Origin of the sequence: Methylobacterium sp. J-077 (assembly GCF_022829365.1) — a bacterium.
Taxonomy (GTDB): domain Bacteria; phylum Pseudomonadota; class Alphaproteobacteria; order Rhizobiales; family Beijerinckiaceae; genus Methylobacterium.
Window position 1 is genome coordinate 1 of sequence record NZ_JAKSYJ010000152.1, and the last position, 54988, is coordinate 54988.

Here is a 54988-nt window from a genome sequence, read left to right on the forward strand (position 1 = left end):
ACGCTGACCTCCGCGACGGCGCGCGCGAGGGTGTGGCTCAGATCGACCTGTTCATCCACCAGGCAGAGCGCTGCAGGTCGAAGGCTGAGCAAAGTCGACCGGCTATCTGATCCCGCTTCCGCGTCCTGAAGCTGCTGTTCCGGAGACAGATCTTCGATGCTGTACCGAGGTGGCAGAATAATCGCTAAGGTATAGGCAGGTTGTAAACCGTTCCGGTGCTACTTTCCGTTACGTCCAGACGAGCAGACAACTTTCATGCTAGATAGATTTAGAATTACAACTAAGGGTAGATATTGCCTGTCTGGCTGTGAGGACGTGCAGTGCCTCGCCGACGTGTCCGCCTCTGACTTCATCGAGCTACGCCGCCTGACACAAGGCCCCCTCCCTCAGGCTGGAGCGCGCGTAATCTGCTACCTCGATGACCTCGGGATGCTCGACGGCGTCGTGGTCCACGGGCGGCCCGATGGCTTCGTCTTTCAACTCGTGGCCAACGCCGAGCGCCGGTCCCGGATCGAGGCGCGCCTGGAATGGATGCGCAATGCCGACGACCGCGAGGATCAGCGCAAAGCCGCTCGCATCGTTCCAGTACACCGCGATGTCAGGATCGCGTCGCAAGGCGCCCGCACGGGCGAAGCTTTCGTCACCGACTTGTCCATGACGGGGGCCGCTCTGGTCCTCGATAGGAGGCCTCAGGTCGGTGCGACGGTGACGGTGGGTAAGCGCTACGCGACGGTCGTGCGGCATACCCCCGACGGCGTCGGCGTGGCGTTCCGTATGCCGTTCGGCCCACTGACCTTCAACGAGCGCGTGATCCTCTGACGGCAGACGAGGGATAGGCGATGGGCCAGCTTCTGCTGATCACCGACGACATCCAGCGCGGCAGGCGCCTGTTGCGGGATCTCGGCACGCGCCGACCGTGCCACGTCCACGATTTGTACGATGATGCAATGCCAGCCCTAGATCCCGCCCTGATCGTCAGCGATGTCGAGGCGCTCACCTCCGAGGCCATCGTTCGCTTGCGCCGCACCCTGGCTCAGCTCAGGGACGAGGGTGTCCCATACCTGTTCCTCGTGCACGGTAACGCCGCCCGTTCAGAAGCTCAGGCGCAGGTTCTTGGCGCGACTGCTACGGCCGGGGTGTCCCAGATGCTCGGCGCTCTGGAACGTCTGCAGGGAGCATCGATCCCAGCGATCGTCCGAATGCGGGCTGCTGAGGCTCGACAGTTCTTCCAGCACGCCTTGTTCTCCGGCCAACCGATCACGCCCGTCCTAGCCGATGCCGGTACCGATCTGGTCGTGCGTGCTGTCTGTGACACCGGCATCTATGACTGGGTCCGCGCGGTTCAGAAGTTCGACGATGCCACGCATCAGCACTGCCTGCTGGTCGCAGCTCTCGCCGCGGCGTTCTCAGGGGCGCTTGGGCTTCGTCCGACCGACCGTCACCACCTGACCCGAGCGGCCCTGCTCCACGATGTCGGTAAGGTTCATGTCCCCATCGAGATCCTGAACAAGCCGGGCCGTCTCACCCATTCGGAGACGGTGGTCATGCGCACGCATGCGGAATGTGGTCATGCCATGCTCGTAGGTGCAGGGTTCGATGACAGCCTGCTGGCGGCCGTTCGCTCCCATCACGAGATGATCGATGGGACCGGCTACCCCGACGGTCTCCGGGGACGGGAGATCCCGGACTTTGTGCGCTTGGTAACGGTCTGCGACGTCTACGGGGCGCTGATCGAGCGTCGTCCCTATCGGACATCCATGTCTGGCCCGGACGCCTACGACATTCTGCAGAGTATGACCGGGCAGTTGGACGACGATCTAATCCGAGCGTTCAAGCCGGTTGCTGTAGCGTTCAAGCCGGCGTCCTAAGGGTTGCACTTGAGCTGCCATCGTTATGAGGCGTGCAGCTAGTGTACGTGAATGGTGAGCTTCATCTTTGGGTGGATGCCGCACTGGATGATGAAGTCGCCAGGCTCCTTTAGGGTCAGCGTCGCCTGTTTGCCCGGCTCTTGGTCGCCGGCGTCGAACGCGAACCGATCGGCCTCAATGAAGGCGTGGTGGATCGCGCTGTCGTCACCGTTGACGAGGGTGATGGTGTCGCCCCTGTGCAGGAACAGGTCGGTTGGATCGTAGTGCCTTCCCTTCTGCAACACGATACGGACGATGCTAGAGAGACTGGCTTGGGCAGGTCCGAGTGCGAGCAACACTGCCAAGAGTGTAATAGGCAGGCCGAGGCGAACGGCGCGGTGTAGATTGTAAATAACCACAGACACACCCTGTATAAATCAATTTTTGTAGTCTAGATCTAGCATAATTCGTCTGCACATTTCCTAACTAATTTTCGTATTTAAGCTCAAGTATCTTAATGCTTCGCGCTCAATTTGCAGGATGAATGGCATTTTTGCGTAAGTCGTAACATAACTTTAAGCATGCCTAAACTCGGGTCGATGCGCTAAGCGTAGGAGACATGGAATGAAGCTACTGGCATGCACCTCAAATTAAAACATTCGTGCCTATAAGCGTGCTGTTCGCTACCTCATGTGCTGCTTGACAGCCTTACTCTAGGGCCTTCCTGCGATGAGCGCTGATCTGCATCACATCGGCGCGGGATCGCGGAAGGTGGTGCCACCCACGGTCCGATCAGATCCGAGTGCTGCTCCGCGTTTGACCTGGAACCGGTATCTCGACGTTATCCGGCACGGCTTATTGATGATGGACGCCTCCGGGCGGGTCGCTATCGCTACCGGCCCAGCCGAGCGTCTGCTCGACAACATGAATGCCGAACGGACGGGGAAACTTTCCTCCAGGCGATTGCTGCATGCCCTGTGCATGAGCGTTTCGCAATCGCGGCGAGAAATCTTCCAGACCCTACGAGGCGCACGCGACTTCCAAACCACCGCTTCGTTCGAGGTAACCCGCCAGGATCACACGCTACACGTCGAGATCCGTTCCGTCGCGGGTGAAGGCTGGGTCGCAACCCTGGAGGATGTCAGCGCACGCAAGGCGAGCGAGGCGCGCGCAGGCGAGTTGGCGCGTCTCGATCCTCTCACGGGTCTGCCAAATCGCCTGCTGTTGCGAGAGCGTCTGGCAGAAGCTCTGGCCCGATTGCAACGCACTGGCGAGGCTTGCGCTCTCCTCCTGATCGATCTGGATCGGTTCAAGCCCGTCAACGACACGCTTGGCCACCCGATCGGGGATGCACTTCTCGAGAAGGTCGCCGACCGTCTGCGCTCAATCGTGAAGCCCGCCGACACCGTAGCTCGGATCGGCGGTGATGAGTTCATCATCCTGCAAACGAGCATCCGAGAAGCTGCCGATACACAGGCGCTGGCCCGACGCATCGTCGATCTGATCAGCCGGACTTACATGGTCGAGGGTCACCTCCTGACGATCGGGGCGAGCGTCGGCGTAGCGCTCGCGCCCGTTGACGGAGTCATGGCGGATAAACTGCTGAAGAACGCCGACCTCGCCTTGTACCGAGCCAAGCTCGATGGGCGCGGGACGTACCGCTTCTTTGAGCCGGAGATGGACGCGCGCATGCAGGCGCGCCGCCGGCTTGAACTTGACATGCGTCAGGCGCTCGCGAGACGCGAGTTTCAGCTTCACTATCAGCCACAATTGCAGCTCGACGACGATAGGCTGATCGGTTGCGAAGCTCTGATCCGCTGGAAGCATCCAGAGCACGGGATGATCTCGCCGCTCGATTTCATCCCGCTGGCGGAGGAGATCGGTCTGATCGTGCCGATCGGCGAGTGGGTCATTCGTCAGGCCTGTCGCGATGCGATGACGTGGCCCACAGGGATGTCGGTCGCTGTGAACGTCTCCCCTGCTCAATTCAAGAGTGATCGGCTGGTCGAGACGATCATCTCGGCACTCGCCAGCTCAGGTCTCTCAGCCAAGCGGCTGGAGGTCGAGATTACCGAGGGCGTCCTCCTGCAGGAGAGCGAGAAAACCTTGCAGACGCTCCATCGGCTGCGTGAGCTCGGGGTCCGCGTCTCGATGGACGATTTCGGCACCGGCTACTCGTCATTGAGCTACCTACGCAGCTTTCCATTCGACAAGATCAAGATCGATAGGTCCTTCGTGAAGGATCTATCGGGCAAGCCCGATGGGGATGCGATCATTCGGGCGATCGCAGGCCTCCGCAAGAGCTTGGGCATGACGACAGTTGCCGAAGGCGTGGAGACGCCGGAGCAGATGCAGCGCATTCGCGATGAAGGCTGCACCGACGTGCAGGGATATCTTATCAGTAGGCCGATACCGGCGGATGATCTTTTGCAATTCATCGCGAACTATAAACCATAATCCTGAGTCACCCAACTTATTGGATGCCCCATGAGCGAACTCTATCGCCTCGTTTATGCCAGTAAAAACCTGTTTCAGGGATCGGAGGCTGAACTGACGGCCGCCGTCGGGCAGATCCTTGCCTCATCGCAGCGCAACAACGCGCGGTCGGATGTGACCGGCGCCCTGATGTTCAACAGCGGCGCCTTCGCCCAGGTTCTGGAAGGACCGCGACAGGGAGTCGAAGAGACCTTCGAGCGGATCCAGTGCGATGATCGCCACGGCGACGTGACGGTTCTTCAGTGCGGGCCGACGGAGAGCCGGAGCTTCGCGTCCTGGTCCATGGCCTTCGTAGGCGCGTCCACCGGGGGGCAAGCACGCTTCAGCCGTCTCGCGGCCGAGAGCGGGTTCGACCTGTCCAGGCTGGACGGCGATGCCGTGTTCACCATGCTGCATGAGCTGGTGCTAGAGGAAGAAGGCGTGCCTCTCGCGCTCGCTGCCGCTTCGCCCATCAAACCAGCCCAGGTTCATCCTCCAGCAGGGCTAGATGTCGAGCAACTGAAAGCAGAAATCGCCGAGCTACAGCCGGCGGCGCTAGCCACACGAGCGTCATCATCGGTGAGCCATCAGCGGACTGCCGAGGTCGAAGGTGGTGGGCCACAGTCCCGCCCCATCCGCGATGTGACCCTATCGCCGAAGAGAGCGACCGACGCTGCCCTCTGTGTGCTCAAAGCGGCGCTTGTCAGTGAGCGGCAACGCACGAGCGATCTACGGACTGAGATAGACACGTTGCAAGTTGCGTTGGCATCGAGCGAGGATCAGCTTGCTGCCATGCGGGCAGAACGGGATCGTTGGGCAGGGCGTGCGCAGCTTCTCGCGACGGCAATGGCCCAGGAAGCTGGTACCACCCAGATATCGGCTCATCGCGTCGGCTCGTTTGAAACCTCGTCCAACGGACAGGCTAGTTTGAAGGACGATGCTAACGTTTTAGCCGCTTAAACACGTGATCCTGATGGGCAGCGGCAAGGGCGATCCTGGTTCGGCTGGCGCGGCCGAGAATATCGGTGCCGGACCTGACCCGGATCCGGCGCCCCCATCCATCGCGCCAGCTGCCGGCCTCAGCATCCCACCAGCGCCCGTCACCGAGGTGGTAGACCATTTGCCCGTGCGGCCGTCCGCAGCTCTCACACCGGCCCTGCGCCCGGCCGAAGCGGATCGCCATCGACAGCTCGCGCCAGTCGATCGGATAGAAGAAGCGGTGCTCGGGCCAGATCGGCATGACGGCGGCACTGTGCCACCAGGTGTGAAAGAAGCGTAGCGGTAGGATGCCCCTACCTACCGCTCATGGACCTGTCCGACCTCGAATTCTGGGCGCTCCTAGCCATCGCCATCCTCGGCCTGTTCGTGCCGGTGATCATCGTGTGGTGGAAGGGCCGCCCGATCATGCCGATCGCAGTGCTGAGCCTCGCGTTCTGGCCTGGGGCGCTGATCCTGGCGCTGCGGTTGCGACGACGAGGGGATCTATAATCATCGCAAAACGCCGGGCGGAGCCAATTCTGCTGTCTGCTGAAGAAGGCCTATAACTTGGGCTTCGCTTGCTGCTCATTTCAGCTCGGCTCGCCTACGTAATTAATACGCAGTTAACCAACATAAATGACGCTCTTGGACGTCCAGCAGCTTCCGCAGATCAGGAGCTGCCTCTCAGCCTCTCTCATCGGCAACGAACCCATGGCTCTCGGGTACGTCATCGCGCTCGCCCTGATTGGGGCGGGCTCAACCCTGTTCGTCATGGGCATCCTTCGGATGCGCCAAGAGGCCATGGTCCGAGCTGAGGAGCTCAAGAACTTCCTCAAGACCGGCGTATCTCCGGTCAATCCATCCCCCCTCACGATCACGCCGCACCCCGCGGCACGGAGGCGAGAGGAAACTCTGACCCTGAGCGCACCCCGTTCGCCTCAAGCTGAAGCTACTCGCGCACTTCGGCGAGCCTACGATGACACCTGCGCTGCCTCAGCCGCGGCCTGATCGGCTATCTTGAGGATTGGCTGACGACCTAGGATGCGCGGTTGATCATCTGGATGCCTCAACCCGCCTGGCCCAGCTATGGCATGGCATTCTCGACGCCCACGGCCAACAGTCTGAGCTGACTGGTCGAGAACATCCCAGTCGTATCATCGGCGTTTCGGGCCTCATCGGCCCACTCGGTATACAGCTCGATGCCGATCATCAGTGTGCCGCATAAGCTCGCTACGACAACTGCGATCCAAAACAATGTATCCAGCATGGTTGTCCGATCCGAGGTTCTTAAGAACCAATTAACGGACGTGGTTAAAGGATCGTTAACCTGCGTAGGGGAAGCTGCCGTCAGCGACCGGCCCTGAGCCAAGCGTCGGAAGAGCAGCACCGCCCCCTGGGTGACACGGTGCGGCCTTGCCGGCGCAGTCGCGCTGATCGGACACGATTGCGGCCAAGCTTGAGCCCAGCTAGACGCGCTGCCTCGGGGTGTGCGGGAGCGGGAATGAGCGATGTCGTAGCCGCTTTGCTCCTCGCCCTGGCAGCCGAGAATGCCGGGCTGCGCGAGCAACTGGCCTCGGCTCAGGACATGCTCGTCGAGACCGCCATCGACGCAGGGAATCTGCACGCCCTCGTCGATGCCCTGCGGACCGAACGTGACGCATGGCGTGAGGAAGCGGAGCGGCGCGCACGCTGGAGTCCTCGGACGGCGCAGCCACTCAATCACCAGCTGCGTGGTCTCCCACATGAATACAACTTTAGCGCGATTGTCTGTTAAGATTTATCAGACTACGGTTGTGCAGCGGGATGGCGATGGCGTCGCGGTCTCGTAGCCCTTTCAGGGCGCTTCCTCCCTAGACTTCGGGCCGCTCCCTCGGGGGTGGCCCTTTTTCTGTCTCGGGTCCGATGCCTCGACACACGGAGTGGAAAAGGCTCTGTAGTGGCCAAGCGCCTGTTCCTGACCTCATATTCCGCTTCAAGCAGCTCTATTAACCAACTCGTAACATTCGTTAATAGCTCGTTGACGAGAAGCTCTGCCTTGTGAGGAAATACGTAGGCGGGTCGGTGCCCGCCACGTCCTTCGAGGTCATCATGGTTCGGGTCTCGGCGCTCAGGCTCACGCGTCGCCTGGGTACGCGCGCGCTGGCAAGCCTCGCAGCCCCACCCCTGGCCCTCATCGCCGGGACGAGCTCCGCCAGCGCTCACGTGAAGTGGTTCTGCGCCTACGACGTCGCCGGTCAGCCGCGCGGCCTTGAGCAGGTGCTGTGCGCTGACTTCGAGTGGCTCGCCGGTCTGGCCATCCTGTGCCTGATGTTCGGGTGCCTGGCCGAGGGGACACCGCTCGGGGGCGCCCTGCTCAATGCCCTCGACCGGGTGACCAGCCGGATCCGGGCCGACACCGAGCTGCTGGTCCGCGCCACGCTGGGCTTCTTCTTCATCTCACTCTGGGAACTTGGCGGGATCATCCTGACCCCGGAGCTCAAGACCGACGTCGCCTGGATCCCGTGGTTCCAGCTCGCGCTCGCCGCCTGCCTGATCTGGCGACGGACCATGCCGATCACCGGGCTCGGCATCGTCTTCCTGTTCAGCTTCGCCACCGCGCAGTACGGCGTGTTCCACCTCGCCGACTATCCGGTGTTCCTCGGTGTGGCCGTCTATCTCATCTGCCAAGGCCTCAACCTGAAGCCCTTCGGCTTGCGCCCGCTGGACATCGTGCGCTGGACCGCTGCCATCACGCTGATGTGGGCCTCGGTCGAGAAGTGGGCCTACCCGCAGTGGACCGATCCGCTGCTCGCCGCCAAGCCGCAGATGACCATGGGCGCGACCCCTGAGCTGTTCATGCAGGCCGCCGGCGTCATCGAGTTCACCCTGGCCTTCGCGCTGCTCTGGACCCCGCTGGTCCGGCGCGCCGCGGCGATCATCCTGGCAGCGATTTTCGTCTCGGCGGTGTTCGAGTTCGGCAAGGTCGACGCGATCGGCCACTCCGGCATCATCGTCGTGCTGCTCGGTATCGCCGCCGACGATGCGCGGGCCGCGGTGCGGATGCGCGATGCAGCATGGGCACCGGCCTACTACGGCGGCGCGCTCGCGATCTTCCTGGCGCTGTACTATGTCGGTCACGAGGCCCTGTATGAGGGCTTGGTCAGCCTGCCGGTGATCTAGGGCGAGGAGGCCGGTAGCTGGGTTTCAGCGGTGATCCGTCTACCGCACGTGGACGGCGAGCTTCATCTTAGGATGGACGCCGCACAGGACGATGAAATCGCCCTCCTTCGGGAAGGTGATGACCGCCCTGGCACCAGGCTCGATGTCACCGGAGTCGAAGGCGAACTCATCGTCCTCAATGTAGGCGTGGTGGACGAAGTTACCGTCGTCGTTGACGATGGTGACATGCTCCCCGGTGTGCAGGGCGACATCGCGTGGCCCGAACTGCTTGCCCTTCTGCGATATGAGATGGTCCGCGTCTGGCAAGCCGGCGATGGCGCTACTGGCTACGGTCAGGGAAACTGCGGCACACAGCATGAGTGTCGGAAATAATTTCCGGATGTTGTTCAGCATCTGCGCCACCACAGATTTTCCGATCGTCTGGGCGGATATTAAATTTAGCGCGTTAATGGCGGCCGAAAATATTGCGTATCCTCAGTGAGATAACGAGGATGTGATCCGACTGGGTGTAGAGCCAAGAGGAAGCTGCGGCGCGCAATTCGGGAGTTCTGTTGTGGACGATGCCCGCACCCATTGGGACCGACCCAGTATCCTTGTCGACGCGGTAACCAAGCCAACTCTACGCCTCGCTTCCTGGATGCGAGAGGTAGGTGCCGAATGGGCGATGACGTAGCAGCGCTCCTGCTCACCCTTGCGGCCGAGAACGCCGACCTGCGGCAGCAGCTCGCGACCGCCCAGGACATGTTGATGGAGACCGCGATCGACGCCGGGAACCTGCATGCCATGATCGAGGCGGTGCAGGTCGAGCGCGACGCTTGGCGGGACGAAGCCGGGCGATTGAGCGGACGAGGAAAGCAATACGCCTAGTCCAATGGCCCAGACGCAAACGGCCGGGGTGATGCCCCGGCCGCTGTGTCGACGATGATGCTGACGCTTACCGCAGCAGCTGCAGGATGCCCTGCTGGGCGGTGTTGGCCAGCGACAGAGCCGAGATGCCCAGCGACTGGCGGGTCGACAGAGCCTGCGAGTTTGCAGCCTCCTGGTTCAGATCCGCCGCCGTGAGGTTCGACGAGCCGGTATCCAGCACGTTGATCAGGTTCTTGCTGAAGTCCTGACGGTTCTGCACGACCGACAGGTTCGAACCGAAGGTCGACGCGTCGGAACGCAGTTGGTTGCCCGCGCTTGTGAGACTGTTCAAGGTCGTATTGATGTCAGCGTTGAGCAAGAAGTTGCCCTGACTGACGCCGCCGGCCCCAGAGACGGCGGTAATCGCTTTGAGCTTTAGACCGCTTGAAGTCTCATCGGTCGCGGTGACCGTCAGGTTCGAGTTACCCTTCGGATTGAAGTTGATCGTCAGGTTGTTATTGGCACTAGCACCGTTGATCAAGTTCGTGCCGTTGTAGCTCGAGTCACCGGCCAGCTGATCGATCTGGGTCAGCAGGCTGTTGTACTGCGTCGCCAGGGAGGTGCGGGTTGATACACCCGAGACGCTCAAGTCGGAGCTCTGGGCGACCGCGGTCGCGGGCGAGCCCGACGTACCGTAGGTCGTGCTCGAGCCGGTGCCGTTAGCAAAACCAAGCGCGGTCTGACCAGCTGCTGTTGCGAATTCAACGTCCGAAGACGCGTTCATCACAATCTTGGTGCCGTCAGTGCTCTTCGAGAAGCTGCCGGCGCCCACGGCGGTGTTGAGCTTGGTGATGGCCTGATCGATCGTATCACCCGAAGAGAGAGCAGCGCTCGTCGCTGCGCCGTTGACGAACAGGCCGACAGTGGTGCCGCCGCTGCCGGGAGCCGCGTAGGCCGTCGAAGCGGTGCCGGTGGTGGTGATCTGGGTGGACAGCGCCTGGTTGGCGACCGACTTGGCCTGATCGACGAGCTTCTGGATCGAGGTGATGCCCTGGTTGGCGGCCTGGATCGACTGGATGCCGTTCGAGATGCCATCGAGCAGGTTGCCGAGATCGCCCGAGCGCTGGCTGAGTGACTGGGCGGTGAAGAAGCTCACCGGGTTGTCGAGCGCCGAGGAGACTTTCAGGCCGGTGGAGAGCCGGTTCTGGGTGGTCGCGGTCAGCGAAGCCGTATCCTGCAGCGACAGCAGGTTCTGGCGGGTGGCGGCAGTGAGGGTGACGCTGGACATAGGAGCGGTCCTTTTGGGCGCTATAAACCGCCGTATTGGCGGCAACCACGGTCTACGGCCCAGCTCATTGCCGACAACTTAAATCGATCCGCGAAATGGCGTAGTCGTTAGAAGATCATTAACAATTGGTGTCTCACGCTGCGCAAATTGAGAAGAAGGATCAAATCATGGGCTTACGCCTGAGCCTGAAACCTTATGAGCGCCTAATTATCAATGGTGCCGCGATCCGTAATGGCGATAGACCCGTGTCGTTTCTCATCGAAAATCAGTGCAAGTTTTTGCGCGAGAGCGAGATTATGCACGAGAGTGATGCGGATACGGATTGCAAAAAACTTTGCGTTACGCTTCAGGTCATGTATCTCGTAGATGAGCCTGCGACTACAATCGAACTGTTCTTAGCACAAGCGCGCGAATTGATCGCTGTGGAGCGTAGCTTTGCTCCATATCTCCTAAAAATTCAGCTGGAAATTGAAGCCGCACAATATTACAAAGCGATCAAGCAGGGTCGAGAGTTGATTGCATACGAACGCAGCCTCCTGGATCGTCCTACCGCGAAAACTAACGCTGCCTGACATTGAAGTGAGGTCTGACGCCTCAACGCCTAACCTCGCTGCCGCCATCCCCCGCCCATGCCCGCGCAGCACGGCCATACCTACGATCCGCGCGCTTGGCCGCCCACGCCGGCATTCCGCAGCATCCCATAGAACTTGCCCGGGTCGAACATGGCCCGCGCCTGCTGCAGCGAGATCGGCCGGCCGCCCGGCGCCTCACCCCCGGGCATTCCGCCCGCCTTCTGCTGCCCCCGCTTCTGCTGACCGCCGGTGATGCTCTTCAGGGCGTTGCCGATCTGCGCGTAGGAGCCGGGCTACTGCTGAGGCTGAGCGGCAGGGTCGGTCGAGAACCCTGTCGGCGGGGGAGCAACCGCGAGCGGCTGGGCCGACAGCGCCGCGATGCCCGGGGCCGGAGAAGCCTGTCCCGGCACGGCAGCCCCCTGACCGACGACACCACCGAGCCCGAAACCGCCCTGCTGAGCCGTCGACCCCATCGAGCCGCCGCGAGGCGCCGAGACCCCCGGCAGCGCCTGCCCGCCCGCGAAGCTGTTCGCGTAGGCCTGCGTCGTCGCCAGCCGGGCCGCGTTCTCGCCACCGGGGCGGTTGTAGCCCGCGAACTTCCAGGCGTCCGCCATCAAGGCGTTGGCCTCCTGCGGGCTCTTAGCGTTCTGCAGGGCGCTCGTGAGCTGCGGGTTCTCAGCCAGCGTGAACTTCGCCTGCGCCACCACCGGGTCGGATGCGCCCTGCGTGAACGCCTTCATGTTGGCGAGGCGGTCGGCGCGCCACGACAGGATGCCGCCGGACTGGCCGGCCTGACCGCTCTCACTCGGGTCGAACCACGATCCGGTGATGTTCGAGGGTGAATACCGGCTCTCATGCTGGGCGTAGGCGGCGACCGCGCCAAGGCCGTTCGGGTTCGTCAGACCGACCTGCTGCAGGGTCGAGATGAACCGGCCGCGGATGTCATTCGGATCCGGCGTCGCCGCCTCGGCGCTGTTCGGCCCGAGCATGGACAGGAGCCCGGTGGCGGCTGCCTGTGCCCCAGGCTGGACCACGGGCGTCGGCGCGCCGGTCGGTGGGGTCGCCGGGGCGGGCCCTGAGTACCCTGGCGGCGTCGCCTGCGGCACGTCCTGGGCGGCCGGAGCCTGGGCGGCCTGCTGTGCCTGCTGCTGCTGCAAGAACTGCTGCAGGGCCGGGCTCAGCGGGTTCTGGTCGTCGCCACCCGCGAAGGAGGGCAGGGAGCCGAAGCCGATGCTCATGCGGAATGCCCCATGGTTGCGAAATCCGGCCCGCTGGTGGGCGCGGCGGGAATACGGGTGCCGTCGTGCAGTTTCAGGCCGGCGCCAGCCCTGGGCCAATTCAGCCGAGATTTGCGGCTATCGACAGAATGACGGGTCGAGGCCACATTCACCGGCATGCGCCGCGCGGCTGAGATCCTGACCACTCTTGTGCTGTTCGCCATCGTCATGACGGCGATCGGGTGGGCATTGGGCGCAACCGTGCCTGCCGGGATTGACTGGCTATGGGACCGCATCGGCGGCACGGCTGTATGGACTGTACTTCTCACGATCTGGCTCGCCGCTGGCGTCTACGCATGGCGCGGTCACCGTCCGAAGGCCGGCAAGGCCATCGGTAGGTAAGGCCGGGCCCGGTCCGACTGGGACAGCAGCGCTGCCTGTCCGCCGCGGGCCGCTATGTTGCTCAGAGCCGCCGCACGCTGCTGCGTCACCCCGCGCGCCTCCAGCGCTGCCAGCAAGGCGTTCAGCCGGTCGCCCTGGGTCATCGTCACAGCATCCGCCAGTTCGCGGTTGCGGGCGATGTCGGCCGACTTCCCGACCGCGTTGATCCCGGCCTTCGCCACGCGCCCAGCCTGAGCCAGAGCCCAGCCCTGCGGGCCGCCGATCGCACCGGCGACCGTCCCGCCGAAGTCGTCGCCCAGCGTCGTCCGGGGAGCGACCCGCTCGGCGGCCTGGCTGCGCTGCGCGGTCTGTGAGCCCTCCACGATCCGGCGGTTGGCCTGGTCGAACGCGGCCTCGCGGTTCACCGCCCCAACGACACGGTCGACGGGAGCCTGCCCGTGAAGCTGGGCGAGGTTGGCGGCATTCCACCCGCCCTCGCCCTGCAACAGGTTCTGCATCGCCACGAGGTCGTTGCGCCGGGTGCCGACGGCCTGGTCGATGGCGCCCCGGGTGCCGATCGCCATGGCATCCTGTTCGCCCTGGGTCAGGTACGAGCACAGGCCGCTTTCAACGAAGTAGGCGTATTCAATCGGCTGATGCGGGTCGAGCACCGTCTTATGTAGCCGCAACGGCACCCGCTCCAGTGCGCGAGAGAGACCAACGAAGTCGTCCGCGGGCAGCGTGGCGAGGAGACGGTTACGGACCGTCGACTGCTGAAGCTGGAACAAAAGCTCTGCTTCCGATCTAGGCCAGGGCAGGCTTCATCTCACAGCCGCTCGCGCCCCGAGGCGATGGCGAACGGTACGCCACCTTCGCACAGGATAGGGGCAAACTATGATCTATGTTGGAAATTGTTCGCCCCTCGCCGCCTGATCCGATCACGGGCTGATGGCGTGCGGAATATGCCACTCACCGACCAAAGCGAGCGAGGCGGAGTAGACCGCCGTCCCGTTCTCATCGCGCACTCGAACCGAATAGGTGCGACGATCCCGATCCTGGAACTTGTTACGCGCCATTTCTGGGAGGGCATCCAACGCCTCGATGCGCGCGGCGTCGATGCTGGGCAACTCGAAGCCCTCATCGTCCTCATGGCGGAAGTCACCGTCGTCGGTGTCGAAGAAAAAATGGGGCATGAGATATCCGGCCTCATTCAGGCGGGAGCATTCGCATCTCTCAGCCGCTGACGCCCAAATTCTCGATCAGCGATGTGTTTAGTTCTACCTCGTCATGAAGCTGAAATTTGTAGCTTGTGTTGGTGATGATTGAGATTTTTTGTTCGCGGGGTGTGATGCAGGTAGGTTGGGTCGAAGTCGCAGAAGGCTTTCAGCCGAGCGATGTCCAGGATCTCAAGGCGACGTTTCTTGAGGACGATCAGGTCTTCAGACCGCAGGTGCTGCAATGTGCGGTTCACGTGAACCGGCGTCATACCGAGCATGTCGGCGAGGTCGATCTGGGTGAGGGGTAGGGCATACCCGTCCTTCTCCGCCAAGCCGACCACGCTTAGGCGCAGCAGCAGTTCACAAAACAGGTGTGCCATCCGCTCGGCGGCTTCACGCCCTGCCAAGCCGACGAGCCACTCGCGCAGCACCGCCTCATCGACGAGGGTCGCCCACCAGAGAGCATGAGCGATACGGGGATGGTTCTCGGTCAGGTCGCGGATGGTGGAACGCGGGATCTCCACCACGGTGCACGGAGTCAACGTGGCGATCGAATGGTCCATCTCGTCCAGGATGGCCACATGCAGGTCGCAGAAGTCCCCCGGCACCATGAGGGCTGTGATGTGGCGGTGACCCTTCGGCAGGATCTTGTACCGGCAGACGAAGCCAGAGAGGACGAGATGTACGTTCTCGGGCCGATCTCCCTCGGTGGTGAGATCCTGGCGGGCTGGGACCTGTCGGCCACGCACGCTCACGCGCCGCAACGTCTCGTGATCGCCCTCAGTTAGTTCGTCTGCGATGCTGAGCTTGCGGATCAGGGTATCGATCATGGCTCACGACGCGCTCTTCGGCGGTCGTTTCGCCCCGATCCGGACGGCGTATCGCAATCACACAGGATGGACTTCAAGGCCCCGCGCATCGAGAGACTGCGATATGGCCCCGATACTCCATCATATGTTGTATTTCTGGCGGCGCATGAGGTTGGGTACAGTTCCAGACCTTCGGACCACCCTGGGTCCTATCGTGGACGGGCCTGCGGCTCCCCACATACGGGAGATGATCATCTTCAAGCCGAACCCCCACAAGCTGTGGATCACCCCATCCTCAAAGGAGCCGGGCCGGTTCGATTGGTCGGTCACGCGGGACGATATAGTCGTGCGCCAGTCGGCTCGCTCATTCGGCTCGGAGGGAGCGTCAGAGGCGAGCGGCGATGCGGCGTTTCGCGAAATCACGTCGCGTTGGCTGAGCGGACGCTAGCTGCTGTCCGCTCGCGACTGACCGGGCGCGGCGGCTACACCCGCTCCGGCTGCGCGAGCATGATGGCGGCGCGGATGGCAGCCCGCCGAAGCTCTGGGCTTGCCCAGGACTGACCCATCAGCGTTTGGGCGAAGGGGTGGGCTGCAACGGCCGCGGCAGGGTCGATCCGATAAATCTCGCCGAACGAGACCGGACCAGAGGCCGGATCGTCGATGTAGGCGTCCACCACGGCGGTAACATCGTCCTCGACGATGTCGAGGGTGGCGAACAGGTCGAGCGTCATGAGCCGGGTTGCCATGCCGACGCCATAGCGGCTTCACCGAGGCCGTGCTCTGATCGAGGTTAATCGGGTGCGTGCACCCGTGACATAACTGCGAGGTCCGACACCTCAACAGACGGGGGCGACCATGCCGGGCACCGGGATCGCCTAAAATCTTAACTCAGGTTTGATCGCCGCGCTAATTTACCTCCTAGGCTCATGGGATCGTCAGCCGCTCCGGTACAGGTGCTGCCGCCTGGGAGAGCCGTGTGCTTCCGCCTGCGACGCAAGGCGACGGCCACGATGGCTGCAAAGCTCCCCCATGCCCTCTACCCGCTCATCCGCAAGCTGGAGAGCGTCACCCGCCTCTCGGATGCGGAACGACAGGCGATTGAACGTCTGCCCGTCCGGGTGCGGACCCTCACGGCAAGACAGGACATCGTGCGGGACGGCGACCGGGCGACCCAGTGCTGTGTCATCCTGGAAGGCTGGGCCTATCGGTACAAGTTCCTGAGCGAGGGGCGCCGCCAGATCTTCTCGTTCCACATCGCGGGCGACATCCCGGATCTGCAGAGCCTGCACATCCCGCTGATGGATCATACCCTCGGGACGATGACCCAGGCTACGGTGGCGTTCGTCCCACACGAGAGCATGCTCGACCTCACGGCCCGCTTCCCGACCATCGCCGCCGCGCTCTGGCGTGACACGCTGATCGACGCGGCGATCTTCCGGGAGTGGTTGATCGCCATGGGCCGCCGCCCGGCGTTCGAGCACTTGGCGCACCTGTTCTGCGAACTGTACCTGAAACAGGAGGCAGTCGGTCTAGCGAGTGAACACCGCTGTCCCCTGCCGATCACCCAGACCGATCTCGCCGACGCCACCGGCATGACGGCCGTGCACATCAACCGCGTATTGAAGGAGATGCGCGGTCGCGGGCTGATCACGCTGCACCGGCAGACACTGGTGGTGAAGGCGTGGGACGAGCTTATCCGCGCCTCCGAGTTCGACGCGACCTACCTGCACTTGCAGAGGCGAGCGGCGGGATGACCCTGCACCTCCAGCCGGTGCGTGTCGCCACCTGCAGTGAAGACAGCGACGGCCAACTCGTGTTCGTGGACGGGTTCCTCGTGGCGGTGCTGGTGCAACTGTCCGGGCAGCACGGGGCCAACGCGGGCATGTGGTTCCTGGAGGCTGGGTTCGGCCTGACCGCGGTGATGAGCGCGCCCCTGTTCCTCGATGTGGACGCGGCTCAAGACTGGATCGGGCTACACCTCGGCATCAAGAGAATTGGCGCGTAGCATGGTTCGAAACCTGACCTGTTCTCGCAGATCTCACTTGATCGGCGATGGAACCCCCCATCTACGCTGGCAATCAGTGCTTATCGTCGAAGCATGACCCTATTTCACCTCCAATATGTGGTTCATCGTGCAACTGCGAGCGGTATCGCGTTCGGTCGGGAGCAGTTCAGCGCCTGCACAGAGACGGAAGCGGTCATCGAGGCCGCTGGCCGGTTCACTCGGTTGCTTGGGAAACGTTCGGGATCGGCCATCCTCAGAGATGAAGCTGGTCGAGTCGTCTGGACCGAACGGCGCCCTGTCGACTCAGATATCTCCACCGGAGGCTGATCACGATTGGAGAAGGGGGCAATTCTTCCACCTGCCAGCTCCACTATTCCTCTAGGTCGAACTGGATCGACACGACCGGGGACAATCATGCTGAGATGGCTACGTCGGTTTCTTACCGGCTCGGAAGCGGTCGAACAAAGGATCACTGGCGAGCTGCATGCGATGGAGGAGCGCCTATCGCGACGGATATTGGTCGCCGAACAGCGTCTCGCCGAGAACGAGCGGGTGCTCCGGCGCCTTGGCCATCAGGTCTCAAGGATCGAGGGGCGCACATCGGTCTTGAGGCCGGGCGCGCTCGGAGATGTTCTCGATTGCGCCGTGCCACATCGCGACGGGGTTCGGGAGCAGGGTGGGGGCGAGACCGGATGACATCCGGCCGAGCTACGCCACGCGCTGCCGGCAGGCTATGCGGCCAGAAGCGGGGTTGCTTGATCTGGGTTGATAACCTGCTCGGCCCCACCGCGGCGATCGAGGCAACCGCCTCTTTACCTTGGCCACAGCGCGTCGAAACATGTGTGGGGCAGCGTGCGTATCGCGCCCATGAGCAGCGAACGCATCATACCGACCGAGCCGGTTCCCCAGCTCGAGGACACGCTTACCCAGATGCCGCAACCCGAATTCATTGCGGGTTGGAAGGCGCTGGTGGGAGAGCCTCCGGCTACGATGCTCGAAGACCGCTCCGAGATGATCCGGGTCTTGGTGGAGAGCGCCCCGATCGCCCCGCTGGAGGGAGTGGACGTGGCGGTCGAGGGCGATCAAGTGATGCCGGCTCAGTCGCTGCTATTCTCGGCGAAGGCGTCGTCGTAGGCGTCCAGCAGCCAGGCGGGGAGGTTGGTGCCCACATCATCGCCGAGATCGCCGATGGACTTGCCCAACGGCTTCTGGGGGTACTGCGACCGCACTTCGGCTAGCAGCCTGCAAGCCAGCTGATCCAGCGCGTCGCTGGGCAGCACCTGCTCTCGATCAACCAGCATGGTTGCAACCCTCGATGGCGTACCAGCCGGCTCGGCCCCGCCGCCCGATCTGATCACGGGCTGGCGGGGGAGGTCATCTATCTCACCGGCAGGAGCCGATACGCAACGCGGCTCGGGATGCAGGATGCCAGAGTCCGGTTAGCCGATGGACGCAAGATCTGGATGCTCAACGTCGTCGACGAGTTCACGCATGAATGCTTGGCGATCCGGGTCGCCCGCAAGCTCAAGGCGGTCGATGTGATCGACGTGCTCTCGGATCTGTTCATCCTGCGTGGCGTGCCGGGCCATATCCGTTCGGATAACGGCCCGGAGTTCGTCGCGAAGGCTGTTCAAGCTTGGATCACCGGCGTCGGAGCCAAGACGGCTTACATCACTCCGGGCTCACCGTGGGAGAATGACTACGTCGAAAGCTTCAACGCGCGCCTTCGCGACGAACTGCTCAACGGTGAGATCTTCTACACACTCAAGGAGGCGCAGATCGTGATCGAACGCTGGAGACGTCACTACAACACCGTACGCCCGCACGCCTCACCGGGATACCGGCCGCCGGCACCAGAAGTGTTCATGCCAGCCTTCACCGCTTGGCCGGCTGCGCTCGCCCGACCAGCTCCGCCGGCCAAGCTACCCGTGGTGGAGCGGCCTACCGCGCACTAACTTTAACCTTGGACCACCCTGTGGGGGCCGATCATAACTCGGTCCCCCGCAGAAACCCGGCCGGTCCATATCAACTCATCCGGAAACCAACGTCCAGGTACGTAAGACACGCAAGTAGGCTCCGATACCATAACCCTCGAACGCCTCGACGCTGGCCCGGTCGTAGAAGGCCGCATGACAGTCGCGCTTGTCCGGCGCGGGCTCAATGCCTCGGGCGCCGAGAAACCCGCTCACGCATGCGGGGTCGGAACGCGGTGATCGGGCTGGCCTGGACGCACGCCGATAAACTTCGCGCGGCCAAGCCGACACACCACCCGCTCCTGCCGACTAACGTCCCGCTCGCGGACTCAGTCCCGCACCACCACCTTGGTACCGACCCGGACCCGATCGTAGAGGTCGACCACGTCCTTGTTGGTCATGCGGATGCAGCCCGAGGAGACCGCCGCGCCCATCGTGTCGGGCTCGTTCGAGCCGTGGATCCGGTAGAGCGACGAGCCGAGATAGAGGGCGCGGGCGCCGAGCGGGTTGTCCTGGCCGCCGGCCATGTAGCGCGGCAGGTCCGGGCGGCGGGCCAGCATCTGCTGCGGCGGACGCCAGGCCGGCCATTCCTTCTTCATCGTCACGGTCTTGGTGCCGGACCAGGAAAAGCCCTGCCGGCCGACGCCGACGCCGTAGCGGATCGCCTCGCTGTTCCCGAGGATGTAGTAGAGCCGGCGCTGGCTGGTGGAGATCACGATCGTGCCGGGCTTCTCGGTGCTGTTCCAGCCGATCGTCTCGCGCGGGATCGCCTGGCTGCGGAAGACGTTCAGGAAATCCGCGAGCGGCCCGCTGTCCAGCGGGCTGGCGGAAGCGGGCGCGCTTCCCAGCAGGGCGGCTGCGAGCCCCAGCATCGCGATCCGTCTCGACATGGTCTTCTATCCTCTCGTGCCGATGGCGTCGGTCATCGCGGGTAGGCCGCGATCCTCAGGGGAACCGGCCCGGACTTCGCGGCAAGGTTGAGGCCGGCGGGACGGGCAGAGCGAATCCGGTGCGCCCTGTGGGGTCCAGGCAACACCGAAAACAGGCGCGACGCCGTGGGTGATTGCGCCAGGGGACGGCCATGCTTATCTCGACGTCGTGATCCGATCCGCCGCCCTTCTGGCCCGCCGCGTCGCCGGCCCGCCGGACCGCCTCGTCCGGAGCCTCGCCGTGCTGGCGATGCTCGTGGTCGCGGCGGCGGCGCTGATGGCCGCGCCCCGACCGGCCCGGGCCGCACCCGCTGCGGGTCCGGCCTGTTCGGTGACGAGCCAGGCCGTGGCCGTCCTGTCGGATGCGCGCCAGTTGGATGCGCGCAACACCGCCCCCGAGGCCCGACGGTCGCTGTTCGACGGCACCGACCTGTGCCCGGCCGATCTCGAGATCGTGGGCGACCTGGGCCTGCCCCGGCCGCCGGTCGAGGCGCAGCGGCCCCGTCACGCCGCCGCCGCAACCTACGGCTATCAGACGGCTGCCGCGCCGGCCTCCGGGCCGGACGAGGCCCTGCACCGGCCACCCCGGGCGGCCTGATCCGCGCCGCCGGATCCGTCCGGCCGGGCGCCCCGATCTCCGCCGCATAGGCGCAAGAGCCTCGTCCGCGACCCGTTTCCAGGACAAGCCCCTCAAGTCTCGATCGCGCATCCTTTCGTTTCCGAAAGCCGGAAGACCCCCTTTCGGGACGATGCGCGGTCCGCTTCGACGACGCGCGGCCCTCGGCGCCGCGCCAGCCTCTGCAGACGCATGTTTTTCCAGGAGCGTTGGAACCCGTGACCCGCACTTCGTCCGCCCCAACCCCGTCCCCCGCCCGGCGCCGCGCGCGCCTCCTGGGGGCGGCCGCCCTGCTGGCCCTGGCGCTCGGCGCCTGCAACCCGAAGCAGGCGGCCGCGCCGACGCCGCCGGTGCCGGAGGTGGGCTTCGTCACGGTGACGCCGCAGGCGATCCCCTACCTGCGCGACCTGCCCGGCCGGGTCGCGCCGATGCGCATCGCCGAGGTCCGCTCGCGGGTCTCTGGGCTGGTGGTCAAGCGGCTGTTCGAGCAGGGCAGCCAAGTCAAGGAAGGCGACATCCTCTACAAGATCGACCCGGCCCCCTTCGAGGTCGATCTGGCGAGTGCGGAGGCCGTGCTGGCGCGCCACGAGGCCGCCCTGGTGCTCGCCCGCCAGCAGGCCGACCGGCTCGAGCAGCTGCTGACCCGGGCCACCGCCAGCCAGGCGCAGTACGATGCCGCCTTCGCGGGCAAGAAGCAGGCGGAGGCCGAGGTCGCCGGCGCCAAGGCGGCGCGGGACCGGGCGCAGCTCAACCTCGGCTGGACCGACGTGCGCGCGCCGATCACCGGCCGCATCGGCCGGGCGCTGCTCACCGAGGGCACCCTGATCGAGCCGGGCTCCACGGGCGCGCTCGCCACGATCCAGCAGCTCGATCCGATCTATGTCGACATCACCCAGTCGGTGGGCGAATTGAACCGCCTGCGCCGGGATCTCGCCAGCGGCGAGCTCGCCCGGCTGGAGGACAACACCGCCAACGTCCACCTGATCATGGACGACAACTCGCTCTATCCGCTGGCCGGCCGGCTGCTGTTCTCGGACGTCACCGCCGATCCGAGCACCGGCCAGGTGACCCTGCGGGTGCAGTTCCCCAACCCGCACGACGAGCTGTTCCCCGGCATGTACGTCCGGGCCCGGATCAAGCAGGGCATCGATTCCGACGCGATCGCGGTGCCCCAGCAGGCGATCCAGCGCACCGAGGACGGTCGCGCGGAGGTCTGGCTGGTGCGGGCCGACGACACGGTGATGCGCCAGCCCGTCGAGGTCGGGCCGGTGGTCGGCCAGAACTGGCTGATCCGCGACGGGCTCAAGGGCGGCGAGAAGGTCGTGATCGACGGCGTCCAGAAGATCACCGTGGGCGCCACGGTGAAGCCCGTGGACCAGACCCCCGCCCACGGCGAGGCCGGCCCGAAGCACGATGCCGACGAGGCCCCCGACGCGCCCGGCGGCCAGAAGCCCGGCGACAAGGCGCAGGCCCCGCCCCGCGCCGCCGCCGCGCAGCGCCACTGAGCCCGGGAGGCCCCGACCATGGCACGCTTCTTCATCGACCGCCCGGTCTTCGCCTGGGTGGTGGCCCTGTTCATCTGCCTGGGCGGCGCGCTCGCCATCCCGAACCTGCCGATCGCGCAGTACCCGGTGATCGCCCCGCCGCAGATCGCCCTGTCCACGGCCTATCCCGGCGCCTCGGTGGACAGCCTCTATGTCGGCACGACCCGGCTCATCGAGGATGAGCTGAACGGCGCGGCCAACATCATGAACTTCGAGTCGACCACCGACTCGTTCGGCTCGGTCAACATCACCGCGACCTTCCTGCCCGGCACCGACCCGGCGCTCGCCTCGGTCGAGGTGCAGAACCGGCTCAAGCGCGTGGAGGCGCGCCTGCCCGCGGAGGTGCGCCAGCAGGGAATTCTGGTCGAGGAGGCCTCGGCCGCGACCCTCAACATCATCACCCTGATCTCCAAGGACGGGTCGATGGACGAGGTGGGCCTCGGCGACTTCCTGATCCGCAACGTCATCAACGAGATCCGGCGCATCCCCGGGGTCGGGCGCGCGACGCTCTACTCCACCGAGCGCTCGCTGCGGGTCTGGGTCGATCCGGACCGCTTGCGCGGCCTGTCGCTCAGCGCCGAGGACGTCACGCAGGCGATCCGCAACCAGAACATCCAGGTCGCCTCCGGCTCGGTCGGCGCCCAGCCGAGCCCCACCAAGCAGGCGGTCACCGTGCCGATCATCGTGAAGGGCCAGCTCGGCACCATCGAGGAGTTCGGCGCCATCGTGCTGCGGGCCAATTCCGACGGCTCGAACGTGCGCCTGCGCGACGTCGCCCGGATCGAGCTCGGCGGCGACGCCTACCAGTTCTCCACGCGGCTGAACGGCGGCCCGGCCGCCGGCATCTCGGTGACGCTCGCCCCCGACGGCAACGCCCTGGAGACCGCCAAGGCCATCCGCGCCAAGATGGTGGAGCTGTCGCAGTTCTTCCCGCCGGACCTGAAGTGGGACATCCCCTACGACATCACCCCGGCGGTCGAGGCCTCGATCGAGAAGGTTCTGCACACCCTGGTCGAGGCGGTGGTACTGGTCTTCCTGGTGATGTTCCTGTTCCTGCAGAACATCCGCTACACCCTGATCCCGACCATCGTCGTGCCGATCGCCCTGATGGGTACGGTCACGGTGATGTGGATCTCCGGCTTCTCGGTGAACGTCCTCACCATGTTCGGCATGGTGCTGGCCATCGGCATCCTGGTCGACGACGCCATCGTGGTGGTGGAGAACGTCGAGCGGATCATGAACGCGGAGGGCCTGCCGCCCAAGGAGGCCACCAAGAAGGCCATGGAGCAGATCACCGGGGCGATCATCGGCATCACCCTGGTGCTGATGGCGGTGTTCATCCCGATGGCGTTCTTCCCCGGCTCGGTGGGCATCATCTACCGGCAGTTCTCGATCGCCATGGTGACCTCCATCGCGTTCTCGGCGCTGCTCGCCCTGTCGCTGACCCCGGCGCTCTGCGCGACCTTCCTGAAGCCGGTGGCCAAGGGCCACGGCCACGCCAAGAAAGGCCCCTTGGGCGGCGTGTTCGGGATGTTCAACCGCTTCGTCGACCGCGAGACCGCCCGCTACGGACGCGGCGTCGCGGGGCTCATCCGCAAGTCCGGCCGGGTGATGCTGGTCTACCTCGCCCTGGTGGCGGGCACGGCCTACGCCTTCGTCAACCTGCCGGAGGGTTTTCTGCCGGTCGAGGACCAGGGCTTCTTCACGGTCGACATCCAGACGCCGCCGGGCGCCTCCTACAACCGCACCCAGGAGGCCAACCGCAAGGTCGAGGCGTATCTGCTGGCGCAGCCCGGCGTCGCCACCGTGACGATGCTCAACGGCTTCTCGTTCTCCGGCCAGGCCCCGAGCACCAGCCAGGCCTTCGTAACCCTCAAGCCCTGGAGCGAGCGCGACGCCAAGAACTCGGCCGCCGCCCTGGTGGCCGGCACCAACGCGGCGCTCAGCACCTACCGCGACGCCACCGTGGACGCCCAGGAGCCGCCGCCGGTGGACAACCTCGGCAACGCCGCCGGCTTCTCGTTCCGCCTCCAGGACCGGGCGAACCGCGGCTATGCGGCCCTGCTCTCGGCCCAGGACCAGCTGCTCAAGCTCGCGCAAGCCAGCCCGATCCTGCAGAAGGTGAAGATCGAGGGCCTGCCGCCGACCCCGCAGGCGGAACTGGTGATCGACCGCGAGAAGGCGGCGGCGCTCGGCGTCAAGTTCGAGGACATCAACGCCACGATCCAGCTCAACCTCGGCTCGGTCTACACCAACGATTTCCCCAACCGGGGCAAGATGCAGCGCGTCTACGTGCAGGCCGAGCAGCTGCAGCGCATGAACGCCTCGGACATCCTCAACTACGCGGTGAAGAACGCCTCCGGCACGATGGTGCCGATGTCGTCCTTCGCGGAACTGAAATGGGGCATGGGGCCGAGCCAGATCGTCGGCTTCAACGGCTACCAGTCGGTGCGCATCACCGGCGAGCCGAATCCCGGCTACACCTCGGGCGACGCGATCAACGAGATGGAGCGGCTGATGCTCCAGCTGCCCAAAGGGTTCGGCTATGCCTGGACCGGGCAGTCGTTCCAGGAGAAGCAGGCCGGCAGCCAGGCGACCCTGCTGCTGGCGCTCTCGGTGCTGATCGTGTTCCTGTGCCTGGCCGCGCTCTACGAGAGCTGGGCGATCCCGGTCTCGGTGCTGCTGGTGATCCCGCTCGGCGTGATCGGCGCGGTGGCGGCCGTGTATCTGCGCGGCATGCCCAACGACGTGTACTTCAAGATCGGGCTGATCACGATCATCGGCCTCTCGGCCAAGAACGCGATCCTGATCGTGGAGTTCGCGAAGGATCTCTGGAAGCCTGGGACCTCGGTGGTGCGGGCCGCGATCGATGCGGCGGCGCTCCGGTTCCGGCCGATCGTGATGACCTCGCTGGCCTTCATCTTCGGCGTGGTGCCGCTGGCCATCGCCACGGGCGCCGCCTCGAAGAGCCAGCAGGCGATCGGCACCGGCGTGATGGGCGGCATGATCACCGCGACCGTGCTGGCGGTGTTCTTCGTGCCGGTCTTCTTCGTCATGGTGATGCGCCTGTTCCGGCGCAAGGCCGTGGCGGAGGGCGAGCGGGAGGGGGCGGGCGAGGCGGCCGACCGCCGGCCTCACGCGGCGGCGGCCGAGTAGGGGCGCGAGCAAGCGCCTGGACCGCGACGCCTTTTCCCTCCCCCCTCTGCGGGCCATCGGATTCGCACATCGCCGGATGGGGCGCGGGTCCCCTCTCCCGTGCGGGAGAGGGATAGGGTCAGGGGTCAGGTTTTTCCGGATAGGGCGCGTCCCTCACCCCAGCCCTCTCCCGCACGGGAGAGGGGGCGCGTCGCGGCCTGAACACGCGGACGCGTGAACATCGGAGCCTCCGCGGGGGAGGGAGGGCGCGTGCCATCCGACGTGCGATCCGTGAACACCGCACCCTGTCAGCCCCGTATTTTGCATACGGATGGTCCGAACCTTGCTGTGGGTGTGTGGCCGACGCGGTTTGCCCGCGCGCGTCACTCGGCCTAGGCTCAACCCCTGCGCTGGTGATGGTGGCCTGCCATCAACTTCCACGGTTCCGGAGATCCGCTTGTCCCGTTCGACCCTGAAGATCCTCGCCCGCGGCGTGGCCGCGGGTGCGGTCGCGACCGTCGCGCTGGCGGCTTTGCCCGCGCAGGCCGCCAACGTCTTCCGCTTCGCGTTCCAGGGTGATCTCAAGTCCCTCGATCCGTACTCCCTCAAGGAGAGCTTCACCGAGGGCATGCAGCAGGCGGCCTACGAGTCGCTCGTCACCCTCGACAAGAACCTGAAATTCGCCCCCGGCCTCGCCGAATCCTGGGAGACACCGGAGCCGACCCGCTGGCGGTTCCACCTGCGCAAGAACGTTAAGTTCCACGACGGCACGCCGTTTACCGCCGATGACGTGATCTTCTCCGCCCAGCGCGTCCGGGCCTCGGGCTCGAACTTCACCACCAACGTCCCGGCCGACGCCGACTTCGTGAAGGTCGACGATTACACCGTCGACATGGTGCTGAAGAAGCCGAACCCCATCGCCATCGCCCAGTTCCCGACCTGGCTGATCATGTCGAAGGCGTGGGCCGAGAAGAACGGCGCCGCCCAGCCGACCCCGCCGAACGCCACCAGCCCGAGCTACGCCACCCTGCACGAGAACGGCACCGGCCCGTTCGTGGTCGCCGAGCACCAGCCCGGCGTGAAGACCGTGTTCAAGAAGTTCGACGGCTATTGGGGCAAGGTCGAGTCGAACCTCGACGAGGCGGTGCTGACCACCATCGCCAACCCGGCGACCCGCGTCGCCGCGCTCCTGTCCGGCGAGGTCGACTGGATCGATCCCGTTCCGCTCCAGGACCAGAGCCGCGTGAACGCCAGCGGCACCGCCATCGTGATGGCCGGCCCCGAGCTCCGCACGATCTTCCTTGGCATGGACCAGGATCGGGACGAGCTGAAGGATTCGAGCGTCAAAGGCAAGAACCCGTTCAAGGACATCAAGGTCCGCGAGGCGTTCTACCTCGCCATCGACGAGGACACGATCGCCAAGCGGGTGATGCGCGGGCAGGCCGTGCCCTCCGCCCTGATGATCGCCCCGAGCCTCTACGACCGCGGGGCCGAGTTCAAGCGCCCGGCCACCGATCTCAAGAAGGCCAAGGAACTGATGGCCGAGGCCGGCTACCCGGACGGGTTCGCGCTCACCATGGATTGCCCCAACGACCGCTACGTCAACGACGAGGCGATCTGCCAGGCGGTGGTCTCGATGCTCGCCCGCATCAACGTCAAGGTGAACCTGAACGCCCAGCCCAAGGCCAAGTACTTCGCCAAGGTTCTGGCGCCGGCCTACGACACCTCGTTCTACCTGCTCGGCTGGACGCCCTCGTCCCTCGACAGCCACAACATCCTCTACGAGATCGTCGGCTGCCGGAAGCCCGGCGACAAGTCGGGCCGCGGCAGCTGGAACCTGGCGGGCTATTGCGACCCGAAGATCGACGCCATCGCCGACAAGGTCGAAGCCGAGACCAACAAGTCGAAGCGCGACGCGCTGATCAAGGACGGCTTCGACGTCCTGAACGCCGACTGGAGCTACATCCCGCTGCACCAGCAGGCGCTGGCCTGGGGCGTCTCGAAGAAGGTCCACCTGACCCAGCGCGCCGACAACCTGCTCCTGCTCTACTGGGTCTCGAAGGACCCCCAGTAGGGGCCGGGCGTGCTTGCCTTCCTGCTGCGCCGGGTGATGCAGGCGGCCGCGGTGCTCGCGGTCGTCGGGCTGATCGCGTTCTCGATGTTCCGGTTCGCGGGCGACCCCGTGAACCAGATCGTCGGGCCCGACACGCCCGCCTCCGAGCGGGCCGAGATCCGCAGGAGCCTCGGCCTGGACGATCCGGTGCTGGTCCAGTTCGCCCGTTATGCCGGCGACGTGGTGCGGGGCCGGCTCGGGATCTCGTACCAGTTCCGCCAGCCGGTCTCGCAGCTGCTGGCCGAGCGCATGCCGGCGACCCTGGAGCTCGCCTTCTGCGCCACGGTGTTCGCCCTGGTGGTCGGCGTCCTGATGGGGGTCTACTGCGCGCTGCGCCGAGAGTCCTGGCTCGCCGGCCTGTTCCAGGCGGTCTCGCTCATCGGCATCAGCCTGCCGACGTTTCTGATCGGCATCCTGCTGATCTACCTGTTCTCGGTGACGCTCGGCTGGCTGCCCTCCTACGGGCGCGGCGACACGGTGCGGCTCGGCTGGTGGACCACCGGCTTCCTCACCTGGTCCGGCCTGAAGGCGCTGATCCTGCCCTCGATCACGCTCGGCCTGTTCCAGATGACGCTGATCATGCGGCTGGTGCGCGCCGAGATGCTGGAGGTGCTGCGCACCGACTACATCCGCTTCGCCCGGGCGCGGGGCCTCTCCACCCGGGCCGTGAACCTGCGCCACGCCCTCAAGAACACCCTCGTGCCGGTGATCACCATCGCGGGGCTCCAACTCGGCTCGGTCATCGCCTTCTCGATCATCACCGAGACGGTGTTCCAGTGGCCGGGCATGGGCCTGCTGTTCGTCCAGGCCGTGCAGAACGTCGATATCCCGATCATGTCCGCCTACCTGCTGCTCGTCGCGCTGATCTTCGTGACCATCAACCTCGTGGTCGACATCCTCTACACCGTGGTCGATCCGCGCCTGCGGCTCTCGTCCGCCCGGACTGCGTGAGGGCGCCCTGATGAGCGGATACGACCTCGACGCGGGCGACGCCCCGCCAGTCCCGCTGCCGGAGGTCGCGCCCTCGCGCATCGCGCGCTGGCGCGATTCCGACCTGCTGGCGAGTTTCCTGGGCTCGAAGACCGCGATGGCGGCGCTTCTGGCCACCGTCTTGATGGTCGGGCTCGCGGTCGCCGCGCCCCTGGTCTCGCCCCAGAACCCCTACGACCCGGCCCAGCTCGACCTGATCAACTCCAACCTGCCGCCGATCTGGCAGGCGGACGGGCAGGCGCCGTTCTACCTCGGGACCGACGACCAGGGCCGGGACGTGCTCTCGGCGGTGCTGTACGGCCTGCGCCTGTCGCTGATCGTCGGGGTGCTCGGGGTGATCACCTCGGGGGTGCTCGGCATCGCGCTGGGGTTGGTTGCCGGCTACGCGGGCGGTGCCCTCGACACGCTGATCATGCGGATCGCCGACGTGCAGCTCACCTTCCCGGCGATCCTGATCGCCCTGGTGGTGGACGGCGTCGCCCGGGCGAGCTTCGGCGGCGCCCTCGATGTCGGGCCGTTGATCGGGCTGATCGTGATCTCGATCGGCCTGTCCTTCTGGGTGCAGTACGCCCGCACCGTGCGCTCCTCCGTGATGGTCGAGAAGGGCAAGGACTACGTCCAGGCCGCCCGGCTGATCGGCCTGACGCCCCCGGTGATCCTGGTGCGCCACGTGCTGCCCAACGTCACCGGCCCGGTCTTCGTCATCGCCACGATCAACCTGGCGCTGGCGATCATCACCGAGGCGACCCTGTCGTTCCTCGGCACCGGCCTGCCCGAGACCATGCCGTCGCTCGGCACCCTGATCCGCACCGGCAACCGGTTCCTGTTCTCCGGCGAGTGGTGGATCGTCGCCTTCCCGGGCCTGGCACTGGCCGGGCTCGTCATCGCCATCAACCTCCTGGGGGATTGGCTGCGCGACGCCCTCAATCCGAAGCTGCAATGACCGAAACCATCCTCTCCGTGCGCGACCTCACGGTCACGTTCGACACCCGCCGCGGGCCGCTCACCGCCATCGACCGGGTGTCCTTCGACATCCACCGCGGCGAGATCCTGGGCGTCGTCGGCGAGTCCGGGGCCGGCAAGTCGGTCACCGGCTCGGCGGTGATCGGGCTGATCGACCGCCCCGGCCGGATCAGCGGCGGCGAAATCTCCCTGCGCGGCGAGCGGATCGACACCCTGTCCCCCGAGGCGATGCGGCGGGTGCGGGGCCGCCGGATCGGCATGATCTTCCAGGATCCGCTGACCTCCCTCGATCCGCTGTTCCGGGTCGGCGACCAGATCGTCGAGACCCTGCGCGCCCATACCGAGCTCTCGGCCAAAGCGGCCCGCACCCGGGCGATCGACCTGCTCGCCGAGGTCGGCATCCCGGCCCCCGAGCGGCGGATCGACGGCTATCCGCACGAATTCTCCGGCGGCATGCGCCAGCGGGTGGTGATCGCGCTGGCGCTCGCCGCCGAGCCGGAGCTGATCATCGCCGACGAGCCGACCACGGCGCTGGACGTCTCGGTCCAGGCCCAGATCATCACCCTGCTCAAGCGCCTGTGCCGCGAGCACGGGACCGCGGTGATGCTGGTGACCCACGACATGGGTGTGATCGCCGAGGCCGCCGACCGGGTCGCCGTGATGTATGCCGGGCGGGTCGCCGAGATCGGCCCGGTCGCCGCCGTGATCGCCAAGCCGCACCACCCCTACGCGGTCGGCCTGATGGGCGCGATCCCGACCCTGTCGCAGGAGGCCGACCGCCTCAGCCAGATCCCCGGCTCGATGCCCCGGCTCACCGCCATCCCGAAGGGCTGCGCCTTCAACCCGCGCTGCCCGAAGGTTTTTTCGCGATGCCGCGTCGAGCGGCCCGAGCCGATTCTAGTGGGCGCCAGCCGGGTCGCCTGCCACCTCTACGATGTGACGGAGAAGGCGGCGTGAGCGCCTATGTCGAGGTCACCGACCTGCGCCGCCGCTTCGACGTCTCGAAACCCTGGCTCAACCGGGTGATCGAGCGCGAGCCGCGAAAATTCCTCACGGCGGTGGACCGGGTCGGCTTCACCATCGCCAAGGGCGAGACCTTCGCGATCGTCGGCGAATCCGGCTCCGGCAAGTCGACGGTCGCCCGGATGGTCGTCGGCCTGCTGCCGCCCTCGGCTGGCGAGGTCCGGATCACCGGCATCTCGATGACCGATCCCCGGGAGGCGGCGGCCCGGCGGCGCCTGCGCTCGCGGATCCAGATGATCTTCCAGGATCCCTACGCCTCAATGAACCCGCGCTGGCGCGTGGGCAAGATCATCGCGGAGCCGATCCGGGCGTTCAACCTGATCCAGGGGGAGGGGGCGATCCGCGCCCGGGTCGGCGAGCTTTTGGGGCTCGTCGGCCTCCACCCGGACGATTCCAAAAAATACCCGCACGAGTTCTCCGGCGGCCAGCGCCAGCGGGTCGCCATCGCCCGGGCGCTGGCCAGCCAGGCCGAGTTCCTGGTGGGCGACGAGCCGACCTCGGCGCTGGACGTCTCGGTGCAGGCGCAGATCCTCAACCTGATGCGCGACCTGCAGGACCGGCTGGGCCTGACCTACCTGTTCATCTCCCACAACCTCGCCGTGGTCCGCCACATGGCGACCCGGGTGGGGGTGATGTATCTCGGCCGCCTCGTCGAGGTCGCGGCCGCCCGCGACCTGTTCGCGGCGCCCCGCCACCCCTACACGCGGATGCTGCTCGACGCGGTGCCCGACCTCGCCCATGTCGGCCGCGCCCGGGTGCCGGTCTCCGGCGAGATCCCGAACCCGATCGACCCGCCCCCCGGCTGCACCTTCAACCCGCGTTGCCCGCTGGCGAACGATCGCTGCCGCAGCGAGGTGCCGGCCCTGCTGGACGGCGTCGCCTGCCACGCGGTGCAGGAGGGGCGCGCCTGAGGGGACCGGTGCGGGCCGAATCGGATGCGCACGCATCGGGTGGTTTGCGGTCGGTTCGCGGACGGTCGTAAGGGGGTCGAAGCGGACATCACAGTTATCCGGCCGAGGAGCATCCCATGCCGAACGAGCAAGTCACGATCCGGACGCGCGACGGCGATTGCCCTTTACACGTGGTGATCCCCGCCGGCGGCGGACCGTGGCCCGCGGTGATCGTCTACATGGACGCCGGTGGTATCCGGCCGGCGATGCTCGACATGGCACAGCAGCTCGCGGAGGCCGGCTACATCGTCCTGCTGCCGGATCTGTTCTACCGCTATGGCCCCTACGGACCGTTCGTGCCCAAGGAGGTGTTCGCGGGCGACTTTCGCGCAGTCCTTGGGCCGCTGATGGCCACAACCAACCCCATCAAGGCCGCTGAGGATGCGGAGGCGCTGCTCGCTTACCTCGACACGCGCGACGACGTCAGAGGTCGCAAGGTCGGGGTGGTGGGCTTCTGCATGGGGGGCGGCATGGCCCTGGCCACAGCGGGAACCTACCCCGACCGGTTCGCGGCGGCCGCAAGCTTTCACGGGGGCAATCTCGCGACCGATGCGCCGACGAGCCCCCACCTGTTCGCACCGAAGCTGAAGGCGGAGGTCTACATCGGCGCGGCGGAGAACGACGGCAGCTACCCGCCTGCGATGGCCGAGCGGCTGCAGAGATCTCTGACGGAGGCCGGCATACGCTATACGACACACACATATCCGGCCGCGCACGGTTGGATGATGCCGGACTTTCCGGTCTACGATCACGCCGCCGCCGAGCGTGGCTGGGGCGAAATGCGCGCGCTCTTCGGTCGGACCCTGCAGGGCGGCGCGTGATGCTGTGCGGCACCGATCGAGCGTCCGCTCACGGGCAGGCCGCGAGATAGCCTGACCGGCGAGGCCGGGTCGCAAGCGGCTGGGGGCACCGCCGAAGGTCATCCCCCTGCTCGTGCGTGAGAGGACGCGTCCAGTCCCCCCCTCACGCGTCGCGCCACTCCGAAAACGTCGCCGCCTGGCCCACCGGCACGCCGTCGCGGTCGAGCTGCCAGACCACCGCCTGCTCGATCCAGAAGCGCCGGCCGCCGTTGGCGATCCGCAGGCCCCGGTAGCCGCGGGTGAAGCCGTCCCGGGCGACGGCGTCGAGGAGGCGCTGCCGCTCGGCGCGCTCGGGCGCCTCGGCCGAGAGCCGCGACGGCAGGCCGACCAGCGCGTCCCGGTCGTAGCCGAAGCAGGCCTGCGCGGTCCGGTTGGCGTAGACGAAGCGCGGGTCCGCGCCGCCATCATGGGCCAGCACCGCGAACGGCGCCCTCTCGTAGAGCCAGGCCGCATCCGCCCCCTCCGGCACCAGCGCCGCGCCGAGGCGCCGCCGGTAGCTGCCGGTGAGGACGGCGAAGAAGTCGGGATCGTGCGAGAGGTCCATCACGGCGGTCCGGAATCGGCTGCACAGGCGGACCAGCCCATAGCCGATGCCGTCCCGATCACGCGGTGCCGAATCCCACCCTACAGCACCGGATCCGCGTCGATGCGCATGCGCAGGATCGCGTAGGGTGGCTGCTGCAGGTCCTGGCCGCGGTTGTATTCCGGTCGGCGGTTGACCTGGGCGCTCGAGATGTAGAGCCATCGGTCGGGCGTGATCCAGAACGTGTCGGCCCAGATCAGGCGCGGGTCGGCGGCGAGCACCTCCACGGTGCCGTCCGGCAGACGCCGGCCGACGGCGTTGAGCTCCTGCAGGCTGAGATAGACCCGGTCCTGCGAATCCGTGGTCAGGCCGCCGGTCATGCCCTTCTCGCCGAGATCCTGGACCTTGGCGGCGAGCGCCGCGTCGGTGATCGCGGGGTCGAGGAGCGCCGCGGTCTCCACCGCGTAGAGGCGCCGGCTCATCAGCGGCGCGTAGTACAGGCGGCTGCCGTCCGGGCTGAGCGCGATGCCGTTGGCGCCGCCCTTGGGGCTTTTCGCCGGGGCGTCCCCCTTCTGCTCCATCACCGGCCGCAGCTCCACGACCTTGACCACCCCCTCCTGCGTGGCCGTGCTGGGATGGTCGGCAAGGCGCCGCGTCACCCGTCCGCTGGCGAGGTCGACGGCCAGGATCGCGCCCTGGCCGCCCTGGCCCTGGTCGGTGATGTAGGCGAGCGCCCGGCCGTCGCGGACGTCGACCCGCAAGTCGTTCAAGGAGGAATCGGCCACCACGCCGGCATCGAGCGGGATCACCCGGCGGATCCGGTCCCGGGTGAGGTCGATCTCCACGAGCTTGGCGCCCCCCGGCACCGGCTTGCCCTTGCCCTCGGGCAGGCCGGAATCGAGGATCCAGAACGCGTCGTTGCGGTCGAACACCCCGTTGGGCACGTGGAACAGGGTCGCCTGCGGGTCCTTCGGGTCCGGATTGTTGGTCCGGGCGTCCGGGTAGGGCTTCACCGAGCCGTCGGGCAGCACCTCGCCGAGCGTCACCGGCTCCGAGCCGGTGAAGCGCGGCATCATCACGAACATCCGGCCGCCCCGGGCGATCGCCAGGCCGGTGGGCGTGGACGGGGCATCGGCGGCCATCGCCAGTTCCAGCACCCCGGCGGGGCGGCTGGTGGGGGGCTCGCGGCCCGGTGGCGTTCCGTGTGACGATCCGGCCCGGGCCGGTCCGGCCGCGAGGGCGACGAGGCCCGATCCGATCAGGCGGCGGCGGTCGAGGGGCATGCGGTTCCTGGGACGGGATGGCGAGTCGGCGCCGCGTGGCCGGCGGACCCAGCGGCCGCGCGACCCGCGGGATCGGGCATGCCGGCCCAACGCGCCGCGGGGGCGGGCGATCCCGCCCCGGACCGAGCCGCGGCGCTGGGGTCCGGCGCTCGGATCACATGACTTTTCCCGGGGCTCGAAACGGAGCCGGCCGGATCTGATCCCGCGTATTGGCGGCCGAAAACCATCGATGTGCTCTATATCCGTTTCAACGCCGGCATTTGATAAGAATTTTTCAGACAAATATATCGCAATTATAGATAAATAATACGGCGTTGTTTATTGATAAAACCGTTGACAGTCATGTTTACGGCGCGCTAAAACGGATTCAGTGACAGTAATAGCATCAATCGGATGGCGAAATTTCGATTGCACGACAGAAGACGATCCATGTAAGGCAGGGGTTTCCGACCGCGGATTGGCGCCGGAAAGCGTTGGCTTTGCTTCGGACGGCTGGGATCATGTCCGGATAAACCAACGGCCGGCCTCCGGTGTTCATGATCTCGCCGTCATGATAGCTGGAGTACGGTCGCCGGTGCGGCGGCCGCGCGCCGGCCGGTCGCTTCGGATAGGCCCACGCGACGGGGCCTCGCGCGCAACACGGGTCTGGACGGCCGTCTTCCGGCACTGCGGCGATCGCGGGGACCGGGCCCGAGATCGACAGGTAGGAGAGGCATGGATCCCCTAGGATCCGGACACGAGCCGGAGGCCGCCCCGCGCGGGAACGTCCAGCCGCCGCGGATCCTCGCAGTGGCTGTGCAGAAGGGCGGCACCGGCAAGACCACGCTGGCCGCCTCGCTCGCCGTCGCGGCGGCGGAGGCCGGCGAGCGTGTGACCGCCCTCGATCTCGACCCGCAGGGCTCGCTGGCCGGCTGGGGCGCCCTGCGCCAGAGCGACGCCGTCGCGGTGGACCGGATCCAGCCCTGGGAGATCGGCCAGCTGCCGGAGATTCTGGACATCCTGGCCCAGCAGGGCACGACCCTCGTCGTCCTCGACACCGCCGGCAGCTCGGCCGGGCTGGCGCCGACCCTGAAGGACGCGGATTTCGTGCTGATGCCGGTGCGGCCCTCACGCCTCGACATCGTGGCGGCGCGCCCGACCCTCCAGGCCCTGATGAGTCTCGGCCTGCGCGGTCGGTTCGCCCTGGTGCTGAACCAGTGCCCGCCGCCGCCCTCGCCGCGCACCAGCGCCTATGCCACGCAGCTGCGGACGCTGGGGGTGCTGGCCGAGCCGGGCATCATCCACCGGGTCGATCATCAGGACGCCCTGGCGACCGGGCTCGGCGTCACCGAATACGCGCCCGCAAGCCCGGCCGCGGAGGAGATCCGGGCCCTGTGGGCCTGGATCGACGCGAAGATGTAGGCGCCCGACGCTCAGCCCTGAGCGAGCGCCGCCAGGATCCGCGCCCAGGAGCGCGTGCCCTTGTGGAAGCTCGTCAGGTCGTACTTCTCGTTGGGCGAGTGGATCCGGTCGTCGTCCAGGCCGAAGCCGATCAGCAGCGTGTCGCGGTCCAGCAGCCGCTTGAAGTCGCCGACGATCGGAATCGAGCCGCCGGCGCCCACGGTCACGGCCGGCACGCCCCATTCCTCGGCGAGCGCCGCCTTGGCGGCCCCGAGCTGCGGCATGTCGAAGGGCAGGCTGATCGCCCGCGAGCCCTTGTAGGTGATGACGTCGACTTTACAGTCCGACGGCACCCGCGCGCGCACGAAGGCCTCGAACCGCTCGGCCAGCACCTTCGGGTCCTGGTCGTCCACGAGGCGGAACGAGATCTTGGCCGAGGCGGTCGAGGCGATCACCGTCTTGGTGCCCTCGCCGGTATAGCCGCCGATGATGCCGTTGGCGTCGCAGGACGGGCGGGACTGCACCAGCTCGATCGGCATCCGCCCGCGCTCGCCTGCGGGCTCCTTCAGGCCGATCGGCCCGAGCAGCGTCTCGGGGGTCAGCCCCAGGCCGCGCCACTGCTCCAGCACCTCGGGCGGGCGCTCGTGCACGCCGTCGTAGAAGCCCGGGATCGTCACCCGGCCCTCGGCATCGTGCAGGTCGGCGATGATCTTCGCCAGCACGTGGATCGGGTTGCGGGCGGCGCCGCCGAAGAAGCCCGAATGCAGGTCGCGGTCGGCGCAGGTGACCTTCACCTCGAAATACGCGAGCCCGCGCAGGGACGACGTGATGGCGGGCGTGCGCCGGTCCCACATGCCGGTGTCGCACACGAGCACCACGTCGCAGCCCAGGCGGTCGCGGTTGGCCGCGACCCATTCGGGCAGGCCCTGCGAGCCGCTCTCCTCGGCGCCCTCGATCAGGATCGTGACGCCGCAGGGCAATTCGCCAGTCATCGCGATATGCGCCCGGCACGCCTCCACGAAGGTCATGACCTGGCCCTTGTCGTCCGAGGCCCCGCGCCCGACGATTTGTTTGTGACCCTCCGCGTCTGAGGCGATGCGCGGCTCGAAGGGCGGCGTGGTCCAGAGATTCTCCGGGTCGACCGGCTGCACGTCGTAATGGCCGTAGAACAGCACGTGCGGCGCGCCGGGCTTCGGCTTCGACGCCAGCACCACCGGGTGCAGCGAGGTGTCCTCCACGGAAGTCTCGAAGCCGAGCGCCGTGAGGTCCTGGGCGAGCCACGCGGCGGCGGCCCGGCAATCGCCGGCATGGGCCGGCTCGGTCGAGATCGACGGGATGCGCAGGAAGGCGAACAGCCGCTCCAGGGCGTTCTCCAGGTCCGTATCGATGTCGTTGAGGATCGCGTCGAGCGCGGCCATCGGGAGCTCCGGGATGCGGCGGGGATTTTTTTCGCGACGACAGGGTTAGCCGAGGTGCGGCGGGCGCGGCAACGGCCGAAGAGCCCGACCCTGAGACCGATCGTCCTCGGAACACGCGCAGATTGGAATGGTTATCGACGGATCTGGCCGCCCGGCCCAGGCCGCTGCAGCCCCAGACTGATCCGTTTCCTATCCGGCCCCGCGGCCGGCCCAGATCGTGGACACACCATGCTTCTCGAAAAAAGTCCGCCGGTGCGGGCCGATACCGGCCTCGACATCACCCTCACGATCAACGGGCAGCGCCGCGAACTCACGGTCACGCCCTGGACCACCCTGCTCGATCTCCTGCGCGAACGACTCGACCTCACCGGCACCAAGAAGGGCTGTGACCACGGCCAGTGCGGCGCCTGCACGGTGCTGGTGAACGGCACCCGGGTGAATGCCTGCCTGACGCTCGCGGTGATGAAGGACGGCGCCGAGATCACCACGGTCGAGGGCCTCGCCGGCCTCGGCGACCGGGGCGGCAGCAACGCGCTCCATCCGATCCAGGAGGCCTTCATCGAGCATGACGCCTTCCAGTGCGGCTACTGCACGCCGGGCCAGCTCTGCTCCTCGGTCGGTCTGATGAACGAGGGCCACGCCCACAGCCGAGAGGAGATCCGGGAGGCGATGAGCGGCAACATCTGCCGCTGCGGCGCCTACACGAACATCGTCGACGCCATCGAGGACGTGATGCAGGGAGCCGCCCGATGAACCGCTTCGACTATGTCCGCGCCGGCACGGTGGCGGAGGCGGTCCAGGCCTACGGGGCGGGCGCGCGGTTCATCGCGGGCGGCACCAACCTGATCGACCTGATGAAGTACGACGTCGAGAAGCCTGGCCGGCTGATCGACATCACCCGCCTGCCGCTGGACGGCATCGAAGAGCACGACGGCGGCCTCCGGCTCGGGGCGCTCGCGACCAACGCCAAGGTCGCCTACGACGAGCGCGTCGCCGCGCAGTATCCGCTGCTGCGCAACGCGATCCTGGCCGGAGCCTCGGCACAGCTGCGCAACGCCGCCTCCACGGGCGGCAACCTGCTGCAGCGGACCCGCTGCTACTACTTTTACGATACGGCCACACCCTGCAACAAGCGTGAGCCCGGCACCGGCTGCCCAGCGATCGGCGGCGTCAACCGCATCCACGCGATCTTCGGGGCGAGCGAGAGCTGCATCGCCACCCACCCGTCCGACATGTGCGTCGCCCTGGCAGCGCTCGAGGCCACGGTTCGGGTGAGCGGCCCCGGCGGCGAGCGGACGATCCCGTTCGCGGATTTCCACCGCCTGCCGGGGAACACCCCAGAGCAGGATACCAACCTCGCCCCCGGTGAGATCGTCGTCTCGGTGGACCTGCCCGAGAGCAGGTTCCCGCAGCACTACACCTACCTGAAGCTGCGCGACCGGCTGTCCTACGCCTTCGCGCTGGTCTCGGTGGCGGCCGGCGTCGAGCTCGACGGCGACACCATCAAGACCGCCCGGCTGGCGCTCGGCGGCGTCGCCCACAAGCCGTGGCGGAACCGCGCGGCCGAGGCACTGCTGGAGGGCAAGCCCGCCACCCGCGAGAGCTTCCAGCAGGCGGCCGACCTCATCGTGTCCGAGGCCAAGCCGCAATCGGCCAACGGCTTCAAGATCGACCTCGCCCGGCGCGCCATCGTGCGCGGCCTCGAACAGGCCGCTGCCGGCACGCCCCAGTCGCTCAGCGACAAGCGCATCCAGTAGGCATTCCGATGACCCAGACCTTCAGCTCCACCGGCCACGACACCTTCGTCGGCAGCCCACGCAGCCGCATCGACGGACCCGCCAAGGTCACCGGCCTGGCCAAATACGCGGGCGAGTTCGCCGCCCCGGACCTCGCCTACGGCACCGTCGTGTCGAGTGCCATCGCCAAGGGCCGGATCGCGGCGATCGATTCCGCGGCCGCGGAAGCCGTGCCGGGCGTTCTCAAGGTGATCACCCACGAGAACCGGCCGCGCACCGCGTGGCGGGACAAGAACTTCCAGGACGCGGTGGCGCCCCCCGGCTCGCCGTTCCGCGCCCTCTACGACGACCTGATCGTCTATAGCGGCCAGCCGGTCGCCCTGGTGGTGGCCGAGGATTTCGAGACCGCGCGCTACGCCGCCTCGCTGATCCAGGTCCGCTACGAGGCCCAGGAGCCCGTCACCGACCTCAAGGCCGCGCGCGGCGACGCCTACGATCCGCCCAAGAAGCGCGAGGGCATCAAGCCGCCGCCGAAGCCGTGGGGCGACGCCGACCAGGCATTGGGCCGCGCGCCGATCCGCGTGCAGGGCGCCTACAGCCTCGCCAACGAGCACCACAATCCGATGGAGCCGCACGCCACGACGGTGGTGGTGGAGGCGGACGGGACCTACACGGTCTACGACAAGATCCAGGGCGTCTCGAACAGCCACCAGTATCTCGCCAACGTGTTCGGCCTGAAACCCGACCAGGTGCGGGTGCTCAACCCCTATCTCGGTGGCGGCTTCGGCTCGGGCCTGCGCCCGCAATACCAGGCCTTCCTGGCGATGCTGGCCGCCCAGGAGCTGAAGCGCTCGGTCCGGGTGACCCTGACCCGCGACCAGATGTGGTCCTTCACCTACCGGGGCGAGGCCCTGCAGGCTGTCTCCCTCGGCGCAGAGCCGGACGGCACCCTGACGGCGCTCCGGCACGACGCCGTGCAGGGCACCTCCCATTACGAGGATTACCAGGAGGTGATCGTCAACTGGTCGGGGGTACTCTACCGCTGCGATAACGTCGCCCTGACCTACCGGATCGCCAAGCTCGACACCGCCACCCCGGGCGACATGCGCGCGCCCGGCGCCGTCACCGGCGTCTTCGCCATCGAGACCGCGATGGACGAGCTGGCCTACGCGACCGGGATGGACCCGATCGCGCTGCGGCTGAAGAACTACGCGGACTCGGACGCCACCGCCGAGGGCAAGCCGTTCGGCTCCAAGGAGCTGAAGGCCTGCTTCACGCAGGGCGCCGAGCGCTTCGGCTGGTCCAAGCGCAGCCCCGAGCCGCGCTCCATGCGCGAGGGCCGCGAGCTCGTCGGCTGGGGCGTCGCCACCGGCGTCTGGGAATCGATGATGATGCAGTCGAACGCCATCGCGACGCTGACCGCCGACGGCCACCTGACGGTGGGCAACTCGACCGGCGACATCGGCACCGGCACCTACACGATCCTGACCCAGATCGCCGCCGACACCCTCGGCCTGCCCATGGAGTCGGTCACGACCAAGCTCGGCGACACGCGCCTGCCCGAGGCGCCGGTCGCCGGCGGGTCCTGGACCGCGGCCTCCTCCGGCACCGCCGTGATGAAGGCCTGCCGCAATGTCGGCGCGCAGGTGTTCAAGCTGGCCCGCGGGCTGGAGAACTCGCCGCTGGCCAATGTCGACTTCGACCGCGCCGTGTTCGCGGACGGCCGCATTTCGGTAGCCGGCGATCCCGGCCGCAGCGTCTCGCTGGTCGAGGTGATGCGGGCCGCCGGTGTCGACAAGCTCGAGGCGGTCGAGGAGGCCGGGCCGGACAAGGATTTCAACGAGACCTACCAGGCCTACACCCACGGGGCGATCTTCGTGGAGGTAAAGGTCGACGAGGAGCTGGGCCAGGTCCGGCTCACCCGGGTGGTCTCGGCGATCGCGGCCGGCAAGATCCTGAACCCCAAGACTGCGCGCAGCCAGATCCTCGGCGGCGTGGTCATGGGGATCGGCTCGGCGCTCGAAGAGGAGTCGATGCTCGACCACCGCTTCGGCCGGTTCATGAACCACAACCTCGGCGAGTATCACGTGCCCGTCCATGCCGACATCTACGACATCGACGTGATCTTCGTGGACGAGGAGGACAAGGCCAATCCGCTGGGTGTGAAGGGCCTGGGCGAGATCGGCATCGTCGGCACCGCGGCGGCGATCACCAACGCCGTGTTCCACGCCACCGGCAAGCGCGTGCGCGACCTGCCGATCACCATCGACAAGCTGCTGTGAGAACGGGTGGCCGATGTTTCACGGGAAACATCGGCTGCATCCGGGACCCATGATCCGGTACAGGAAGGCCGCCGCACCCCCGTGCGGCGGCCTTTCCGCGCGAGACCCCCGTGAGCCACCTCCTGCGATCCTGGCGCTTCTGGGCGCTCGCCGCCGCCGGCTTCGCGGCGCTGACCGCGATCCTCGCCAAGGTCGGGGTCACGGGCGTGCAGTCGGATGTCGCGACCTTCGTGCGCACCCTGGTGATCGTCGCCTTCGCGGGGGCGATCGTGGTCGGCTCCGGCCAGACCGGAGGGCTCGTGCAGATCTCCGGCCGCAGCCTGGTGTTCCTGATCCTGTCGGGGCTCGCCACCGGGGCGTCCTGGCTGTGCTATTTCCGGGCGCTGTCGCTCGGGGATGCGGCCCGGGTCGCGCCGCTGGACAAGCTCAGCGTCGTGCTGGTCGCGCTCCTCGGGACCAGCCTGCTCGGCGAGACCCTGAGCCTTGCGGCCTGGGCCGGCGTCGCGCTGATCGCCGCTGGGGCCGCCCTGGTCGCCTCGGGCTGGTGATCGTCGCGCGCGATGCGCGCCGGCGTACCGATCCGTTTACCGGTCGGGCGCATCGTGGTGGTCTCTTGCGCAGGAGACCTTCCATGGAAGCGGTCTATCGCGGCTTCGAGACCTCGCTGATCGGTCTCGCCCTCTGCCTCGGCCTCGGCGCTTGCCTCATGCTCGGCACCAGGCCGGCGGCGGGCGACGGGCTGGCCGTCACCCTGCCGATGCTCTCCGTGACGCTCGGCGGTCCCTGAGCCGGCGCCTTACGCCCTGCGCTGGGTCGCGCGGAACATGAAGGCGCGCGCCTCGTCGTCCATCTCGGCCTTGAACGCGTGCTTGTCCTTCAGCGCCTGCGCGGCCTGAGCGGCCGGGCGGGCGTTGATCGCGTCGAGGTGACGCTTGACGTTCGGCAGGCCCGCGAAGGCCTCCTCGCCCAGCACGAACGGCACCATCCGGGCCCAGCCCCACACCGCCATGTCGACGATCGTGTAGGTCTCGCCCAGAACGTAGGCGTGGTCCGCGAGCCGCTGGTTCAGGATGTCCCAGTGGCGGCGCGCCTCGAACGCGTAGCGCTCCTTGGCATAAGCGCCGCCGTCGGGGGCGAAGTGGCGCAAGTGGACGCATTGGCCGGAGAACGGCCCGAGGCCGGTGGCGACGAACATCAGCCAGGACAGCATCTCGCCCCGCACCGGCTCGCCCTCGGGCAGGAACTGGCCGGTCTTGCCCGCGAGGTAGAGCAGGATCGCGTTCGAATCGAACACCGTCACGTCGCCGTCGACGATCGTCGGCACCTTCGCGTTCGGGTTGAGCGCCGTATAGGCGGGATCGAACTGCTCGCCCTTGCGCGGATCCACCGGCACCGGCTCGTAGGGCAGGCCCATCTCCTCCAGGCAGAGGGCCACCTTCATCGGGTTGGGGCTGAGATTGTAGAAGAATCGAATCACGGCGCTCTCCCTGAACGGCCCCGAACGGTTGCCTGCGGGCCGAGCCCGCGCAAGCCGCGCCGATGCGGAGCGGCTATTCCACCACGATCTTGTAGCTGCGGCCCGGCACCAGGGCGGCGCCGCGCTCCAGGCCGTTGAGGACCAGGAACCGGTCCAGCGCCCGGTCCGGCACCGCCATGCGGCGGGCCAGCTCCTCCGCGCTGGGCGAGCCGGCCTGGACCACCTGCAGGCGCAGGGGCCGCAGCACCGCCTCCTCGGGGCTGATCGACCCGAGGCTGGCGATCCAGGGCCGGAAGGCGGGATCCGGGTCGGTGGCGCCTTTGGCAGCCATGATCATCCGGAAGGTCGCGTCGCCGATCCGGATCGCCGCCAGCCGGAAGGTCCAATCCTTGCCGCGCGACAGCGCGAGGGCCGCCGGGTGGCCGCCGACCTCGCGGGTCTCGAACCCGGCCGGGTCGAGGGCGTCGTTCCAGCTGCCCTTCAGGGCCGCGTCGAGGGGCTGGCCGTCCTTGGCCTCGATCTGGTCGAACAGCAGGCGCCGGTTGCCGTCCGGGGTGGTGCCGAGCACGGCCGAGCGGGTGTTCTCCAGGACGAACCCGTCCGGCACGTCGAAGGCGATGCCGAGCCCGGGATGCACGAAGCGGTGGCCGCGTACCGCGCCGTCGCGCGGGTTGTCGCCGTACGGGAGCCCGTCCACCGCGGCGAGGTAGGCGGCGCGGTCGTCGGCGCCGATGCCCGGCGCCCCGATCCGGCGCGCCGCCCGGGTGACCTGGGTGATGCGCTCGGCGGTGCCCGGATGGGTCGCCAGCATGTCGGGCTCGCCGGTGCCGCCGCTGCCGGCCTTCAGGTTGGTCGAGCGGTTGAGCGCGGTCAGGAAGCGGCCGGCCGCGAACGGGTCGTAGCCGGCCTTGGCGAGGGTGCGCACCCCGGTGGCGTCCGCCTCCAGCTCCTGCTCCCGGGAGAACCGAGCCAGCGCGAAGCGGGACTGGTGCTGCAGCTGCGCGCCGGTATCGGGATCGTTCAGGACGTCGGCCACGACCCGGCTGACCAGCGCCGAGCGCAGCTCCAGCTCGCTCCGGGCGGTGGCGTGGTTGAGGGTCACGTGCGCCATCTCGTGGGCGAGCACGGCGGCCACCTCGGAGGTGTCGCTCGCCAGGGCCACCAGCCCGCGGGTGACGTAGAGCCGTCCGTTCGGCAGCGCGAAGGCGTTGACGACGGGCGAATCGAGCAGCGTCACCGCGTAGGTCTGGTCCGGGCGCTCGCTGGCCTTTACCAGCCGGTCCGTCACCTCCGTGAGCATCCGCATCACGTTGGGCGCACGGACCTCGCCCCCGAACGAGGCCACGAGCTTGAGGTGGTCGGCATCGGCGGCGCGCTCGCGCCCGGTGGTGCGCGGCGCCTCCGCGGGCACCCGGACCACGGCCGGAATCGCCGGGCCGGCGGCCTGGTCGGCCACGCAGGCGCCGAGGGCGGCAGCCAGAAGGCTCGCCCCGGCACAGGCCGATGCCACGCCGCGCAGGCGTCCGCCCATCACCCGAAATCGCTCCGTGATCCCGCTCATCGCGATCAGCGCCGCAGCTCCCGTTCCCCCGTCGGCCCGGCCTCGCGCCGGTCCGGTTCGCTCAGGATCTCGACCGCGTCGGCGTTGGCCTCCAGGGTCGGGCCGCGCCAGACCTCCAGGATGCCGCGGACCCGCACGCGCCGGCCTTCGAGCGAAGCCGCACTCAAACCACGGGTACGCATCGTTCGCCAAGTGCGTTTCGATACCGTGACCGTGAGACCGTCCGCGCCGCGGGCCGCGAAGTCGAGATAGGTGCGGGCGCTGCGCTCGCCGACATGGCGGATCCGGCCCTCCACCACGACGAAGCGCCCCTCCTGCGCCCGCAAAGCCGGGCCGTCGGCAGCCTGGAACGGGAAGTCGTGCCACAGGCCGAGCCGTTTCGCCCGGGCCGCCTCTTCCACCCCGCGCAGGGCCGGGCGGCAGAGCGAATCACGCTCGTCCGCATCCGCGACGGCGAGCCCGGCCGCGATCAGGCCGCCGGCCAGGTCGATGTCGGTGTCCGCCACCTGGATGTCGGCCCGCTCCCGGCCCCAGCGGTCGGGTTGCCCGCCGCGGGGGATCAGGACGAGGCTGTCGCCCCGCCGCGCTTCGAGCCAGGCGCGCGCCGACACCGCGATCTCCGGGGCGTCCGGCCAGCGCAGGGAATCGAGCACGACCCGGGCTCCGGAGGCGAGGCGGATCTCGCCGCGCAGCCCGACCCCGTCGAGGATCTCGGTTCGGGCCGGCCCCGGCCGGCATTCCGCGGCGCCCGGCTCCGGGGCGGCGCAGGCCGGCAGGGCAAAGCCCGAGGCCGCCAGCGCCAGCACCACGGCCCGGCTCCGTCGCCACCCCGCGGTTCCGGCGCCTGTTCGGATCATCGCTCCGATCCCCGATCGACCCCGCTCCGGAACGCCGGCGCGCGGTTGGCCTGCCCAGGCGTTGATGCTATGGGAAATCCGGTCGTCTCCGTAGCTCAGCTGGACAGAGCACAGGTTTCCTAAACGGTCACAATTGGGCGTCGCGCCGGGAAACCGCGCGGCGGATCCGCTCAAAGTCGGGGAAAGCTCCCGGCGCCGGTTCGCCGGCGCCCTGCCGATCCCGAGCCAAGCCCGCCCGGCGCGAAGGCGTCGACGGGAAGGTGTAGAGACTAGACGGGCGGCACCTAACGGCCGGGCGCAGGCACGGTCCAGGGTGAAGGGATAGTCCAGGCCACGAACGCGGCCCGCACGGGCCGCGGCGGCGAAAGCCGAAGTGGTATGAAACCTGGGGTCGCAGGTTCGAGCCCTGCCGGGGACACCAGAATCCAGGCTGCCAATGCGCAATCGGCGCCGCGGCAAAACATTTACCGCGATGGTCACCCGCCGGTGACAGCCAGTCGCTATGCGGTTAAGCTTCGCCGCCCGTAAATCGCGGCAGGAGTGGGCAAGTTCTAGATGGCGGGTCAGAAAACCGATCAGCGTGACGTGTATGTCGGTCAACGCATCGCCGAGCAGCGCCGGAAGGCGTCGCTGACGCAGCGTCGTGTCGCGCAGAGCTTTGGGATGTCGGCAGCGCAGTTGCAGAAGTACGAGAAGGGCACCAACCGGATCAGCGCCGTCCATCTCGACATCTTCTCCCGGATGACCGGGGTGCCGATGGATTATTTCTTCAAGGGCATGCCGCGCAACGACGACTTCACGGCGCCGGGCTTTTCCGAGCCGGAGCAGACGCCCCTGACCGAGGGCAGCGGCCTGCAGGGGCTGGCCGAGATCGTCGGCCGCCACATCACCGAGCATTTCTCCGAGGAAGCCCGCCGGGACGTTGCCGCCGCAATCCGGGCGCTGGACCACAAGCTCAACGGCTGAATGCTGAGTCGCGCCGCGGACGGGCGTTTTTCCATCCGATTCGTACGTTATAGCGGATCCGTTCGGCGATCCGCCTTGACCGTGATCCGACCCGGTGCGAGAACCCGCACCCCATAAGGGGTCGAACGCCGCGATCGCGACGGCGTACCCGCGCTCGGGATCCGTCAACATGCCGCGTTCCAACTACCTGTTCACCAGCGAGTCGGTCTCCGAGGGCCATCCCGACAAGGTCAGCGACCGGATCTCCGATACGGTGGTGGACGCCTATATCGCGGCGATGCCGGAGGCGCGGCTCGGGGTCGAGACCCTGACCACCACCAACCGCGTCGTCATCGCCGGTGAGGTGCGCGGCCCGGATTCGGTGACCTTCAAGGACCTTGAGGAACTGACCCGCCAGGCCGTGAAGGAGATCGGCTACGAGCAGGACGGCTTCCACTGGAAGAACAACGAGGTCGCGATCTACCTGCACGCCCAGTCCGCCGACATCGCGCAGGGCGTCGACGCGGCCGGCAACAAGGACGAGGGCGCGGGCGACCAGGGCATCATGTTCGGCTACGCCGCCGACGAGACCCCGGAGCTGATGCCGGCGCCGCTGTTCTACGCCCACAAGATCCTCAAGGACCTCGCCGACGCCCGCAAGACGGGCAAGGGCGATGCCGCCAAGCTCGGCCCCGACGCCAAGAGCCAGGTCACGGTCCGCTACGAGAACGGCCGCCCGGTCGAGGCGACCCAGATCGTGCTCTCCACACAGCACCTCGACGAATCCCTGGACTCGGCCGACGTGCGCGCCATCGTCGAGCCCTACATCCGGGCGGCCCTGCCGCAGGGCTGGATCAACGAGGGCACCGTCTGGCACGTCAACCCGACCGGCAAGTTCGTGATCGGCGGCCCGGACGGCGATTGCGGCCTCACCGGCCGCAAGATCATCGTCGACACCTACGGCGGCGCGGCCCCGCATGGCGGCGGCGCCTTCTCGGGCAAGGATCCGACCAAGGTCGACCGCTCGGCGGCCTATGCGGCGCGCTACCTCGCCAAGAACGTGGTCGCGGCCGGCTTGGCGCATCGCGCCACGATCCAGCTCGCCTACGCGATCGGCGTCTCCAAGCCCCTGTCGATCTATGTTGACCTGCACGGCACCGGCCAGGTCGACGAGGCCAAGCTCGAGGCCGTCCTGATGGACGCCATGGACCTCTCGCCCCGCGGCATCCGCACGGCGCTCGGCCTGAACAAGCCGATCTACGCCCGTACCGCGGCCTACGGCCATTTCGGCCGCGCCCCGGAGGCCGATGGCGGCTTCTCCTGGGAGCGCACCGACCTCGCCGAGAAGCTGAAGTCGGCCCTCGCCTAAGACCGATCCAGGCCGCGCTGTCGGCCGCCGACGCAACACGCCCGCGCGCCGTCCCGGATTCGGGAGGGGGCGCGGGCGTCTTTTTTAGAATCCCGGTTTCAAAAGGTCTTGGACCTTTTGCGGGTGCAGGGCAGAGCCCTGCTGCGGGCTGCGAGCCCCTTGGAACCTCCGTCCTCGCCCGTGCGCGGACGACGCGCTGGTAGCCGATGTCTGACCTGAACGGACGGCCCGATCACGAGGCCGACGAGCCGGAGCGCGCCTTCTTCGGGCGGCGCAAGGGCAAGCGCCTGCGCGGCCTGCAGGAGCGGCGGCTCGCCGAGCTGCTGCCGGCCCTGCGGGTCGACCTGCCCCCGGGTGACCGGCCGCTCGATCCGCGCACGCTGTTCCCGGCGCTCGACGGCGCGCCGGAGGAGGTCTGGCTGGAGATCGGCTTCGGCGGCGGCGAGCACCTGGCCGCCCAGGCCGAGGCTCATCCCGGCATCGGCATCATCGGGGCCGAGCCGTTCGTCAACGGCGTGGTCAAGCTGCTCGCCGCGATCGAGGCGCGGTCCCTGCGCAACGTCCGCATCCGCGACGAGGACGTGACCGCCCTGCTGGCCCGGCTGCCGGAGGCCTGCCTGGACCGGGTCTACCTGCTCTATCCCGATCCTTGGCCGAAGCGCCGCCAGCGCAAGCGCCGCTTCGTCTCCGACGCCTCGCTCGCCGAGATCGGCCGGGTCCTGAAGGATGGCGGCCGGTTCCGCTTCGCCAGCGACATCGACGATTACGCCGGCTGGACTCTGGTCCGGGCCGCCCGCTGCCCGGTTTTGGCCTGGACGGCGACGCAGGCCCGCGACTGGACCGAGCCCTTCCCGGGCTGGCCCGGGACCCGCTACGAGGCGAAGGCGCTGGCGGCGGGCCGGCGCCCGACCTATCTGGAGTTCGTGCGCCACCCGCGCTGAGCGGACGGGTCGCCGCAGCCGGGCGGGACGCCTTGCAACGGCCACGCTCGGGCGCCATCCTGAGTCACCTTCGCGATCCGGATCGCGGCAGGGGGGATCTCGTGCGGGAGCGCGCCGCGGCGCGCTCGAGGATGTTTCCGAGTGGGCGAGAGCGTGGGTCAAGACCCGGCGACGGACGACCCGTACCGCGCGGGCTTTGACGATGCCGCGATCGGCCTCGTCGTGCTGTCGGCGGATGAGGCGTCGATCGTCGCCGCCAACCGGGTCCTGCATGATCTGCTCGGCTGGCCGCCGGGCACGTTGGCCGGCCGCGCGACCGCGGCGTTTCTGGCCGACAGGCCCGAGGACCTCGGCGACGGCATCCAGGCCTGGCGCCGGGCGGACGGAGCAACCCTCGACGTGCGGGTGCGCCGCTCCGGCCGGACCCTGGTGGTCGAGGCCGTGGACGCGGACGCGGCCGCGCATTCCGAGGCGAACCGCGAGGCGCTGGAGAATGCCGGCCTCGGCGAGTGGCGCTGGGACCGGGCGAGCGGCCTGCTGACCCTGTCGCGCCGGGCCGCCCGGATCCTGGGGCGGCAGCCCGGCCGCTCCGTGCCGTGGGACGAGCTCAAGTCCGGCCTGTCCGGTCCGGAACTGGCGCGCCTGAGCGCGGCCATCTCGGAGGCGTGCCGGGCCGGACAAGCCTACCATTTCGATACGCCCGTCACCGCGGCCGGGCGCACCGTGATCCTGCGGGTGCGGGGGCAGGCCGTGCCGGGCCGCGACGGCGAGCCGGCCAGCATGGTCGGCGTCGTCCAGGACATCACCACCCGGGTCGAGGCCCGGGACGAGATCCTGTCGCGGGATCAGCGCCTGCGGGTGGCGACCACGATCGCCAAGCTCGGGATCTTCGAGTGGCACATGCTCGAGGACCAGGCCATCTGGGAAAACGAGCACATGTACGAGATCTTCGGGCACGCCCCCGAGGACGGTACCGTCGGCAAGAGCGAGTTCCTCAACGACATCCTCCACCCGGACGATCGGTCCGCGGTCCGCCACGCGATCTCGAAGGCTTTGCGCGAGGACGGGATCCTGCAGATCGGCGGCCGGATCCGGCGGAAATCCGACGGGGCGTGGCGCACCATCGACATGGCCGGCCGGTTCGAGCGGGACGCCCCCGGCCGCCTGCCGCGGCGCCTGATCGGCGTGGTCGCCGACGTGACCGACCGGCGGATCGCCGAGGAACGCCAGAGCCTGCTGATCCGCGAGCTGCACCACCGGGTGAAGAACACGCTCGCCACCGTACAGGCGATCGTGGGCTCCACGGCTCGGACCGCCTCCAGCATCGAGGATTTCTACGAGGCCTTCGTGGGGCGGATCAAATCCCTCGCCCACACCCATGCGGTGCTCACCGAGGCTACCTGGCAGACCGCGTCGCTGGCGAACCTGCTGCTCAGCGAGCTGAAGCCCTACGCGGAGGTCATGCCCGATGGCGAGGCCGAGGGGCGGATCAGCCTCGACGGGCCGGCGATCGACCTGCCCTCCGAGATCGCGGTGCCGATCGGCATGGCGATCCACGAGCTCACCACCAACGCGGCCAAGTACGGGGCGCTCTCGAACCGCACCGGGCGGGTCGCGGTGACCTGGACCCTGGAATCAGGGGGGCCGGCCGGGATCCTGCGCTTCCACTGGCGGGAGACCGGCGGACCGCCGGTCCGGCCGCCGAGCCGACAGGGCTTCGGCTCGCGCCTGCTGCAGCGTGTTCTGATCACCCAGGTCCAGGCCGAGGTCGAGACCGACTACGATCCCGAGGGGTTTTCGCTGACCATGCGGGCGCCGATCCCGCCGCGCAACGACAGCCTCAACCCGCTGGCCTGACGAACGGTTTTTCGTTCAGGCCGCGCCCCGGGCGCCGGATTCGCCGCCGCCATCCACGAAGGCCTTCAGTTCGTCCAGGGACGCGAAGGTGAAGCGGCCCTGCGGCGTCTCCGCCTCGATCGAGCCGTCCTCGAACATCACGTAGGTGTTGCCCCCGGAGGCGTAGCGCCCGACCACGGTACGGGTCTCCGGCTTCGCCTCGGGCTCGGGATCCGGCGCCGCGTCGAGGCTCGGGCGCAGGGCAGGGGGCTCCGGAGCGGCCTCCGGCTTCACGGGCGCGTCGGGCGCCGCGAACAGGTCGTCCTCCGGGCTGTGCTCGGCGACCGCTTCCAGCACCGGCTCCGAGGCGGGCCGGTGGGGCGGCGTGGGGGCGACGGACTGGATCGGGAAGTCCGATTCGACCGCGGCAGGCCGCAGCGTCTCGGCAGCCTTCGGGGCCTCGACCGGCGCGGGCGGGGTATCCTCCAGCAGGCGCAGGTTGGGCTCGATCCGCGGCCGCTCGGGATCGAAGGGCGGCTCGACGATCGGCGGCACGATGAAGGCCGGCGCGGCCGGCAGTACCGGCGGCAGACGCGGCGCGCTCTCGGCGGCGGGTCCGGCATCTGCCAATGCGAGCGCCGGGCCGTGCCCGATCGCCCGCTCCAGCCGCCGGAACACCAGGGCGAGCACGCCGATCCCGAACAGCACCGCGCCCGACGAGGCCGCGACCGAACCCGCGATAACCATCGCGAGGCCGCTCTCCAGACGCACATAGGGGAAGCCCTGGATCACGGCGGCGCAGCCCCCGATGGCCATGGCGGCGGCGAGCGCGAACAGCGCAGCGATCATGTTACTCTCTGACACGGGCCGGCTAACGGCCGGCGCTTGAGGCGTGGCGCACAGTAAGGCCTTGCGGTCATATTGCAAAACCCGGCGGCGAGATTGTCCGGGATACCGGTTCTGGCAGATCGTTGATCCGGTTGCCCGCGGCTCCGCCGCGCGGTTGCGCGCCGGCTCGGGAAGTTTGCGCCAAGCCTGGCCGGAACGGCGTTGCCGTCGCGCGGGCACCGACTTACCTAGCGGATGTGACCCGGAAGCCCCCGCCGGGGACGAGGCCGCCCAAGGCTGGCGCGGGCCGCTGTTTCTCGCGAAACACGGCAGGCTCCAGCCCATTGTTATCGCACGATGATTTCGGAAATCCGGCTTCCGGTGCTCCGCATCGTGCTCCAAGCGGAGACAGAGCCCATGACCTTCACGCTGCCGGAACTGCCCTACGCCTACGACGCGCTCGGGCCGTACATGTCGAAGGAAACCCTCGAGTTCCACCACGACAAGCACCACAAGGCCTATGTCGATACCGGCAACAAGCTGCTCGAAGGCACGGATCTCCAGGGCAAGAGCGTCGAGGAGATCGTCAAGGCGGCCTACAACACGAATCAGCCGCTCTTCAACAATGCCGGCCAGCACTACAACCACATCCATTTCTGGCAGTGGATGAAGCCCAATGGCGGCGGCGCCGTCCCGGGTGCAATCGCCAAGAAGATCGACGAGGATCTGGGCGGGCTTGAGAAGTTCAAGGCGGACTTCATCCAGGCGGGCGTGAGCCAGTTCGGCTCCGGCTGGGCCTGGCTCGCCGTCAAGGACGGCAAGCTCGCGATCCTGAAGACCCCGAACGGCGAGAACCCGCTGGTCCACGGCGCCAAGCCGATCCTCGGCGTCGACGTGTGGGAGCACTCCTACTACATCGACTACCGCAACCGCCGGCCCGACTACCTCAAGGCGTTCATCGAGAACCTGGTGAACTGGGAGCACGTCGAGAAGATGTACGGCGAGGCGACCGCCTGATCCGGTATCCATGAGCCGGCGCCGCGGACCGATCGTGTCCGCGGCGCCCTTGAGATGCCGGTGAAAAGCGGCTCTTGATGCGGCCCCCGGGCTGACCCGGGCTGTACCGGGATAACAGGTCATTTCCAGCCTAGTCCGTAGGATCGCATCGCGCCGCAGGACGCCCTCGACAATCCGCGCGCCCTCTCCCTCCCGCCTCTGCGGGGGAGGGTGGGCCGGCCGTCAGGCCGGGTCGGGAGAGGGGAGCCCGGGTTCAGGAAAGGGCGCGACTGGCATGACGGGCGAAGCCCTGTCCTGCGCCGTCGCTCCACCCTCCCGACCTCCTTCGGGGGCCATCCTCCCCCGCAGAGGGGGGAGGGAGGTTTACCTGCGATGATCCGCTCCATCCTCTCGGTGGGCGGCTGGACCCTGGTCTCGCGGGTCACCGGCTTCGCCCGGGACGTGGTGATGGCCGCCGTGATGGGCGCGGGGCCCATGGCCGATGCCTTCGTGGTCGCGTTCCGGCTGCCGAACCATTTCCGCGCGATCTTCGGCGAGGGGGCGTTCAACACCGCCTTCGTGCCGGCCTATGCCGGGCTCGCCGAGGCGGGGGCCTCCGGGGCGGCGCATCATTTCGCCGACCGCGTCTTCACCCTGATGCTGATCGTGCAGCTGGTGCTGCTCAACCTCGCCCTGCCGGCGATGCCCTGGGTGGTCCATGCCCTGGCGCCCGGCTTCGCCGAGGATGGCGAGCGCTTCCAGCTCGCGGTGGCGCTGACCCGCATCACCTTCCCGTACCTGCTGTTCATGACCCTGGTGACGCTGCTGTCGGGGATCCTCAACGCCCACCGGCACTTCGCCGTGGCGGCAGGCGCCCCGGTGCTGCTCAACCTCGCCATGCTGGCGGCCCTGTCGCTGAGCTTCCTGTTCCCCAACGCCGCCTACGCGGCCGCCTGGGGTGTGGCGGTCTCCGGCGTGCTGCAATTCGGCCTGCTGTGGTGGGGCTGCCGCCGCGCCCGGGTGATGCCGGACCTCGCGGTGCCGCGCGCCGACCCGGCGCTGAAGCGGTTCTTCGCGGTGCTCGGGCCGGCGGTGATCGGCTCGGCCGGGTTCCAGATCGCGGCGTTCGCCGACACGATCATCGCCAGCTGGCTGCCCACCGGCGCGGTCTCGGCCCTGTACTATGCCGACCGGCTCTACCAGCTGCCGTTCGGGGTGATCGCCATCGCGGCCGGCACCGTGCTTCTGCCGGAGATGAGCCGGCGGATCGCGTCCGGCGACGTCGCCGGCGCGCATGCGGCGCAGAACCGGGCGGCGGGCTTCTCCCTGGCGCTGTCGGCGCCGTTCACGGTGGCGTTCCTGACCATCCCGGGCCTGATCATGGCGGCCCTGTTCCAGCGCGGCGCCTTCAGCGCCGAGGATGCGTCCCGGGCCGCCTCGGTGCTCGCCGCCTACGGCTTTGCGCTGCCCGCCGTTGTGCTGGTGCGCAGCGCGGTGGCCAGCTTCTACGCCCGCCAGGACACCAAGACCCCGCTCTGGGCCTCACTCACTGCGATCGCGGTCAATGTCGCGCTGAAGCTCTGGCTCACCGGACCCTACGGCGTCACCGGACTGGCCCTGGCCACCGCGGTCAGCCAGTGGGTGAACCTGCTGATCCTCGTCGTCCTGGCCAAGCGCCGCGATTGGACCGCGCCGGGCCGGACCCTCGGCCTCACGGTGGCGGGGGTCGGGATCGCCTGCCTGGCGCTGGCGGGCGTCGCCGTCTACGGCCAGGGGCTCGCCGAGGCGCTGGTGCCGGCGGCCCTGCCGCACGGGCGCGAGATCGCCGTCCTGGCCCTACTGGGGCTGGCCGGAGCCATGGTCTATGGCGGCCTGCTGGCCGGCCTCCTGCACCTGTTCGGCCTGCGCCTGCGCCGGGCCTGACACCCATCCCCCCGATCGAGCCGGGCTCGCCGCCACGCCTTCGAGTCCCAGATCGCTCCGGGAGCATTGTTCCGAAAGGCGGTTGCCGGCTTTCGGACAACGACGATGCCCGAACGCCCAGTGAGGAACGCCATGACCCAGGACCTACTCGCGGGCGTGAAGGCCGTCGTGTTCGACGCCTACGGCACGCTGTTCGACGTGAACGCCGCGGTCCAGCGCTACGCCGCGTTGGTCGGGCCGGATGCCGACCACCTCTCCGAGGTCTGGCGCAACAAGCAGCTCGAATACAGCTGGACGCTGTCGCTGATGGGCCGCTACGCCGCCTTCTGGGACCTCACCGTGCGCGCCCTCGACCATGCCCTGGCGCTGCATCCGGGCGTGGATCCGGCCCTGCGCGAGAGACTGCTCGACGCCTATCGCGACCTCGACGCCTACCCGGAAGTGCCGGGCGTGCTGGCGGCGCTGCAGAAGCGCGGCCTCCGCACCGCGGTGCTCACCAACGGCAATGCCGCGATGGTCGACCGCGCCGTGGCCTCGGCCGGGCTCGCCGACCATCTCGACGCGGTGCTGTCGATGGACGACGCGCAGGTGTTCAAGACCCATCCCGACGCCTACCGGATCGCCCTGACCCGGCTCGCGGTCGGGGAGGCGGACGTGCTGTTCTGCTCCTCCAACCGCTGGGACGTGGCGGGGGCCAACGCGTTCGGGTTCCGGACCGCCTGGGTGAACCGCCGGGGCCTGCCGGACGAATACGCGGATCTCGCGCCCACGGCGGTGATCGGGGCGCTCGACGGGCTGCTCTGAGACCCGCCCCGGGGTGGGACGCGGAGGCTTGGACTAAAGTCGAACTTGCAACGTGCGCCCCGTGCGCTCGGTTCGCCCCTGACTCGGACGCCAGCATCATGAGCGTCGAGCGCGAGGGAACGTCTGATGAAGCGCGTATTGTTGGCCGCCGCATGCTGCGTCGGCGTTGCGGGACCGGCCTGGGCTCTGGACGTCACCAAGTCGGTGGACGTGGCCGCATCGCCCGAGGTGGTGTGGAAGACCATCGGCGGGTTCTGCGGGATCGGCGACTGGCATCCCGTGATCGAGAAGTGTGCCCTGTCCAAGAAGGGCGGCAAGGATGTCCGCACCCTCAGCCTGAAGGGCGGCGGGACCATCGTCGAGGAGCAGGAATCCCGCGACGACGCGAAGATGGCCTACACCTACACGATCCTGGAAGGCCCGCTGCCCGTCACGGATTACCATTCGACCCTCATGGTCGCGAAGGCCGGCGGCGGCTCCAAGGTGACCTGGACGGGCACGTTCAAGGCCAAGGGCGCCCCCGACGCCAAGGCGCAGGAAGCCATCGCGGGCGTGTACGACGCCGGTCTGAAGGGCATCGCCGCCAAGGCGAAGTAAGCCTCCGGCCCGGAGCAGGGGCGGCCGGTTCTGCCCCTGCGCCGGTTCTTCCGGCGTGTCGACGCCGCATCCGGCACGCGATCGCATTGCGCGGCTTCGCAGATTTTTAATCCTCCCGGTGTTGGATCATCCTCAACACGAACGGGAGATGTTGCGCGTGTCCACGAACGGTTCCTTCACCCTGATCCGCGCCGGGGCCGCCGCCCTCGCCGCGACCCTGCTGCTCGGGGCCGTCGCCCCGGCCGTCGCCCGCGACCAGACCGGCGCGATCGTCGGCGGCCTGGCGGCCGGCGTGGTCGGCGGCGTGGTCGGGAGCGCCCTGATCAACGGCGCCAACCAGCC

The 54988-nt window shown here is 67.7% G+C and carries 55 protein-coding genes and 2 pseudogenes (1 of these 57 cut by a window edge); 37 read left to right on the top strand and 20 right to left on the bottom strand.

The genetic code is table 11. The features are described from left to right. Positions 1-429: 429 nt before the first annotated feature. Both MKL11_RS18275 and MKL11_RS18280 read left to right on the top strand, forming a co-directional pair. Positions 430-819, top strand: coding sequence for a PilZ domain-containing protein (locus tag MKL11_RS18275; protein ID WP_243945911.1), 390 nt, complete (start codon positions 430-432; stop codon positions 817-819). A gap of 20 nt (positions 820-839) precedes the next feature. Then, positions 840-1868, top strand: coding sequence for an HD-GYP domain-containing protein (locus MKL11_RS18280; RefSeq protein WP_243945913.1), 1029 nt, complete (start codon positions 840-842; stop codon positions 1866-1868). Positions 1869-1906: 38 nt separating this feature from the next. Here the strand turns inward: MKL11_RS18280 and MKL11_RS18285 are convergent, their stop codons facing one another. Further along, positions 1907-2152 (bottom strand): hypothetical protein, encoded by a 246-nt coding sequence (locus tag MKL11_RS18285; RefSeq protein ID WP_243945915.1) that lies wholly within the window; start codon positions 2150-2152, stop codon positions 1907-1909. Positions 2153-2576: 424 nt separating this feature from the next. Here MKL11_RS18285 and MKL11_RS18290 point away from each other — a divergent pair, with 424 nt between their 5' ends. Beyond that, positions 2577-4304, top strand: coding sequence for a putative bifunctional diguanylate cyclase/phosphodiesterase (locus MKL11_RS18290; protein WP_243945917.1), 1728 nt, complete (start codon positions 2577-2579; stop codon positions 4302-4304). Positions 4305-4334: 30 nt separating this feature from the next. Then, positions 4335-5282 (top strand): BLUF domain-containing protein, encoded by a 948-nt coding sequence (locus tag MKL11_RS18295; RefSeq protein WP_243945919.1) that lies wholly within the window; start codon positions 4335-4337, stop codon positions 5280-5282. 4 nt (positions 5283-5286) lie between these two features. Here the strand turns inward: MKL11_RS18295 and MKL11_RS18300 are convergent. Beyond that, a pseudogene (locus tag MKL11_RS18300) lies at positions 5287-5562 on the bottom strand (hypothetical protein); the annotation flags it as partial. Between the two features lie 65 nt (positions 5563-5627). Between MKL11_RS18300 and MKL11_RS18305 the strand changes: the two are divergent. Then, complete coding sequence (locus tag MKL11_RS18305; RefSeq protein WP_243945921.1) at positions 5628-5810, top strand: hypothetical protein; 183 nt, start codon at positions 5628-5630, stop codon at positions 5808-5810. Between the two features lie 574 nt (positions 5811-6384). On the opposite strand, the gene MKL11_RS18310 is transcribed toward MKL11_RS18305, so the two are convergent. Then, on the bottom strand, positions 6385-6567 hold the full coding sequence (locus MKL11_RS18310) for a hypothetical protein (RefSeq protein ID WP_243945929.1): 183 nt from the start codon (positions 6565-6567) through the stop codon (positions 6385-6387). Positions 6568-6801: 234 nt separating this feature from the next. Here MKL11_RS18310 and MKL11_RS18315 point away from each other — a divergent pair, with 234 nt between their 5' ends. Both MKL11_RS18315 and MKL11_RS18320 read left to right on the top strand, forming a co-directional pair. Continuing rightward, positions 6802-7074 (top strand): hypothetical protein, encoded by a 273-nt coding sequence (locus MKL11_RS18315; RefSeq protein WP_243945931.1) that lies wholly within the window; start codon positions 6802-6804, stop codon positions 7072-7074. 314 nt (positions 7075-7388) lie between these two features. After that, the gene (locus MKL11_RS18320) at positions 7389-8459 is read left to right on the top strand and encodes a hypothetical protein (RefSeq protein ID WP_243946127.1); all 1071 of its coding nucleotides are present in this window, start codon (positions 7389-7391) and stop codon (positions 8457-8459) included. A gap of 39 nt (positions 8460-8498) precedes the next feature. Here the strand turns inward: MKL11_RS18320 and MKL11_RS18325 are convergent, their stop codons facing one another. Further along, positions 8499-8852, bottom strand: a complete 354-nt coding sequence (locus MKL11_RS18325; RefSeq protein WP_243946129.1) for a methylamine utilization protein — start codon at positions 8850-8852, stop codon at positions 8499-8501. Between the two features lie 264 nt (positions 8853-9116). Here MKL11_RS18325 and MKL11_RS18330 point away from each other — a divergent pair, with 264 nt between their 5' ends. Then, entirely contained in the window at positions 9117-9326 is a 210-nt protein-coding gene (locus MKL11_RS18330) for a hypothetical protein (protein WP_243945933.1), read from the top strand. 67 nt (positions 9327-9393) lie between these two features. Here MKL11_RS18330 and MKL11_RS18335 read toward each other — a convergent pair whose 3' ends face one another. Then, positions 9394-10593 (bottom strand): flagellin, encoded by a 1200-nt coding sequence (locus MKL11_RS18335; RefSeq protein WP_243945935.1) that lies wholly within the window; start codon positions 10591-10593, stop codon positions 9394-9396. Between the two features lie 167 nt (positions 10594-10760). Here MKL11_RS18335 and MKL11_RS18340 point away from each other — a divergent pair, with 167 nt between their 5' ends. Further along, positions 10761-11165: a flagellar biosynthesis repressor FlbT gene (locus tag MKL11_RS18340; RefSeq protein WP_243945937.1), complete on the top strand. Its 405-nt coding sequence runs from the start codon at positions 10761-10763 to the stop codon at positions 11163-11165. A gap of 80 nt (positions 11166-11245) precedes the next feature. On the opposite strand, the gene MKL11_RS33155 is transcribed toward MKL11_RS18340, so the two are convergent. The 6 genes from MKL11_RS33155 to MKL11_RS18365 form a co-directional block, all read right to left on the bottom strand. After that, positions 11246-11374, bottom strand: a complete 129-nt coding sequence (locus tag MKL11_RS33155; RefSeq protein ID WP_279600580.1) for a hypothetical protein — start codon at positions 11372-11374, stop codon at positions 11246-11248. Positions 11375-11458: 84 nt separating this feature from the next. Next, complete coding sequence (locus tag MKL11_RS18345; RefSeq protein ID WP_243945939.1) at positions 11459-12403, bottom strand: hypothetical protein; 945 nt, start codon at positions 12401-12403, stop codon at positions 11459-11461. Positions 12404-12747: 344 nt separating this feature from the next. After that, on the bottom strand, positions 12748-13452 hold the full coding sequence (locus MKL11_RS18350) for a hypothetical protein (RefSeq protein WP_243945941.1): 705 nt from the start codon (positions 13450-13452) through the stop codon (positions 12748-12750). Positions 13453-13701: 249 nt separating this feature from the next. Continuing rightward, positions 13702-13956 carry a DUF6894 family protein gene (locus MKL11_RS18355; protein WP_243945944.1) on the bottom strand — a complete coding sequence of 85 codons (255 nt, stop codon included), beginning with the start codon at positions 13954-13956 and terminating at the stop codon, positions 13702-13704. Positions 13957-14048: 92 nt separating this feature from the next. Then, a complete protein-coding gene (locus tag MKL11_RS18360) occupies positions 14049-14810 on the bottom strand; it encodes a Crp/Fnr family transcriptional regulator (protein WP_243945946.1) in 762 nt (253 codons plus the stop codon). Between the two features lie 461 nt (positions 14811-15271). Beyond that, positions 15272-15520, bottom strand: coding sequence for a hypothetical protein (locus MKL11_RS18365; protein ID WP_243945949.1), 249 nt, complete (start codon positions 15518-15520; stop codon positions 15272-15274). Between the two features lie 279 nt (positions 15521-15799). Between MKL11_RS18365 and MKL11_RS18370 the strand changes: the two genes are divergently transcribed. The 3 genes from MKL11_RS18370 (at position 15800) to MKL11_RS18380 (ending at position 17928) form a co-directional block, all read left to right on the top strand. Further along, positions 15800-16543, top strand: a complete 744-nt coding sequence (locus MKL11_RS18370; RefSeq protein WP_243945951.1) for a Crp/Fnr family transcriptional regulator — start codon at positions 15800-15802, stop codon at positions 16541-16543. Further along, complete coding sequence (locus MKL11_RS18375; RefSeq protein WP_243945960.1) at positions 16540-16794, top strand: hypothetical protein; 255 nt, start codon at positions 16540-16542, stop codon at positions 16792-16794. The genes MKL11_RS18370 and MKL11_RS18375 overlap by 4 nt, the downstream gene beginning before the upstream one ends. Before the next feature lie 867 nt (positions 16795-17661). Further along, complete coding sequence (locus MKL11_RS18380) at positions 17662-17928, top strand: hypothetical protein (protein WP_243945962.1); 267 nt, start codon at positions 17662-17664, stop codon at positions 17926-17928. Here MKL11_RS18380 and MKL11_RS18385 read toward each other — a convergent pair. Continuing rightward, positions 17892-18095, bottom strand: coding sequence for a hypothetical protein (locus tag MKL11_RS18385; RefSeq protein ID WP_243945964.1), 204 nt, complete (start codon positions 18093-18095; stop codon positions 17892-17894). The genes MKL11_RS18380 and MKL11_RS18385 overlap by 37 nt on opposite strands. A gap of 135 nt (positions 18096-18230) precedes the next feature. On the opposite strand from MKL11_RS18385, the pseudogene MKL11_RS18390 reads away from it, so the two are divergent. Then, a pseudogene (locus tag MKL11_RS18390) lies at positions 18231-18749 on the top strand (integrase core domain-containing protein); the annotation flags it as partial. A gap of 347 nt (positions 18750-19096) precedes the next feature. On the opposite strand, the gene MKL11_RS18395 reads toward MKL11_RS18390, so the two are convergent. Beyond that, positions 19097-19657, bottom strand: coding sequence for a L,D-transpeptidase (locus MKL11_RS18395; RefSeq protein WP_243945966.1), 561 nt, complete (start codon positions 19655-19657; stop codon positions 19097-19099). Between the two features lie 169 nt (positions 19658-19826). Here MKL11_RS18395 and MKL11_RS18400 point away from each other — a divergent pair, with 169 nt between their 5' ends. The 9 genes from MKL11_RS18400 to MKL11_RS18440 all read left to right on the top strand — a co-directional run bounded on the left by MKL11_RS18400 (position 19827) and on the right by MKL11_RS18440 (position 31851). Next, a complete protein-coding gene (locus MKL11_RS18400) occupies positions 19827-20294 on the top strand; it encodes a hypothetical protein (RefSeq protein ID WP_243945968.1) in 468 nt (155 codons plus the stop codon). A gap of 293 nt (positions 20295-20587) precedes the next feature. After that, positions 20588-21817 (top strand): efflux RND transporter periplasmic adaptor subunit, encoded by a 1230-nt coding sequence (locus MKL11_RS18405; protein WP_243946131.1) that lies wholly within the window; start codon positions 20588-20590, stop codon positions 21815-21817. 18 nt (positions 21818-21835) lie between these two features. Further along, positions 21836-25012 carry an efflux RND transporter permease subunit gene (locus tag MKL11_RS18410; protein WP_243945970.1) on the top strand — a complete coding sequence of 1059 codons (3177 nt, stop codon included), beginning with the start codon at positions 21836-21838 and terminating at the stop codon, positions 25010-25012. A 436-nt stretch (positions 25013-25448) separates the two neighbouring features. Continuing rightward, a complete protein-coding gene (locus MKL11_RS18415) occupies positions 25449-27065 on the top strand; it encodes an ABC transporter substrate-binding protein (protein ID WP_243945972.1) in 1617 nt (538 codons plus the stop codon). A gap of 9 nt (positions 27066-27074) precedes the next feature. Then, positions 27075-28055: an ABC transporter permease gene (locus tag MKL11_RS18420; RefSeq protein WP_243945975.1), complete on the top strand. Its 981-nt coding sequence runs from the start codon at positions 27075-27077 to the stop codon at positions 28053-28055. Positions 28056-28065: 10 nt separating this feature from the next. Next, on the top strand, positions 28066-29037 hold the full coding sequence (locus tag MKL11_RS18425; protein WP_243945977.1) for an ABC transporter permease: 972 nt from the start codon (positions 28066-28068) through the stop codon (positions 29035-29037). Beyond that, positions 29034-30014: an ABC transporter ATP-binding protein gene (locus MKL11_RS18430; protein WP_243945978.1), complete on the top strand. Its 981-nt coding sequence runs from the start codon at positions 29034-29036 to the stop codon at positions 30012-30014. The genes MKL11_RS18425 and MKL11_RS18430 overlap by 4 nt, the downstream gene beginning before the upstream one ends. Then, complete coding sequence (locus tag MKL11_RS18435) at positions 30011-30991, top strand: ABC transporter ATP-binding protein (RefSeq protein WP_243945980.1); 981 nt, start codon at positions 30011-30013, stop codon at positions 30989-30991. Before MKL11_RS18430 ends, MKL11_RS18435 begins: the two co-directional genes overlap by 4 nt. Positions 30992-31107: 116 nt before the next feature. Beyond that, positions 31108-31851 (top strand): dienelactone hydrolase family protein, encoded by a 744-nt coding sequence (locus tag MKL11_RS18440; RefSeq protein ID WP_243945982.1) that lies wholly within the window; start codon positions 31108-31110, stop codon positions 31849-31851. A gap of 142 nt (positions 31852-31993) precedes the next feature. On the opposite strand, the gene MKL11_RS18445 is transcribed toward MKL11_RS18440, so the two are convergent. After that, complete coding sequence (locus MKL11_RS18445) at positions 31994-32434, bottom strand: MEKHLA domain-containing protein (protein ID WP_243945984.1); 441 nt, start codon at positions 32432-32434, stop codon at positions 31994-31996. Positions 32435-32514: 80 nt separating this feature from the next. After that, positions 32515-33696, bottom strand: a complete 1182-nt coding sequence (locus MKL11_RS18450) for an SMP-30/gluconolactonase/LRE family protein (RefSeq protein WP_243945986.1) — start codon at positions 33694-33696, stop codon at positions 32515-32517. A gap of 714 nt (positions 33697-34410) precedes the next feature. On the opposite strand from MKL11_RS18450, the gene MKL11_RS18455 reads away from it, so the two are divergent. Beyond that, positions 34411-35097: a ParA family protein gene (locus tag MKL11_RS18455; RefSeq protein WP_243945988.1), complete on the top strand. Its 687-nt coding sequence runs from the start codon at positions 34411-34413 to the stop codon at positions 35095-35097. An 11-nt stretch (positions 35098-35108) separates the two neighbouring features. Here the strand turns inward: MKL11_RS18455 and MKL11_RS18460 are convergent, their stop codons facing one another. Next, a complete protein-coding gene (locus MKL11_RS18460) occupies positions 35109-36494 on the bottom strand; it encodes a M20/M25/M40 family metallo-hydrolase (RefSeq protein ID WP_243945990.1) in 1386 nt (461 codons plus the stop codon). 228 nt (positions 36495-36722) lie between these two features. On the opposite strand from MKL11_RS18460, the gene MKL11_RS18465 reads away from it, so the two are divergent. The 5 genes from MKL11_RS18465 (at position 36723) to MKL11_RS18485 (ending at position 41299) form a co-directional block, all read left to right on the top strand. Continuing rightward, complete coding sequence (locus MKL11_RS18465) at positions 36723-37247, top strand: (2Fe-2S)-binding protein (RefSeq protein ID WP_243945992.1); 525 nt, start codon at positions 36723-36725, stop codon at positions 37245-37247. Further along, entirely contained in the window at positions 37244-38251 is a 1008-nt protein-coding gene (locus tag MKL11_RS18470) for an FAD binding domain-containing protein (RefSeq protein ID WP_243945994.1), read from the top strand. The genes MKL11_RS18465 and MKL11_RS18470 overlap by 4 nt, the downstream gene beginning before the upstream one ends. Before the next feature lie 8 nt (positions 38252-38259). Continuing rightward, on the top strand, positions 38260-40512 hold the full coding sequence (locus MKL11_RS18475) for a xanthine dehydrogenase family protein molybdopterin-binding subunit (RefSeq protein ID WP_243945996.1): 2253 nt from the start codon (positions 38260-38262) through the stop codon (positions 40510-40512). A gap of 110 nt (positions 40513-40622) precedes the next feature. After that, positions 40623-41060 carry an EamA family transporter gene (locus tag MKL11_RS18480; RefSeq protein ID WP_243945998.1) on the top strand — a complete coding sequence of 146 codons (438 nt, stop codon included), beginning with the start codon at positions 40623-40625 and terminating at the stop codon, positions 41058-41060. 83 nt (positions 41061-41143) lie between these two features. After that, the gene (locus tag MKL11_RS18485; protein ID WP_243946000.1) at positions 41144-41299 is read left to right on the top strand and encodes a hypothetical protein; all 156 of its coding nucleotides are present in this window, start codon (positions 41144-41146) and stop codon (positions 41297-41299) included. 9 nt (positions 41300-41308) lie between these two features. Here MKL11_RS18485 and MKL11_RS18490 read toward each other — a convergent pair whose 3' ends face one another. The 3 genes from MKL11_RS18490 to MKL11_RS18500 all read right to left on the bottom strand — a co-directional run bounded on the left by MKL11_RS18490 (position 41309) and on the right by MKL11_RS18500 (position 44407). Next, positions 41309-41989, bottom strand: a complete 681-nt coding sequence (locus MKL11_RS18490; RefSeq protein ID WP_243946002.1) for a glutathione S-transferase family protein — start codon at positions 41987-41989, stop codon at positions 41309-41311. Between the two features lie 73 nt (positions 41990-42062). Then, positions 42063-43550, bottom strand: a complete 1488-nt coding sequence (locus MKL11_RS18495) for a M48 family metalloprotease (RefSeq protein ID WP_409565879.1) — start codon at positions 43548-43550, stop codon at positions 42063-42065. Positions 43551-43555: 5 nt separating this feature from the next. Continuing rightward, positions 43556-44407: a thermonuclease family protein gene (locus MKL11_RS18500; RefSeq protein ID WP_243946004.1), complete on the bottom strand. Its 852-nt coding sequence runs from the start codon at positions 44405-44407 to the stop codon at positions 43556-43558. 555 nt (positions 44408-44962) lie between these two features. Here MKL11_RS18500 and MKL11_RS18505 point away from each other — a divergent pair. The 4 genes from MKL11_RS18505 to MKL11_RS18520 all read left to right on the top strand — a co-directional run bounded on the left by MKL11_RS18505 (position 44963) and on the right by MKL11_RS18520 (position 49519). After that, a complete protein-coding gene (locus tag MKL11_RS18505; RefSeq protein ID WP_243946006.1) occupies positions 44963-45373 on the top strand; it encodes a helix-turn-helix domain-containing protein in 411 nt (136 codons plus the stop codon). 169 nt (positions 45374-45542) lie between these two features. Then, complete coding sequence (gene metK, locus MKL11_RS18510) at positions 45543-46721, top strand: methionine adenosyltransferase (protein ID WP_243946008.1); 1179 nt, start codon at positions 45543-45545, stop codon at positions 46719-46721. 206 nt (positions 46722-46927) lie between these two features. Then, positions 46928-47662 carry a tRNA (guanine(46)-N(7))-methyltransferase TrmB gene (locus tag MKL11_RS18515; RefSeq protein WP_243946010.1) on the top strand — a complete coding sequence of 245 codons (735 nt, stop codon included), beginning with the start codon at positions 46928-46930 and terminating at the stop codon, positions 47660-47662. Positions 47663-47803: 141 nt separating this feature from the next. Then, positions 47804-49519: a sensor histidine kinase gene (locus tag MKL11_RS18520; RefSeq protein ID WP_243946012.1), complete on the top strand. Its 1716-nt coding sequence runs from the start codon at positions 47804-47806 to the stop codon at positions 49517-49519. A 15-nt stretch (positions 49520-49534) separates the two neighbouring features. On the opposite strand, the gene MKL11_RS18525 is transcribed toward MKL11_RS18520, so the two are convergent. Next, entirely contained in the window at positions 49535-50347 is an 813-nt protein-coding gene (locus tag MKL11_RS18525) for a hypothetical protein (protein WP_243946015.1), read from the bottom strand. Positions 50348-50743: 396 nt separating this feature from the next. On the opposite strand from MKL11_RS18525, the gene MKL11_RS18530 reads away from it, so the two are divergent. From MKL11_RS18530 to MKL11_RS18550, 5 genes are all read left to right on the top strand, one after another. Next, positions 50744-51343, top strand: coding sequence for a superoxide dismutase (locus MKL11_RS18530; RefSeq protein ID WP_243946017.1), 600 nt, complete (start codon positions 50744-50746; stop codon positions 51341-51343). 372 nt (positions 51344-51715) lie between these two features. Further along, positions 51716-53245 carry a murein biosynthesis integral membrane protein MurJ gene (gene murJ / locus MKL11_RS18535; RefSeq protein WP_243946019.1) on the top strand — a complete coding sequence of 510 codons (1530 nt, stop codon included), beginning with the start codon at positions 51716-51718 and terminating at the stop codon, positions 53243-53245. 105 nt (positions 53246-53350) lie between these two features. Further along, positions 53351-54049, top strand: a complete 699-nt coding sequence (locus MKL11_RS18540) for a haloacid dehalogenase type II (RefSeq protein WP_409565880.1) — start codon at positions 53351-53353, stop codon at positions 54047-54049. A 126-nt stretch (positions 54050-54175) separates the two neighbouring features. After that, a complete protein-coding gene (locus MKL11_RS18545) occupies positions 54176-54646 on the top strand; it encodes an SRPBCC family protein (protein WP_243946021.1) in 471 nt (156 codons plus the stop codon). 148 nt (positions 54647-54794) lie between these two features. Further along, positions 54795-54988: the 5' portion of a hypothetical protein gene (locus MKL11_RS18550; protein WP_243946023.1), read on the top strand. Its footprint extends 163 nt past the window's final position; the window shows 194 of its 357 coding nt (coding positions 1-194); its start codon is at positions 54795-54797; its stop codon lies beyond the right edge, outside the window.

Bases quoted from the DNA above. Each gene is read 5' to 3' on its own strand.
- MKL11_RS18355 (WP_243945944.1), bottom strand. From the start codon at position 13,956: ATGCCCCATTTTTTCTTCGACACCGACGACGGTGACTTCCGCCATGAG.
- MKL11_RS18430 (WP_243945978.1), top strand. From the start codon at position 29,034: ATGACCGAAACCATCCTCTCCGTGCGCGACCTCACGGTCACGTTCGAC.
- MKL11_RS18495 (WP_409565879.1), bottom strand. From the start codon at position 43,550: ATGAGCGGGATCACGGAGCGATTTCGGGTGATGGGCGGACGCCTGCGC.
- MKL11_RS18375 (WP_243945960.1), top strand. From the start codon at position 16,540: ATGACCCTGCACCTCCAGCCGGTGCGTGTCGCCACCTGCAGTGAAGAC.
- metK (WP_243946008.1), top strand. From the start codon at position 45,543: ATGCCGCGTTCCAACTACCTGTTCACCAGCGAGTCGGTCTCCGAGGGC.
- MKL11_RS33155 (WP_279600580.1), bottom strand. From the start codon at position 11,374: ATGCCCGGGGGTGAGGCGCCGGGCGGCCGGCCGATCTCGCTGCAGCAG.
- MKL11_RS18370 (WP_243945951.1), top strand. From the start codon at position 15,800: ATGGCTGCAAAGCTCCCCCATGCCCTCTACCCGCTCATCCGCAAGCTG.
- MKL11_RS18515 (WP_243946010.1), top strand. From the start codon at position 46,928: ATGTCTGACCTGAACGGACGGCCCGATCACGAGGCCGACGAGCCGGAG.
- MKL11_RS18485 (WP_243946000.1), top strand. From the start codon at position 41,144: ATGGAAGCGGTCTATCGCGGCTTCGAGACCTCGCTGATCGGTCTCGCC.
- MKL11_RS18330 (WP_243945933.1), top strand. From the start codon at position 9,117: ATGGGCGATGACGTAGCAGCGCTCCTGCTCACCCTTGCGGCCGAGAAC.
- MKL11_RS18395 (WP_243945966.1), bottom strand. From the start codon at position 19,657: ATGTCGAGACGGATCGCGATGCTGGGGCTCGCAGCCGCCCTGCTGGGA.
- MKL11_RS18425 (WP_243945977.1), top strand. From the start codon at position 28,066: ATGAGCGGATACGACCTCGACGCGGGCGACGCCCCGCCAGTCCCGCTG.
- MKL11_RS18505 (WP_243946006.1), top strand. From the start codon at position 44,963: ATGGCGGGTCAGAAAACCGATCAGCGTGACGTGTATGTCGGTCAACGC.
- MKL11_RS18500 (WP_243946004.1), bottom strand. From the start codon at position 44,407: ATGATCCGAACAGGCGCCGGAACCGCGGGGTGGCGACGGAGCCGGGCC.
- MKL11_RS18545 (WP_243946021.1), top strand. From the start codon at position 54,176: ATGAAGCGCGTATTGTTGGCCGCCGCATGCTGCGTCGGCGTTGCGGGA.
- MKL11_RS18335 (WP_243945935.1), bottom strand. From the start codon at position 10,593: ATGTCCAGCGTCACCCTCACTGCCGCCACCCGCCAGAACCTGCTGTCG.
- MKL11_RS18275 (WP_243945911.1), top strand. From the start codon at position 430: ATGCTCGACGGCGTCGTGGTCCACGGGCGGCCCGATGGCTTCGTCTTT.
- MKL11_RS18290 (WP_243945917.1), top strand. From the start codon at position 2,577: ATGAGCGCTGATCTGCATCACATCGGCGCGGGATCGCGGAAGGTGGTG.
- MKL11_RS18360 (WP_243945946.1), bottom strand. From the start codon at position 14,810: ATGATCGATACCCTGATCCGCAAGCTCAGCATCGCAGACGAACTAACT.
- MKL11_RS18385 (WP_243945964.1), bottom strand. From the start codon at position 18,095: ATGCTGGTTGATCGAGAGCAGGTGCTGCCCAGCGACGCGCTGGATCAG.
- MKL11_RS18445 (WP_243945984.1), bottom strand. From the start codon at position 32,434: ATGGACCTCTCGCACGATCCCGACTTCTTCGCCGTCCTCACCGGCAGC.
- MKL11_RS18475 (WP_243945996.1), top strand. From the start codon at position 38,260: ATGACCCAGACCTTCAGCTCCACCGGCCACGACACCTTCGTCGGCAGC.
- MKL11_RS18325 (WP_243946129.1), bottom strand. From the start codon at position 8,852: ATGCTGAACAACATCCGGAAATTATTTCCGACACTCATGCTGTGTGCC.
- MKL11_RS18315 (WP_243945931.1), top strand. From the start codon at position 6,802: ATGAGCGATGTCGTAGCCGCTTTGCTCCTCGCCCTGGCAGCCGAGAAT.
- MKL11_RS18345 (WP_243945939.1), bottom strand. From the start codon at position 12,403: ATGAGCATCGGCTTCGGCTCCCTGCCCTCCTTCGCGGGTGGCGACGAC.
- MKL11_RS18465 (WP_243945992.1), top strand. From the start codon at position 36,723: ATGCTTCTCGAAAAAAGTCCGCCGGTGCGGGCCGATACCGGCCTCGAC.
- MKL11_RS18295 (WP_243945919.1), top strand. From the start codon at position 4,335: ATGAGCGAACTCTATCGCCTCGTTTATGCCAGTAAAAACCTGTTTCAG.
- MKL11_RS18380 (WP_243945962.1), top strand. From the start codon at position 17,662: ATGAGCAGCGAACGCATCATACCGACCGAGCCGGTTCCCCAGCTCGAG.
- MKL11_RS18470 (WP_243945994.1), top strand. From the start codon at position 37,244: ATGAACCGCTTCGACTATGTCCGCGCCGGCACGGTGGCGGAGGCGGTC.
- MKL11_RS18530 (WP_243946017.1), top strand. From the start codon at position 50,744: ATGACCTTCACGCTGCCGGAACTGCCCTACGCCTACGACGCGCTCGGG.
- MKL11_RS18410 (WP_243945970.1), top strand. From the start codon at position 21,836: ATGGCACGCTTCTTCATCGACCGCCCGGTCTTCGCCTGGGTGGTGGCC.
- MKL11_RS18280 (WP_243945913.1), top strand. From the start codon at position 840: ATGGGCCAGCTTCTGCTGATCACCGACGACATCCAGCGCGGCAGGCGC.
- MKL11_RS18460 (WP_243945990.1), bottom strand. From the start codon at position 36,494: ATGGCCGCGCTCGACGCGATCCTCAACGACATCGATACGGACCTGGAG.
- MKL11_RS18540 (WP_409565880.1), top strand. From the start codon at position 53,351: ATGCCCGAACGCCCAGTGAGGAACGCCATGACCCAGGACCTACTCGCG.
- MKL11_RS18305 (WP_243945921.1), top strand. From the start codon at position 5,628: ATGGACCTGTCCGACCTCGAATTCTGGGCGCTCCTAGCCATCGCCATC.
- MKL11_RS18450 (WP_243945986.1), bottom strand. From the start codon at position 33,696: ATGCCCCTCGACCGCCGCCGCCTGATCGGATCGGGCCTCGTCGCCCTC.
- murJ (WP_243946019.1), top strand. From the start codon at position 51,716: ATGATCCGCTCCATCCTCTCGGTGGGCGGCTGGACCCTGGTCTCGCGG.
- MKL11_RS18365 (WP_243945949.1), bottom strand. From the start codon at position 15,520: ATGACGCTCGACCTGTTCGCCACCCTCGACATCGTCGAGGACGATGTT.
- MKL11_RS18310 (WP_243945929.1), bottom strand. From the start codon at position 6,567: ATGCTGGATACATTGTTTTGGATCGCAGTTGTCGTAGCGAGCTTATGC.
- MKL11_RS18340 (WP_243945937.1), top strand. From the start codon at position 10,761: ATGGGCTTACGCCTGAGCCTGAAACCTTATGAGCGCCTAATTATCAAT.
- MKL11_RS18320 (WP_243946127.1), top strand. From the start codon at position 7,389: ATGGTTCGGGTCTCGGCGCTCAGGCTCACGCGTCGCCTGGGTACGCGC.
- MKL11_RS18440 (WP_243945982.1), top strand. From the start codon at position 31,108: ATGCCGAACGAGCAAGTCACGATCCGGACGCGCGACGGCGATTGCCCT.
- MKL11_RS18455 (WP_243945988.1), top strand. From the start codon at position 34,411: ATGGATCCCCTAGGATCCGGACACGAGCCGGAGGCCGCCCCGCGCGGG.
- MKL11_RS18525 (WP_243946015.1), bottom strand. From the start codon at position 50,347: ATGATCGCTGCGCTGTTCGCGCTCGCCGCCGCCATGGCCATCGGGGGC.